Genomic DNA, 57671 nt, shown 5'->3' with positions numbered 1-57671 from the left:
AAAAAAATGCCGCGATACCTAACGGATGGCTCACCTTGCTTGTAGATCCCATTGCGGAACATGAGCTCCGAATGGTTGCGAACAGGGACATCCGCCCAGTAATGCCACGGTGAAACGCCAATTTGCTCGGATATCTCATAGATGCCGTAGATGGTGCCACGTTTGTCGCTGCCAGCGATAACGAGCGCTTCAGCAATGCCTGGGAGAGGGTTCGTAACCGTTTGCAGAACAAAAGACTCCCATTTGCCGCTAAGCTCGGAAGCATCCAGCTTGCCACCCTCAATCAGCTTGTCGACCAGTCCACTTTTGCCGATTGTACCGATGATAACGGAGTTGTTCGTCAGCACTTCTGCTTGGTGAATCAGCTGCGGCTTGGTTTGTGCGACCTTATTAATATCCTGCTGCAGATCCTTCGCTGCCCGAACTACTCCTTCATAGTCGTCTTGAGAAACGTAAATATCTGCCGCCACGCCCTTATAGGCAAGCGGGAAATGGCCTTCGAGATAACGAAATGCGATAGCCTTTTCGTTCAACATGCTAAGACCCCCGGTTTAATAGATGTTATTAGAGTGGGACTATTATATAACAAGGGTTTGGGCGATGAATCGGGAAGGGAGCAACATGTTTAATTTTCACGATAAACTCTTTAATTTTTTAATCGAATATAGTGCCGTATGAAATTCGAAAATGGGGAATAGTAAGGCGTGGAAAAACAATTCAACACGAACAGGAAGGTGTCTTTGGAAATGAAATGGGACTGGTTGTTGTCTTCCCGTGAGAGCACTGGGAAGCCTAGTAAAGCAGGCAAAATCATTGGCGCGGTCGTATTGTCTGCGGCATTAATGTTTAGCGGGGCTGGCACAAGTCTAGCTGTCGGCAAAGGAGCCAAAGGGCCGGATATCTATGTTATTCAAGGGATGCTGAAATCAGTAGGCAGCTATTCCGGCAAAATAAACGGCTATTATGATGCGACAACGGTAAGAGGGGTCAAGCATTATCAAAAAACGCATGGCCTTAAAGCGACAGGGTCAGTAGATGCGAAAACATTCCAGTCCATTACTTACTCTTACAGCACTGCTAAATATGGCAAGAAAGTAAGCGCCAAAGGCACAGGTAAAGTGAAAGGGCTTGGCGTAGGCAAAGGCGGCGGAGCTGGCGGTGGCGCAGGTGGTGGCGCAGGCGGCGGAGCTGGTGGCGGCGCAGGCGGCGGAGCTGGTGGCGGCGCAGGCGGCGGAGCTGGTGGCGGCGCAGGCGGCGGTGCTGGTGGTGGCGCAGGCGGCGGAGCTGGTGGTGGCGCAGGCGGCGGAGCTGGTGGCGGTGCAGGCGGCGGAGCTGGTGGCGGTGCAGGCGGCGGTGTTGGTGGCGGTGCAGGCGGCGGTGCTGGTGGCGGCGCAGGCGGCGGAGCTGGTGGCGGCGGATTCGGCGGCGGCGGAGCTGGCGGCGGCAAAGGCTTCGGCGGCGGCGGTGGCGGCCAAATGCAAGAAGGCGGTAAAGGCGGTAAAGGCTTTGGCGGCGGCGGTGGCGGCCAAATGCAAGAAGGCGGTAAAGGCGGTAAAGGCTTTGGCGGCGGTGGCAGCCAAATGCAAGAAAACGGTAAAGGCGGCAAAGGTATTGGCGGCGGCGGTACAGGCGGCAATGGAGGCGGTGGCAACAACATTGCGCCGAACAACCAGGCGCCAAACGCTGCACCTAAATCAGCGAATCCAGCGCCAAACAAAGCACCAGGCGAAAATTCGGCACCTAATCTCCGTTAAGCAACTGCTTACGGAATGTCATAATAGGGGGTTGTCCACGAGTTGGACAGCCCCTCAATTTTTTTTCAAATACCCCTTTACATTTAGCTTTAAATAAAGTATCTTTAAATTAAGATAAACGAAAGCGAGGCGGCACAATGGAAAAAGAAAAAGATGAATCACTTGATCTTTACATCGCGCTTGCCAGAGCAAGCCAATGGGTAAATGCTCATGCTGATCGTGATATCCGCAAGCATGGCCTTAACCGGACCGAATTCGGGGTACTCGAACTGCTCTATCATAAAGGTCCGCAGCCATTACAGCAGATTGGCGAGAAGGTATTGATGAGCAGCGGCAACATTACTTATGTGATTGATAAGCTGGAGAAGAAAGGTTTTGTCTGTCGCAGAGCTTCAACAGAGGATCGACGGCTCATATACGCCGAAGTGACGGACGTGGGCACACAGTTTATCGAAGAAGTTTTCCCTCAGCATACCCTCATCATTGATCAGGCGGTTGGAGGGCTGACAGTTGAAGAGAAGCAGGCAGCAAGTGCGCTTCTTAAGAAGTTAGGCAAGTTTGCACAGACGACCTTCAAGTAGGAATGATGATGGTCGTAATTATCATACAGCATGTTATGCCATATATCTTAAATTAAAGATTCTTAAAAACTTAAAAACTTAAAAACTTAAAAACTACTATTAGGAGAGTGGAATTTATGACAAACAACCAACGTACAGCAGGGATTCATCATATTACAGCATTTGTGAAAAACCCTCAGGTAACAACTGACTTTTACGCAGGGGTACTTGGTTTGAGACTTGTGAAAAAAACAATCAACTTCGACGCACCGGAAGTGTACCATCTGTACTTCGGCGATGAAGTCGGCAGCCCTGGCACCATTATTACTTTCTTCCCTTGGGAAAACTCTCGTAAAGGCGTAGTTGGCGGCGGTCAAGTTGGCTACACCACTTATGTTGTACCGGAAGGTACGCTTGGCTTCTGGAGAGAGCGCCTGGTGAAATTCTCGATCGAGTTCCAGGAAACCTCGCGGTTTGGCGAGCAGTACCTGCAATTTGCTGATCCGGATGGCTTGCTTGTTGAGCTGGTGGCGCGTGAAGATGGTCCAAGAAGCACATGGACGTTTGGCGGTGTATCCGCTGATAATGCGATTAAAGGATTTGGCGGCGCGATTCTGTACAGCACGAATCCAGCTGCAACTGCACAATTGCTCGAGCATGTAATGGGTCTGTCGAAAGTCGATGAGGAGAATGGCTTAGCTCGTTTCCAATCGTTTGGTGAACTGGGCAATATTATCGATGTGAATACTGAACCAATGGCGGCTGGTCATGGCGGCCACGGTACCGTCCACCATATCGCATGGAGAGCAAAAGACGATGCTGAGCATGTGGCTTGGCAGCAGCATGTAGCAGAGAATGGCTTCCAGCCAACTCCGATTGTGGACCGTCAATACTTCAACGCGATCTACTTCCGTGAGCAAGGCGGCATCCTATTCGAGATAGCGACTGATCCTCCAGGCTTTGCACGTGACGAAGAAGTCGAGCATCTTGGTGAGAAATTGATGCTGCCAGCATGGTACGAACAACATCGTGAAAGCATTCAACAGCTGCTCACACCGTTTGATGTACGGGTAATGGAACTGGATCGTTAATAATAACTAAGATAATGGAGGGGTATAAAATGAAACATTTATTCAAACAAGGAACGAATCCGGCAGCGCCGGTCCTCGTTCTCTTCCATGGCACAGGCGGAACCGAGAATGATTTGCTGCCACTTGCAGCAGGCTTTTCACCGGAATCTTCCGTCCTCAGTATTCGAGGCAATGTATCGGAAAATGGCATGGCGCGGTATTTCCGCCGCCTTGCGGAAGGGGTATTTGATCTGGAGGATCTGGTTTTCCGGACAAAGGAATTAAATGATTTTCTAGATGAGGCTGCAGCAGAGTACGGATTTGACCGGCACAATCTGGTAGCTATCGGATATTCCAACGGAGCGAATATTGCAGGCAGTCTGCTCTTCCACTATAAAGACTCGCTTCGTGGTGCCATTCTTCATCATCCGATGGTTCCGATTCGCGGCCTAGAGCTGCCGGATCTATCCGGAGTACCTGTATTTATTGGGGCAGGTGTTAATGATCCAATCTGTTCGGCAGAGGAGTCGAAAGAGCTTGAAGGGCTGTTGAGCGGTGCCGGTGCATCTGTTGCCGTTCATTGGGAGCAGTTCGGTCATCAGCTTACACGCACCGAGGTAGCAGCAGCTGCAGCTTGGTATAAAGAGCAGTTTCAATAAGAGAGAGGTGGCGGAAACATGATTCGTATTGATGCAGAAGGAATAAGTGAGCGGGATAATTACAAGCTGCTTACAGGCACGATAATTCCAAGGCCTATTGCCTTGGTCACGACATTATCGGAGGATGGCGTACTTAACGCAGCCCCGTTTAGTTATTTCAATATCATTACGGCTGACCCGCCGCTGATCTCTGTTTCTGTGCAGCGCAAAAAAGGTATCCCGAAGGATACCTCTCGTCATGCAGTCGCACGTGGACAATTTGTCGTCCACATTGCAGATGAAGCCTATGTACAGCAGCTCAATGTCACGGCGGCTAGCCTGCCGCCGGAAGAGAGCGAGGTTGCTCTTGCAGGACTTACTGCGGTTTCTAGTGAACACATCTCGGTTCCAGGTATTGCAGAAGCCAAAGTGCGGATGGAATGCATTCTGGAGCAGGTAATCCCGCTCGGAGGTACGGCTGAAGCACCTGCCTGTGACCTACTGATCGGCCGTGTCGTCAGCTATCATCTCGATGAATCCATTTGTGATGAACGGAATCATATTGATGCGGCTGCACTCCAGCCGGTCAGCCGGCTGGCAGGTGCATCTTATGCGAAGCTTGGCGAGCTGTTCGAAGTAGAAAGACCCTCGTAATTACTCACCTTGCTGTTCGAACCGTTTAATAATCTCAACGATAACCTGAACCGATTTGACCATGTTATCGACAGACACATACTCGAATTTGCCGTGGTAATTCTCGCCGCCGGTAAAAATATTCGGAGTAGGCAGTCCCATATAGGATAACTGCGAACCATCTGTACCGCCGCGGATCGGCTTAATGATTGGTTTGATATCCAAGCTCTCCATCGCGTCGCGGGCGATTTCGACAATCTGGAAGACCGGCTCGATTTTGTCACGCATATTGTAGTACTGATCCTTCAGCTCAAGAACGATGCTATTCGGGCCATGAATGGCTTTCAGTTCCTCGACGATCGCTGAGATATTTGCCTTACGCGCTTCGAACTTTTCACGGTCGTGGTCACGGATGATGTAGGACATCTTCGTCTGCTCAACATCACCTTGCAGTGTGTTCAGATGGTAGAAGCCTTCGTAGCCTTCCGTATGCTCAGGCGCTTCATTTATTGGGAGACGGCTGTTCAGGTCCATAGCGATTTTCATCGAGTTGACCATTTTACCTTTGGCTGTACCGGGATGCACATTCGTGCCGTTAACTGTGATCTTGGCTGCTGCCGCGTTAAAGCTTTCATATTCCAGCTCACCAAGCGGGCCGCCGTCAACGGTGTAGGCGTATTTCGCGCCGAAGGCTTCTACATCGAAGCGGTGAGGGCCACGGCCGATCTCTTCGTCCGGCGTGAACGCTACGCGGATTTTGCCATGCTTGATGTCCGGATTTGCAATTAGGAAAGCCATAGCCGTCATGATCTCGGCAATACCAGCTTTATTGTCGGCGCCAAGCAGTGTTGTGCCGTCTGTGGTCATGAGCGTATGGCCTTTGTATTGGCTCAGCTCAGGGAAGTCCTTCGTTGACAAAACCACGCCAAGCGATTCATTCAGCGTAATGTCGCCGCCTTCGTAATCGACGAGCTGCGGCTTTACATTTTTACCGGTGAAATCAGTAGCTGTATCTACATGGGCGAGGAATCCGATCGTCGGAACCTGTTTATCTGAGTTTGCAGGCAAAGTTGCCATTAAATAACCATTCGGATCCATTGTTACGTCTTCCATCCCGATGGCTTTCAGCTCATCAACGAGCTGGTTCGCAAGGGTAAGCTGACCTGGCGTTGAGGGGCAGGTGTCGCTCTCCTCATTGGATTGGGTATCTACGATGACATAAGAGGTCAGTCGTTTAATAATTTCTTCTTTCATTTAGATCCAGCTCCCTTCACAATAACTTGCCTATGCAATCATTATAAAGGAGAGAAAGGAAGAAATCGAATGCTGGCCTTAACGCCAAAAGGCTGCTCCTGTTGGTCGTATCGACCAGAGGAGCAGCCTTTTGGCGTTATTCAATGACGCGCTTTACGCCGCTTACACGCTGAGCAGCTGCTCGGTCAGATGGTTCGCAGCCATGGCATTGGACATGGCATGTTGATCGGCGTAGTCGAACACTTTCACAACCGTACCGTAGATCCGTTCGACGCAGCTTCGAGCGTAGGATGGGGAGTTGTTATTAAGCTCAGCCGCGGTGACGATGATGCCGCCAGCGTTCAGCACGTAGTCCGGCGCATAGAAAATGCCCCGCCTGTGCAGTTCCTCACCATGCCGATCTTCCGCCAGCTGGTTATTTGCCGCTCCGGCAATAATTTTGCACTGGAAACCAGGGATCGTTTTATCGTTAATGATGCCCCCAAGTGCGCAAGGGGAGTAAATATCACAAAGCTCCTGCGTAATCTGCTGAACACTTACTGCCCGTGCCCCGTATTGCTGGACCGCCTTCTGGACAAGCTCCTCATTTAAGTCCGATACCACCAGCTTTGCTCCCGCATGGGCCAGATAACGGCAGAGGAACATACCAACTTTTCCTAGCCCTTGAACCGCGACTACTTTACCGGACAAGCTTTCTGAACCGTCTATCTTCTTGAGCGAGGCTTTCATCCCCAGAAATACACCATAAGCTGTCATGTCCGCTGTGAAGGTACCATAAGCTCCAAGCGAGCCGGATACATCGGTCACATGCCGAGTCTCCTTCGCAACCCAATCCATATCAGTGGATGTTGTGCCCACATCCATCCCGGTCACATACTCGCCTTGCAGCCGATCGATAAACCGCCCAAGAGCGCGGAATAACCGTTCATTTTTATGCTTCGCCGGATCTCCGATAATAACGGCTTTGCCGCCGCCGAAGGGCAGCTCCGCCATGGCTGATTTATAGGTCATCCCTCGCGCTAGGCGAACGGCATCTTTAACAGCATCCTCGACGGTCGGGTAGTTCCACATTCTGCAGCCCCCAAGTGCGGGGCCAAGCTTTGTATTATGAATTGCGATTATAGCAGTTAGTCCGCTCTGTACATCCTGGATGACCTCCAGGCGCTCATAGTCATCAAGGCTCATCAAGCTCCGCAAATCCATAAAAAATCCCCCTTAACAGGCATCTGTCATTCCGGCAGCATTGTATTACCGTTGTATTCAACAGCAATAGCCGATGACACAGGATGTCTGAGTAAGGGGGATGATTTTTTTTCTATTTAAAAGATTATACCGTTGATCTGCGGATCAGCAGGTAAGAAATGATGGCGAAGCATAGGGCAATCGGCAGAAACCATAACGAAAGCTCAAATGCCGTAGTATCCTTCAGCCAATTCCAGATCGGTTCCCACCAGTCGTTAAGTGTGGAAAGAACAACAAGAAGAGTCGTCACGACCATCGCGGCTAAACTGGTGATAAACAATCCGATTGCTCTGAATTTTCGGAAAATACTTCCGATCACTAAGCCCGACAAGAACAGAGTCAGAAGAAGCAGGAAATCGGTTAGAAACTCCTGAGCGATATTGCCGTCAGATAAGAATGGAAGGCTGAAGAAATGTAGCTGCACACCCCAGTAGTTGGTTGCTTCCTCAATGCTTGATAACAATAGGAGAGCCAGTGTCCAGACTAGGCTAGAGAGCAGGGCATTCAAGACGGTGCCGATAAAATAATCGGTTCTCCGGACGCTGAAGCTGATGGCAAACGGAAAGGTCTGCGGCATGACGATAATACCAAGGACTAACATATAGATGAAGATCGACGATAAGCCGCCGGTATAAATCGCAACTCCGCTTCCATATCCGATAATCAGATTTACGATAAAGCTGGATGCAAGAATGCCGGCAGGGACAGTCATCCAGGCATGTTTGTCACGGTTATGAAGCTTCATCACATTCGAGATTCGATTCATGATCGGGAGCCCCCTTTGGTCTCAAGTTTCTTATTCGTCAGCTGGACGACCAGCTGTTGCAGGGATACGGAAGCGATTTGCAGCCCAAGAGCTGCTGCCTTTTTCCGGTCAGTATCGGTCAGCCTCTCGAACACTCCTGCTGTCAGCAGAGCGCCAAATGGCTCACGGGAAATGACCTTTTTCCCTTGAATGAAGCTTTCCACTGCACTTGCTGTACCAGCTACCGTATAGGCTGATCCGCGCAATTCTTCAGCATCTTCATTAATTAGAATCTTCCCGCCTTCGATGACGATAATATGCTCCAGCATTCGGCTTACTTCATCAATGAGATGGGTAGACAATACAATCGTACGCGGATATTCGGAATAGTCTTCAATCAGCCGGTCATAGAACAGTGCTCTGTTAACGGCGTCCAAACCAAGATAAGGCTCGTCAAAAATGGTAAGTGGCGCTCGGCTGGCAAGCCCGACGATAATGCCCACAGAGGAATGCATGCCGCGGGACAGCTTCTTCATTCTGCGTTTCAGAGGCAGCTGAAAGTCCTGTACCAGCGAGTTCGCATATTCTTTATCCCAATTCGGAAAGAGGGAAGCGGACAGCTCAAGCACATCTTTGACCATATAGTTATCCGGGTATTTCAGGCTCTCTTTGATGAAGCAGATCTGACTGAGCACCTTTGCGTTCTCATAAGGCTCTTCTCCGAACACTTTCAGCTCGCCGCTTGTTGCGAACAACTGGGCCGTAATCATATGCATGATTGTTGTTTTGCCGGCGCCGTTTCTTCCGAGCAACCCGTAAATCTTATCCGGCTCAAGTGTGAACGAAACTTCGTTCACTGCCGTCATTTTTCCATAGGACTTGGTTAACTGCTTCACTTCTACAACATGGTTTGTCATTTGGCATCCCCTCTCCGAATCATATCTGTTAATTGATCTGCTGAAATTCCCAGCTTCTCTGCTTCCCGTAACATCGTCACTACGTATTGCTCAAAAAACTGCTCTTTGCGCTTCTCGACCAGCACGGCGCGGGCGCCTGTGGCTACAAACATTCCAATCCCTCTTTTCTTATACAGGATTCCTTCGTCCACCAGCAGGTTAACGCCTTTCGCGGCAGTTGCAGGGTTAATCTGATAAAAGGAGGCGAACTCGTTCTTTGAAGGCACTTGCGATTCTTCAGGCAGTCGTCCTTGGATGATGTCGTCTTCAATTCGTTCGGCAATTTGTACGAAGATGGGACGGCTGTCATCGATGATTAGAGTCATAACGTTAACATCACCTCTCACAACCTAACTGGTTGATTACTCGTGTAACCAACTATACAAGAATGAACAGCAAGAGTCAATGGGCCGCAACGCAAAAAAAAAACAGGCTGCCTGTACGTGACAGACAACCTGCTTCTAGAGCTATTAAGTAGCTTCGTTAATCTTGTTCATTAGTGATTGCACTTGTTTACGGAGAGAGATGAGCTCCTCCGGTTCAATATCGGTTCCTTCATACAACCGGCCTGGAACGCATTCGGCCTGTTTGCGGAGTTCCTGACCCTTCTCCGTCAAACGAACAATTAAGTGCCGTTCATCGGACTTGTCACGGGCTCTTGTCAGCAGTCCCATAGACTCCAGCTTCTTCAGCAGGGGAGTAAGTGTGCCGGAATCAAGCAGCAGCTTGGCACCAAGCTCCTTTACCGAGACATTATCCTGCTCCCATAGAGCAAGAAGTGTAATATATTGCGTGTAGGTGAGGCCAAGCTCGGCAAGAATCGGGCGGTACAGCTTCGTAATTTCCCGCGAGCAGGCATAAAAGGCAAAGCAGATCTGATTGTCGAGCTTCAGCAGTTCGTCGCTGTTCACAGCTTGTCGAATCCTCCTTTTCGATCGGTATAGATCTATATAAATTGTATGCAATTAATTGGGTGATTGTATTGTAGCACCGCGCTTATAACGTGTCAAAAGAAAGAAAATGGCCTTTGACAACTACAACTATATTTTATACAATTTAATTAATAACAATTTATTCGAAGGGGATGTTCCGAAATGTCCTTATATGATATCGAGCTGAAGACGATCAAAGGTGAGAAACAAACGCTTGCGCCTTACAAAGGCCAAGTGCTGCTGATTGTGAATACCGCGACCAAGTGTGGATTTGCCCCACAGTTCAAAGGATTGCAGAAGCTGCATGATCATTACAAGGAACAGGGCTTTGCTGTACTAGGCTTCCCGAGTGGTCAGTTTATGAACCAGGAGCTGGAGGATAATGCGGAGATCGCAGAGTCCTGCGAGCTGAATTTCGGCGTTAATTTCCCGCTGTATGAGAAGATTGATGTGAATGGCGATACCGCGCATCCGTTGTTCCAGAAGCTTAAGAAGGATGCACGCGGGGTACTTGGCTCGAAGCGAATCAAGTGGAATTTCACGAAATTCCTTGTGGATAAAGAAGGAAAAGTCGTTAAACGGTTTGGTCCCAATGTTACGCCGGAGAAGATTGACAACGAGATCCAGACGTTGCTTGGCCAACATTAATATTTCCTAATCTGAAAAGCCAAGGTATGCATAACGTTTGCATGCCTTGGCTTTTCACATTTTTCCCGTTTAATAAGCGATGCCAACACGAGACCTTAAATATTGGTCGCTGCTTAGCTGCGAATAGGCGAATGCGGCGGTATCACCTGTCGTAATTCTCTTTCCATCCTCTGGTAAATAGTCTGTCTCTACCCGGTAACTGCCTTCGGATGGTCCGTCCGGCAAATAAGTAGGGCAGACCAATGTCCAATCGAGCACAGACCCCTCTAATAGACGCCATACATTATGATGCTCTTCCGCAGCTCTCGTGAGTGTTCTTCGTGATTCACTGGATTGATAGCGGAGCAGGCCAGGCTCCGTTCGGCTGTTCAGCACCCCCGCTGTTCCAATCGCCACGATTCGTTTGATCTCAAGTTTAATCATCGTTTCGAGAATAAGGGGGATGCTCTCCGACAGCGTTGTTCCGCCATCCGTGCTTAAGCTACTAATGACCGCATCAGAGCCTTGGAGCGTCTGAAATATGGCGTCGCTGTCGAGCACATTTCCTTCTACTATTTGTAAGCTGCTGCCGGCCAAATCTCTTAATTTATCTGGTGTTCTTACGAGGGCGGTAACGGTATGCCCCTCCTGAAGAGCACGCTCTATAATCAGTCTCCCGACCCGGCCTGTCCCTCCGAAAATAGCAATGTTCATTTCTTCACTCTCCATATATAATAGAATACGCATTAAAATTTTATCATAATTCCGCAACTTTCCAGTAACGAGCTGCGTTTAGAATTAGAGAACAGCAATCCTTGCAGGATATTTTTTTTGCCTATCGACGTCCAGTATCTGTAAAAACTGTAACAATCAAATGGTTTTTTATTTAGGAGGAAGTAAGAAGATGATTCGGACTAGTGTTGCCAATTGGATGAAACCTATTCTATTAATGATGAGCCTATGGCTGATTGCCGCATGTTCCATTCCGGCAGATGCGAAGACGGTCAGCTTTTACGTCAACGGCGAAAAGGTGAAGCAGCCTCCCGCTGTGGATGTGGTCAATGGCGAACCTATGGTACCGGCCTCATTCCTAGAATCAACCTTTCAATCTAAGTTGGAGTGGACACTTAAAGATAAACAAAGCAGCGGAGTGTATTTCTCAGACAAAGTTGCTGTATTAATGTATCACGATGTATCGGTGACTCCAGATCCAACGGGAGCAGAATCAGCGATTTCCATTGATTCATTCAAGGAGCAGATGGCGCAGCTGAAATCGGACGGGTTCCACATCATCTCCATTGATCAATATGCTGATTTTATCGACAACAAGGGTAATGTTCCGGACAATGCCGTGCTGCTGACATTTGACGACGGTTATGAGAGCTTTTATAAGGAAGCCTATCCGATACTGAAAGAATTTGGTTATCCTGCTGTGAATTTCGTCATCGTATCCGGTGCGGACAGTCCTTCGAAGAAAGGCCGGCCTAAAATGACATGGGACCAAATGCGGGAAATGCAGAAGTCCGGCATGTCCTTCTATAATCATACATACGACAGCCACAAATATGGTGTGATGCGTGCTGACGGATTATCGAAGCCAGTGCTCACACGGCATCAATATTTGAAGAAAGAGAATCGTGTCGAGACAGATGAGGAATACCATACACGCGTAAAGACCGACTTGGAGAAAGCTGAGCAAAGTCTGAAAGCAGAGCTTGGAAACAAGCGAAGTATCATCGCTTTTCCATATGGAGCCTATAATGCAGAAGTGCTGGATATATTGAAGGAGGTTGGCATTACCTTATCCTTTACGGTCAAGGAAGGGATTAATGAACGAGGGCAGACGAACGGCTTCAGAGTGAATGGTTCCAGAGCGGGAGAGTCAACGAAGCAGCTGATGGAAAAGCTGAAGGCACTGACACTGGATCATGCAGCAGTTACCGTTCATGTAGATGGTCAGGAAGCTTCGTTTAAGGAACAGCCGTTCAAAGGTCCAGACGGTATCATGATTCCGCTGAAGGAATACTGCAAGATGAAAGGCATGAAGCTGCATTGGAGCAAGTTAAGGAAGCAGTATAAGATTACGGCTTAGGACAAAAGAGCCGCATTCCTATGGTCAATTGGACCTGGGGAGTGCGGCTCTTTTTCATTGGCAATCCCTGCTGCTGGGGATATTCCATTCTAGGTGAAACTAATAATAATGGTATTCAGCCATATCATTCGACAGGTTTCGATCTGGGGGAGATTTAAGGGGAGAATCTCAAGACCTAAAGAAAACACACCTGATATCCTAAGTTCACACATTGTAAGGGTTTGCAGATTTCAAGATAATAAGAATATAACAAACAAGGGGGATAAACAAATGGCTAAAATGAATATGAAGAGTGTTCTAGGTCTTGTTCTTGCAGGTTCCTTGGCGATTAGCTTGACAGCTTGCGGATCGAACAGCAATAACAACGGCAACAAAGAAAGCAATGCTCCTTCCAATAACGCAGGTGCAACTAACGCTGCTACAGAGAAACCAGCAAGCAACGAGAAAGTGACAATTACATTCCAAAACATTTATCCAGATCCAACTGATCCTAAAAATCAAATGATGGCCAAAATCGTAAAACAATACGAAACTGAACATCCAAACGTTAAGGTCGAATTGGACTCCTTGAATACAGACCAACAAAAACAAAAGCTGAAAACACAAGCAGCTTCTAAAGAAGTACCAGACATCACTGTTGTTAACCCAGCAGCTCAAATGCAGCCGTACGTTGATGCAAAACTGTTTGCACCACTGAACGACATGGTTGCGCAAAACGGCCTGAAAGATACATTCCAAGATGGCGTTCTTGACTTCTACACATTCGATAACAACCTGTATGCATTGCCAGACGGCAACAACATCGGCGTTGTTTACTACAATAAAGATCTGTTCCAACAAGCAGGCATTACAAAAACACCTGAAACATTCGAAGAAATGATCGAAGACGTTAAAACATTGAAAGCAAAAGGCATCCAGCCAATGGCAATCGGTGAAAAAGATACTTGGACGGGTTCGTTCCTGTTCATGAACATCCTGCTTCGCACAAACAGCGGCCCTGGCTTCCTGTCTGATGTTGTCGCTGGTAAGAAAACATTCGAAGATCCAGCATTCGTTGAAGCAGTTGACGCTATGCAAAACCTGATTCAAGCAGGCGCGTTCCAAGAAGGCGTTACATCGTTCGACTATAACGCTGGTGAGAACATCTTCAAAACGGGTAAAGCTGCAATGTACTACATGGGTTCGTGGGCAACTGGCGGTATCGAAACATCTGAAGCTCTGAAGGATAAAGTAGGCGTATTCAAATTCCCTACAGTTAACGGCAAAGGCGACCCTAACCAATTCATGCTTGCTCCAGGTTCCGCATTCGCGATCTCTGCAGACAGCAAACACCTGCAAGAAACAAAAGATTTCCTGAACTACTTCATGCTGAACTTCCCTAAAGAAGCATTTGCTGTTAAAGGCGCTGTAGGTATCGCTCAAAAAGTTGACGGCGACTTCAAAACTGCTGGCTACTCCGACATGGCGATCAGTGTACTGGATCTGTTCAAAGAAGTTAAAGGCGGCGACCTGTCGTTCGATAACACAATGAACCCTGGTACTTCCCAAGGCCACTTGACTGCTATCCAAAACATCTTCGTTCAGAAGAAAGATTCGGCTGAAGTTGCAAAAGAGCATCAATCGGCTTTCGAAAGCAATAAATAAGCTTTAAACAACAGATGAAACTATAAAAAGCTGCGCACGGTGCGAAAGGGGTTCTTTCCCAGGAACCCCTTTTGTACTGATGTTAAAAAAATAGCTAAAAGATAGGAGGGCACACGAGATGAACGTACTGAAGGTTTCGAAGTTAACGATAGCGCTGTTCGTGCTGCCGTGTTTGATACTTTATGTCTGTCTGGTATTTGTTCCAATCATCGTTTCCTTGTATACCAGCACACTTGAATGGAACGGGATCGGCGAATCAAAATTTATTGGTCTTGAGAACTTCAACAAATTGTTATTCCATGATGCTGTATTTTGGCCAGCTGTACGCCATACGTTAATGTTTGCTGTATTCTCTATGCTTGAAATTCCAATCGCTTTGTTTGTCGCAATCTTACTTAGCCGCTTCGTCAAGAAGCCGAATTTCCTTGTATCCAGCTATTTTATGCCGGTAATTCTGTCGGTTGTTATTATCGGACAACTTTGGAAAACAATCTACAACCCTGCGTCCATGGGCGGGATGCTTAACCAGGTACTTGACTGGGTAGGCCTTCACAGCTTGTCGCAGCAGTGGTTGACAGATCCAGATATCGCGATGTACAGCTTGTACTTCGTTGCTTTGTGGCAATACCTTGGTTATCACACTCTCATTCAGTTTACGGGTATTCAGAACATTCCGTCGGATATTTATGAAGCAGCCAAAATTGATGGCGCTGAAGGCTTGAAAGCTGACTGGCATATTACATTGCCAATGAACATTCCGATCTTCAAAATCTCGATTGTTCTTGCCTTTATCGGCTCGCTTCAATCGTTCGACATGATTATGGTTATGACAGGCGGCGGTCCTGGTAACGCAACAGACGTTATCGCGACACATATGTACAGAATGTCAATCTTGTCGATGAAATATGGATACGGAAGTGCCATTGCAGCCATTCTGGTTGTAGTCTGCCTTGTCGCAACAGTGGTTATCAACTATGGATTCAACCGTCTGGAACGGAAATACACGTAATGAAGGAGGGATACGACCATGAGCCAAAGTACAACTACTGCAGTGTTGCCAAGAATTAAGCCACAAAGAAAGTTTTCGATCGGGAAAACATTGATGTGGATCCTTCTGTCAATTCTGATCGTCACCCAATTGTATCCGCTCTTGTGGCTGGCTATATACTCGTTAAAGAATAACGAAGAAATTTTGTCCGGCCAATTTTTCGCTCTGCCGCATGTTCCACAATGGAGCAATTATAGTTCTGCGATGGAGTCGGGCAATTACGTTAAATATCTGCTTAACAGCTTGAAAGTTACATTGATTACAATGGTTGGCGTTTTGTTCCTCAGCTCGCTTGTATCATTTGCCATCAGCCGCTTCAAGTGGAAATACGGTCAGACGGTAATGGTTATCTTCCTGATCGGGATGATGATCCCGATGCAGGCGACACTGCTGCCGCTGATGATTATCTTCAAGAACATGCATATTCTGAATACGCATTGGTCGCTCATTCTGCCTTACATCGCATTCCAGACGCCAATTGCCGTATTTATTCTAAGCGGATTTATGAAGTCGATTCCTAATGAGATTGAAGAATCGGCAATCGTGGACGGAGCAGGTGTCTTCCGGATCTTCTGGAACATCATCCTGCCGGTATCGGTTCCGCCGATGATGACCGTATGTATTCTGACCTTCATTAACATCTGGAACGAGTACATCCTGGCAGCTACATTTATCTCGACAGAACGTTTGAAAACATTGCCGTTTGGTGTATACAGCTTCGTCAGCCAATACTCGGTAAACTACGGTGCGATCGGTGCATTCCTTGTCCTTGGTGCCCTGCCGGTTATCGTGATTTACTTCCTCTTGGCAGACAAAATTACAAAAGGTATGGTAGCAGGCGCGGTGAAGGGTTAATCCCCTTCCCGCTTTTTTGAATTTTAAGGAATTATAAAATTTTGCTATACGAAACGGTTGTGCGGCCAAAGGTCAGCGCAACCGTTTCGCCATGTGTTACAATGAGGGAATGAGCAAAAATCAAGAAAATTTTATGCTTACGAAGTAAGAATCATCACACACGGCCGAAATATGGCCCTGTTTGTGATAATTCTTTTTAGGAGGATTAACGTTGGCACGTTATCGTGGTATGCATTCTATACAGAATCGCTTGTTTTTATTGCTGTTTTCATCGATGATGACGCTGCTTATCTTGGTCAGCTTCCTCTATTATCAGAAAACAACCCAGATCATCCATTCGAAAATCAGTGATCTTGCGGAAAAGAACGTCTCCCAAACGGTAGGGTTATTTGATCTGCTTCTTGAGGGATATGACAGCGTGACCAAATCGCTTAACAGTAACTATGAATTGACCAGACTGCTCAAGGAAGCAGACAATGAGAAGAATATAAGCGTCAGTGTCATGAATGAACGGGCGATTACGAATATTATTGGAGCCGCATACTTTTCGCGAGATGATATTGTAGGCATCCATGTCATGACCAACGGTGGCAAGCTGTACAATTATGAACGGCGCTTCGCAGGCCTGGTCAATCAGGATTACACGTCTGCTGATTGGTATAGCAAGCTTAAAAATTCAAGGGGCGAGATGGTATGGCTTGGCTTGACGAAGGGCTCGGTTATTAACAGTATGCTGCCAGAGCCTGTATTTGTATTTGGACGTCAGCTATATGATCTTAACAATTATAAGCCAGTTGGTATTGTCTTAATTGAGTCGGATCCAAATCCGATTCTATCCGCCTTATCTAATGCTTCGATCAGTCCGAACAGCCGGGTATTTATTGTTGATAAGAACAATGACGTGATCGCATCGACGGATAAAAATCAGGACGATCTGTCGATGGAGCCAAATAGTGGAGAGCCGCAGGTGGTTCCTTCTTTTAATGGGCTGCCTAGACCAAAAGGCAATGAGATCGTTGTTGATAATAAGAGCAATGAATTAATTGTTGCTGCAAAAACTGCTGTAGCGGAATGGACGGTATTTGGACTGACGCCGAAAGCAGACATAAGCGAAGAATTAGTGCAGACTAGATTGTATCTGCTTGCTGTCATTATCGCGGTTATCTTGTTATCGATTATGCTGGCAACCTTGATCTCGCGGAATATATCCTCTCCGCTGAAGCTCTTGATCAGAGAGATGAAGCAGGTGGAGCTGGGTAACTTTAGAGGTTCGGTGGACGTCAAGTCATTCGAGGAGATCAACAGCCTGGTATCTTCCTTTAATCGAATGGTATTACGAATGGATGAGCTGATTGAACGCATAACCCTCTCCTCTATAAGTGAAAAGAACGCAGAGCTGCAGGCGCTCCAATCTCAGGTGAACCCGCATTTCCTGTACAACACGCTGGATATGATTTATTGGATGCTGGACGAGCGTGAGAATGATCGGCTGGGCAGGGTTATTTTATCATTGTCGCATATGTTCCGATATAGTAGTGACTGGGAAGAAGCCTCGAAGACAACACTCCGCCAGGAGCTTGAGCAAATGCGTCATTACATGACGATTATTGAGAATCGTCTTATTGGCCGCGTCAGCACGGAGATTCAGGTAGACAATATATGGCTTGATGCCATTGTTCCAAAGATGACGATTCAGCCTGTTATTGAGAATGCGGTGAAGAGTGGTCTTGAACCGCTTGACCGTCCTGGACTTCTGCGGGTGTACACGGTGGCGGATGAGGAAGCCAATGAGCTGCGGATTGTCATTGAAGATAATGGAGTTGGTATAGAGGAAGGCGCCTTGAAAGAGCTGCAGACGATGCTGCAGCATTCGGGCCTTAACCGAAACTATCCTTTGCCGGAAGGCAAGGAAAGAAGAGGTATTGGCTTGCCAAATGTGCATCGCCGTATTGTGTTGATGTACGGTGAGCCTTATGGCATGCGCATTACAAGTGAATTAGGAAAAGGGACGACGGTTATTATCGCAATACCGCTACCTGCTAGAGGAGGTCAATCGGGCGATGAACATATTAATCGTGGATGACGAGACCGTCATACGGGAAGGCATCCAGCGGACATTAAGTAATAAGTTTCCGGCTTACAGCACTTTTCTGGCTGTAAATGCCGAAGAGGCAGTTGCACAGCTGCGGAAGCAGCGAATTGATATTGTACTGACTGATATTTTGATGCCGGGGATGACGGGGCTTGAATTAATGAATTTGACCCGCACCATCTATCCACATGTGAAGTGGGTGGTGATCTCCGCTTACTCGGAATTCAGCTATGCACAAGAGGCGGTACGGTTAGGAGCAAAAGATTATTTGCTGAAGCCGATCGGCAAGGAAGTGCTGGTCGAGATGATCGAGAAGATAAGCGGCGAGATTGAGCGCGAGCGGGAGCTTATGGAGGAAGCAGAGCTTCTGAAGATGAACCGCAATTATTTGCGGGAAGCAGTGTTCCAGCGCTGGGCTCAAGGCCTTGATATCGGCCGATTTGATATGACACCATTTATGGAAAGCTACTCCAATTATCATCTCATTATGGTGAAGATGGAGAGCGACAAGGTTGTTCAGCTTGAACATTTCATGATTGAGAACGTGCTTGGCGAATTGATTGAAAAGTATGGTCAAGGCTTCGTCACGATCTATGACAGCAAAAGTCTTCTTGGTCTGGTTACCCTTCCGGAAGGTGCGACAATGTCGGGTCTTCTGGAGGAGCTTCGCGCTCATCTGATCAAATATTTGCGTGTACCGTTTCAAATTATGCATACAGACCTTATCAAGGATATTAATGCGGTGCCAGGCGAGGTGCAGCGGATGCGCCAAGCTTCATCAACGGCGGTCTATGAGCATTATGCCAGCGGCAGCGATCAGTCGATAGAGGTCGCGCTGCAATATATTCGTACGCATTACCACGCCGATCTGTCTCTGGAGAAGGTGGCGTCCATTGTTTATTTGAATCCGGTCTACTTCAGTCAGCTGTTCAAACAGAAGACCGGCGCAGGATTCAAAGAATATGTCATCGGCCTTAGACTCGAGCAGGCGAAACAAATGCTGCTTAATCCGAAGCTGAAGCTCGCAGATGTTGCCGAGCGGATCGGTTATCAAGATATGCGTCATTTCTCCCAGCTGTTTCGCAAAAAGTATGGGGAGACACCTTCCGAGTTTCGACAGAGCCATCGAATGGATGGCGTAGAGAAGCAGCTTTAATCCGAATAATGATTGGATAGAAGAAGGAGTCCTATGTCCATTAACAAAACACCAACCAACCGGGTCTACACCTATATTGCGCAGCGGGGCGTTGTATCCAGGGCAGATCTGATGAAGGAATTTGATATGTCGAGCAGCACAATGACGCGGCTGCTCGATGATATGATCGCCGATAAGCGGCTGCAGGAGAGTGGACGTGGCAGCTCAACTGGCGGCAGAAGACCTATTTTGTACGAAACGAATCCAACCTATGGGTATTTGTTTGGGCTTGAAATTTCGCGGATCTATTCGTCGATGGGGCTGTACGACATGCATATGAACAGGCTGTCAGCCATACGTTGGAAAATGGATGAGAGCATGACGCCGGATGTGTTTATGAGCAAGGTGCAATCCGCTGTTCGGAAGTTTATGAAGCAGCATGGACTTGAGCAATCAAACATTGTTGGAATGGGCGTTGGTGCGGTAGGTCCGCTTGATCGTGAACGGGGTTTGATTCTAGATCCCGTCTATTTCCCTGCTCAAGGCTGGCATAATCTCCCGATCTGCGAGCGGCTGGAGGAGTGCCTCGGTTTCCCTGTTCTGCTTGATAACGGCGCTAATACAGCGCTGGTTGGGGAGCATTGGGCGCTTAGAAGCGAGCACTACCAGCATATGCTCTACGTGCATGTGGGCGCCGGCCTCCGCTCAGCCGTGATGTCGAATGGCCAGCTCGTCTATGGTGCGACCGATATGGAAGGGGCTATTGGCCGGATGATTATTCAGGCTGGTAATCCTGCTAATCCGGGCAGTTCTATTGACGGTGCGCTGGAGTCTTTTGTATCAGTCCATGTCATTGAGAATGAGGTTCGAGAACAAAACGAACCGTGGAGCTTTGAGCTGCTGGTCTCCGCTTTGTCAGCCGGCGATGCGGTTGTTCAAGAGAAATTTAAGAAGGCAGCCGCTTACCTCGGTATCGGTTTGGCCAATTTGATTAATGTGCTGCATCCGGAGCAGGTTATTCTCGGGGGAGCGCTCATAAATGCTCATGAGAGTGTGTTTGAAACAGCAGTTGAGGTTGCTAGAAGCCACACGTATTATTACCCGCAATATAAGCCACTGTTCTCACAAGGTGTACTCAAGGAAGAAGCTGTCGCAGCTGGTGCGGCAGTGATGGTACTCATGCAGCTGGCATAAATGGATTTTTGACAGAATAGAAGAGGTGACAGCATGACAGCCGCACAAGCGGAGAGGCCATCCAAGGAGTTTCATTTATTTTTCCTGACTTGGCCCATATTCCTGGAATTATTATTATTTATGCTAATGGGTGTTGCGGATACCTTTATGCTGAGCGCGATATCCGATAATGCGGTATCCGGCGTCGGAGCCTCTAATCAGTATTTATTTATCGCACTCCTCGTCCTCGAGGTTATTGGTAACGGTGCGTCAATTGTTGTCGCGCAGTATATCGGATCGAGACAAATGAAGGAAGCAGCCAAAATCTCGGCGCTTAGCATTACGCTTAACGTTGCGGTTGGCCTCGTAATGAGTATCGTATTTGTTGTGTTTAATGGTTTGATTCTGCAAAGCCTTAACCTGCACGGCGAGGTGCTGGAGCATGCGAAGACGTACTTATCCTTTGTTGGCGGGTTCATTTTCCTGCAGGCGCTTATTAATTCGATATCTGCTATTATTCGGGTGCATGGGTTTACGAAGGAAGCGATGTTCGTATCCCTTGGGATGAATATTGTTCATCTGATCGGCAACTATACCCTTATTTTCGGCCACTTTGGTTTTTCAGAGATGGGTGTGCACGGTGCGGCAATTTCGACGGTGATCAGCAGAGCTCTGGCACTGCTCGTCTTCTTCTGGATGATGTATCGCATTATGGAAGTTAGAGTGAAGATCCGATATTATTTCACATTATCCAAGGCCTATATTGGCAAAATATTAAGAATCGGTATTCCATCCGCTCTTGAACAGGTTATGTATCAGGGCTGCCAGATGGTATTCCTGTATTATGCGACATTCCTTGGCGAGGAATCACTTGCTGCCCGCCAGTATGCCGCGAATATTTCGATGTTTATCTATTTGATGGCCTTCTCGATTGGTTCAGGAACGTCTATTATTGTAGGCAGGATGATAGGTGCAGGGCGCCAGACGGACGCTTATCACCGGGTATGGTACAGCACAGGCTGGGCGTCTGCTTCAAGTGCCGTTATGATCGCATTTGTGATGATATTCCGCGAACCACTTATGAATATGTTTACGAACGACCCAGAGATCATTCGTCTGGGTACTCAAGTGCTGCTCTACAGCGTGATACTTGAGACTGGCCGTACGATTAACATTATTCTGGTCAACTCGCTTCGTGCGTCTGGAGATGCGAAATACCCACTATGGGTGGGTATGGTATCGATGGTGGGCATGAGCCTGCCGCTTGGTTACTTGTTTGTATTCAAGCTCGATATGGGTCTTCCAGGTATATGGCTGGCTATCGCAGCCGATGAATGGCTTCGTGCCTTTGCGATGTTCTTCCGTTGGAAGAGCCGGGCATGGGAGAAGCATGCACTCATCAAGCATGTTCAGAAGAAGGACAGTCTGACGACTGCAACGTAAGATTTGTAGAGGAGTGTATGGCCATGACTTCCACTGTGATGGAGCAGCCTCTTAATTCCTATCATTTGATTGCACAGACTTGTTTGCTTGCGGGCAAAATTATATTGCAAAACGGCGGCGAGACGTACCGAGTGGAGGATACCATGGTGCGGATCGCCGCCTCTTATGGTATTGCGGATGCGCAGAGCTATGTGACGCCTACCGGCATTTTGTTTGCAATGGATGCCTCCGTACCAACAACGAGGCTGATTCGGATCTCGGAGCGCTCCATCAATTTGCGCAAGGTGTCGCTTGTGAATGATATTTCGCGGCGAATTAGCGGGGGACAGCTGGATGTGAGTGAAGCTCACCGGCTGCTGACGGAAATTGATGAGTTACCCTTTGCCTACCCAGTCTGGCTTCAGGTGCTGGTCGCTGCTCTTGCCAGCGGCTGCTTCCTGATTATGTTCGGCGGCCAGTGGCATGATTTTATGGCGGCTGTTCTTGCCGGTGGATTGGGCTTCGGAAGTGTGGTGGTGCTGCACCGGCTTGTGCCAGCTAAGCTGTTTGCTGAGTTCGCAGCGTCCTTGCTGCTTGGCGGGTTGACTATTCTGCTGGTGAAGAGCGGGCTGGCCCTTGATTTGGACACGGTTATTATTGCTTCCGTTATGCCTCTTGTGCCAGGGCTGCATATTACGAATGCTGTACGGGATTTGATGGCGGGGCATCTCGTATCGGGCTTGTCCAAAGGGGTAGAAGCATTTCTGACCGCCTTTGCGATTGGTGCTGGTATCGCAGCTGCGTTATCATTTTATTAAGGTGAAGGAGGGACAAGCATGTCGTGGGGATGGATCGAACAAGCTATCATGAGCTTTATCTCAGCGGCGGCCTTTGGCCTTATCTTTAATGCACCCCGGCAGATGCTGCCCCAATGCGGCATTGTTGGGATGGTCGGCTGGCTGCTATATATGTCCTGTACGGAGATGGGACTGGAAGCCATCCCGTCCACACTTATCGCCGTCATCGTCGTGGCGATTATCAGCCAGCTCTTTGCGAAGCTGTACAAGACCCCGATTATCGTGTTCAGCGTAGCGGGTATTATCCCGCTTGTACCGGGCGGAATCGCTTATGATGCGATGCGCAAGGTCGTGGAGAACGAGTATGATATTGCGGTTCAGCTTGGCGTCAAAGCGTTTATGATCTCCGGAACGATCGCCATTGGTCTTGTTCTCTCCGAGGTCGTGAACCAGACGATTCGCCGACTGGAGCGCTTGTAGGGCAGCAATACATAAGGACGTACCCGGGTGGAAGAATCGAGGCGTTCTTTTTATCTTTTATAAGCGGGGAGAGAGTCGTTATGTTGTTTTATATGGTCGATGTTTTTGCTGAGCAGAAGTATCGGGGAAATCAGCTTGCTGTGCTGCTGCCTGATCGCGAGATCTCAAATTCAGAAATGCAGCAGATTGCAAAAGAATTTCATTTCTCCGAGATTACCTTTATTATGTCGGATAAAAAGACGGATGGAGGATATGATGTACGGATCTTTACCCCTGATGTAGAAATTCCGTTTGCAGGTCATCCGTCACTAGGCACGGCCTATGTCATCCGGCATGTATTTGAGAAGGGGAATAATGATCCTGTTCTCTTGAATCTTGGGGTGGGGCAGATCCCAGTGACCTTCTCACCGGGAGAAGAGCAGGTATTATGGATGACTCAGAAGCAGCCGGAATTTGGTGATGTCATTAAACCATCGCTTATCGCAGAAGTTTTACAGATCAGTGCTGAGGATATCGACACGAGCTTCCCCATTCAAGTGGTTTCAACAGGTCTGCCTGCGGTTATTGTTCCTGTGAGAACTCTTGAGGCTGCCCAGCGCTGCGCTATTCATCATCAGAAGTTTGAGCGGTTTCTCAAGGAAGCAGCAGACGCTAATATTCTTGTGGTTACGCAAGAGACACTTCATGAGACGAATGATCTGCACGTCCGGGTTTTCGTCAATGACACCGGGTATTACGAAGATCCTGCAACGGGTAGTGCTAATGGTAATCTGGCGGGCTATCTGCTGACGCACAAGGTTTTTAACAAGAGCCAAATCCAGCTTCGGGTCGAGCAAGGTTACTCCATTGGACGAGATTCCTTGCTGCTCATTGATGCTGCAGAAAACAACGGGGAATTTGAGATTAGAATCGGCGGCAAAGTGTTCTTAGTTGCCAAAGGTGAGTGGCTGTAGCCTAATTCTAATTTTTGGAAAGGGATTTTTAATTACATAAAGAATCTACATAGTATCAGTTCGATATGAACGGGATCAGTGGAGGCGTTTATGAATAAAAGAAAATCCATACTTCTTTCTATTGCTGTAGCAGGCTGTGTATTTTTTCTTGTCTCATATTTTGGGGAAGATCAAAAGACACTCTCCAGTGATGAGATCATACAAGCTGTAAAAAATGATTGTTATTCCTGGTGTGAGGATAATGAGGATCTTGAAATGATGATTACCGGAAGAGATGAGAGAAATCACATCATCGTAGGTATCGTAAATAAACTTACTCATTCTCCTGATGCAGGGTTTCATGTAAATCCTCGAACTGGAGAGATTACAAGGAAATTTATACTTAATGGAGAATATCAGGCCATTGAGGATGGGATCAAGGAGTCTGCAAGTTTGATTAAAGATGTCACATTTTCTAAAGTGGATGGTAACGATTCTGGAACATCAAAAATTCTCGGAATCGCTTATCAATCCGAAGAGATAGCAAGATATCGGGGGAGCCTGATTACATTATTTGGTGAACCCAATAATGGGTCAACAAACTCCGAGCAAGTTTTTACCTATATCATTAAAGCACAGAGAAGCGACGGAAGCAGTTGGATTTTGACTGCATATGAGGGTCAGTCGGGATTTGCAATTGGAGGAACAAAGGATATAGCGTTATCCACCGAGATGGCCTACCTTTTAAAACAAAAACTCGATGCAACGGTACCGTCTGATTTTGATGAAAAAGATATCACCTCACCTGATACTGGGGAAGTCTACTCTTATGGCTGTAAGAATGGTGAGTGTTACGCGAATTAATGGAGGGTGGGGGAAGCGGGAGGCACAAAAATTGCGATTGCTGGTGCGTGGACGGTATACTTATAGGTGAGTATACGACGGGCCGCTAAAAATTTGCGCCGCCTGCAGGAGGTAAGAACATGAATTTGCTCAGCAACACATCACAATTCCACCAACTGAAACAAATGATCACGCGGTTTATGATGACTTATAAATTTGCATTAGACGAGATGGAGACGAAGATTGAAATTCTGAAAGAGGAATTTCAGATGCTTCATGATTACAACCCAATCGAGCATACGAAATCCCGGTTGAAGTCGCCGGAAAGTATAATGAATAAGCTGATGCGCAAAAACCTGGATATTTCGATGCCTAGTATTAAAGAGAATATCCGAGACATCGCAGGACTTCGTATTACATGCTCGTTTATCTCGGACATCTATCTCATTCGGGATATGCTCAAGGGTCAATCCGACCTGAAGATTCTTGAGATGAAGGATTACATCAAGAATCCGAAACCAAACGGCTATCAGAGCATGCATATGCTGATCGAGGTTCCTGTCTTTTTGTCCGACCGTGTAGAGCAGGTTTGTATTGAAGTACAAATCCGGACGATAGCGATGGATTTCTGGGCGAGCTTGGAGCATAAAATTTTCTACAAATACAACGAGGCTGTGCCGGATCGACTTGTGCAGGAGCTGAAGGCTGCCGCAGACTCAGTAACGGCTCTGGACCGCCAGATGGAACGGCTGCAGCAGGAGATGAGCGAAATCAAGGAAGGGAATTTGCAGGAGGCCGAGGAACAGTTCAGGCTCTTGCAAATTGACGACCAAAAGTTTCCCATTCCGTTAGCACTGCTCGAGATGATCGGTGATAAGTCGGGAACAGACTAGGAGAATAAATGTTGAAGCTGGCATTAAATACTTATCCATTCCGTTTAGAGCTGGGATATGAGCTAGGCTTTGGGCCAGAGGCCTATGAAAAGATGGCGAAAGTTATTCAAGCCTTTCATGAACCATCGATGGACATTCTTTTCTCCTATACGAATTGGGACAGGGATAAAGATCCGCATAAGGATGATCTCATTCAGGATTCTGCTCTAAATTTTCATGCGGATATCATTGATGATCGGGATCAGAAGATTAGTCAAAAAGTAAAGGAAGTGCTGCTACAGCATTATGCTCCCGAGCGTGATCCGAAGGGCAATCAGTCTGTAATGGATCAGCTATTAGCTTACTTTAGACAGGTTCCTATAGAGGAATTAAATGAAGAGCTGCTGCAGAAGATTGGGTATGTTGTATACGAAGAGCAGGGGAATTACACGCTGGAGGATCAGGATCCAACGACACAGGCTTTCGTGAATAGCCGATTGGTGGCTGCCAATTCGGCCTGGCTGCTGCCTTATGAACGCCCAGTTTATTTGAAAAACATCTTGTGGTATCGGGCAAATACACAAGAAGAGATCGTGAAGTCATTCGAGTTGACTGACTGGTGGTTTACCTGTGCATTAGTTAATCCTGATACACAAGTGGAGGATTACCGTTACTTCCTTAACTTTACCGAAGAGCATGAGGAAGAGTGCGACGGTATGGTGCTCACTATTTCCACTCCTAATCCGCAATCATTCAAGGATTCGGTTATTCCAAAGCTCGTAGAGCTTCTTGGAGAAGAGCTTGAAATTGTGGAGTGAGACAGGGCTAACGAATCTACATCACGCTATTTGCCCAATATGGGTAGGTTTAGAATTGTAACGAATCCTCATCACGTTATTCACTGGATAAGCTGCTCATATTACCATCAAATAGACAAATAGCGATACGAGGATTCGTTAGCTTTGTGAAGCAGCTGTTTTTAGTCGAATAAGCATCTCAGGGTTCGTTAGCGTGGTAAAAAGTAAAGGCTGTCTCCCAAGTCATCAAGATGACGAGGGAACAGCCTTCACTCCTGCAGAGCATCTCCTTACGTGAGATGCTCTCTTTTCTTATATCGCATAACGATTATGCAAAGTCTCTGTCATCTCGCGGATTTGCTCGGCGGAAGGCAGGATGAGGCTGGTTTCGGCAGTGATACCAGCACTACGTTTGGCATCCGCAATCACTTGCTTCACGGCATCCGCGAAGACATGTGCCGCCTCCGAGCCAAGCCCAGCGAGCTCCTCGAGGCTTGCCATACTATTTTCCACAACGAGTGGGTAAAGTTCTGGATCAGCGCCTGCAGCTGCCTGATTATAGAACGAGCGGACAAGGCGGGCGCGCTCCGCCCCTGAGCCTTCCGCTACAATAAACGCTTGGACAACAATGGCCTGCGCTTGCCGCCGCTGAGCGATACCACAAAATTTATATCCTCCGATGCTCAAATCGAAGTCGCCTGGGCAGTATGCACCAGTGATCTCGCCCTTGTCCACCGACTTGCCGGATCCTTGCAGGGCTAATCGAATCAGCTCATACATCTGCTCGAAGTTGTTATGAAAGTGGAAATCCATTGCATTACTCTTTGGCAAAATGAGTGACAGATTAACGACGCCTGTATCAAGCGGCACAGCTGCTCCGCCGGAATTACGGACCGCAGTTGCCCAGCCTGCTGTCTCGAGCAGGTTACGGGCAGCCCCTGCACCTGGCAAACGGCTGTCGCGCAGCCCCATGATGAAAGCGCGCGGGTGGCGCCACACATGGCAGACAGCTGGTCCACCACGTCCCGTGCTTCTGCATAGCAGCTCGTCCAAGGCAAATGCATACAAGGGGTCTTCTTCCGAGAAGTCATTCATCCGATCCAGCAGGATAAGACTTCGCTCCCCAAGCTGCTCTATTGCACTCCATTTCATGGCTGTTCACCTTCCTCTCTATTTCAGCTCTAATACTCCAATCATACTAATCCCATCCCGTCGTGACAAGGCATGCGAGCTGCAGCCATATATCCGCCGCTGCCTGCCGGGTATAGCCTGTACGGAACGAACATTCTATGAATATACTGCTCATGAAGCCAGATATGATGACATCTCGGAGAGTGATGAAATAGTGAGCAACATGAAATATATATTAGATATGCTGCCACCTCGCCAGGTTAACAATAAATTGTTTATCGGCCCCTATACGATGGGCACGCCTATCGTATTGTCGTGGACGGAAAATACGATTGCGACAATCGGCAGGTTTTGTTCCGTGTCGAACACGGCAACGATTTTTTTGGGAGGCAACCATCATTACGAGTGGGTGTCGACGTTCCCTTTTACCGCTTATATGACGCAGCACTTTACGGAGGGAGCCAAGACCAACGGCAATGTTACGATCGGTAATGATGTCTGGATCGGGCATTACGCAACGATCTTGTCCGGGGTAACCATTGGTCATGGGGCCATTGTAGGGACACATGCGCTGGTGACGAAGGATGTTCCTCCGTATGCGATTGTTGGCGGTAACCCTGCGCGCATTATCAAGTACCGGTTTCCGCCTGATGTTATTGAGAGACTGATGCTAGTGAAGTGGTGGGATTGGGAGACCCATCAGATTGAAGTGGCCGTTCCGCTTCTGCAACAGGAGAATCTGAAGCCTTTCTTCCGTTATTGCACGAGGCTTGGGAAGGGATAGTTTGGGAAAGAGCAGCCTTAGGTCAATGTCATTAAGATAGAAACTTAACTTAATGACATTGACCCGGGGTATGCTCTTTTTTACGTCTTATATGGTCATTGCTATAAACCCTATAAAAATGGCATTTACACCCTCTGTAAGTTCCTGTAAAATCCAAGGCGACGACGAATTTTGACAGCGGTTACATCATAGACGAATATCAACAGTTCCAAAGAAAGAAGAGGGGTTGAGCAAAATGACAGATTCTCCCCAGTACGCTAGGGAATATGAGCCGTTCACAGCAGAGCAGACCTTGCTCCAAGTAGAGGGTTTGAAGCGTACATTTGGCCGCGGTACCGGCGCTGCAGTTGTGCTGCAGGGCGTTAATCTATCAATTGCGCGGGGGCGGCTTGTCGCCTTGAAGGGACGTTCGGGCTCTGGTAAAACAACACTTCTGAATTTACTAGGGGCACTCGACTTACCGACAGAAGGGACCGTGAACTTTGACGGCCAGGTATTAAGCGGGCTGTCAGACAAAGCACGTGGAGATATTCGCAGAACGCAGATGGGGCTGATATTCCAATCCTTTGCGTTATTTCCGCTCATGTCCGCTTATGAGAACGTGGAGTTTGCGATGCGGATTGCGGGTGTACCTGCTTCCGCTAGGAAGGAAGCGGCTTTGCAAGCACTCGACTATGTCGGGCTTAAGCCGCGGATGCATCACCGTCCGTTCGAGATGTCCGGCGGCGAGCAGCAGCGTACAGCAATTGCCCGGGCAATTGCTCATAAGCCAAAGCTGCTGCTTGCAGATGAGCCAACTGCGGAGCTTGACAGCCGGACAGGACTACATATTTTAAGTGTGCTGCGTAATTTGGTACGGGAAGAGGGAATGACAATCGTCATGACGACACATGACCCGGCCATTATGGAAATTGTGGATGAAGTCTATGAATTGGAGGATGGGACCATTGTTGAAGCTGCGAAACTATAGTTTGGCGATGTCACTGCTTGTTAGCTTGTCCTTACTTGCTGGATGCTCACTTATTCCTAACGAGGAGGAACCGCTTAAGCCGCCGCTGGTGAAGCCTGCGGAGCAGAATTACTCAACGGATGAAGTGAAGATGGGAGATATCCGCCGTGAAGTAAGAGGGTCCGGTATCTTCGAATCGACGAACAGCGAGCTCGCTCAGTTCAAATCCCAAGGCGGCAGGCTGAATAAGCTGTATGTTTCGTCCGGGGATGAAGTGAAAAAGGGCGATCTGCTTGCTGAACTGGTTGTTGATGGACTTGATGTACAACTGCTGGAGCAGAAGCTGGGGGTAGAGCGCGCCAGCTATGCGGTGAAACAGGCCAAGCAGGGCGGCAGCGAAGAGGAAAGGCATATGGCCGAGCTGCAGCTGGAGATTGAGAAGCTGAAGCTTGCGAAGCTGGAGCAGACCGATGAGCAGAGTAAGCTGCGGGCAACCATGAACGGTCAGGTTGTCTTTGTAGAAGAGCTTGCAGAGGGTGATTTTGTTCAGCCCTATCAGACGCTTGTAAGAGTAGCTGATCCAACGAAGCTGCGATTTGCTTACCGTTCTTCCGATGCAGGCAGTATTGGTGAAGTAGATGTAGGAATGAGTGCTGTTATTACAGCAGGTAATGATTATGAGTCGACCGGTAAAGTCGTACAGACCCCTGCATCGGCTCCTGTGACGACTGATGCAGATTTGAAATCAAGATATGCCAGCACCTTATATGCGACAGTGGACAAACTCCCCGAGGGAGTGGAGATTGGTTCGAGCGCGAATGTATCTATTGTATTAGTAGAGCATAAGAACGCCGTTCTTATACCAAAAAGTGGACTGCGCTCGTATCTGGGACGTACGTTCGTCCGGGTACTTGAGGGGAAAGCATTACGGGAAGTCGATGTCGAGGTTGGCATTCAATCATCGACAGAAGTGGAAATTTTACGCGGGCTGAAGGAAGGCCAAACGATCGTTCTGAACTAATTCAATTTATATTTTTTGCAGAGTGGAGGCTTACCCGTGGCTTTATTGTCCATGATTGTGCGTAAAATGACGCAAAACAAATGGCTGGAGCTCAGCTTGCTGATCGGACTTGTCATTACGGTTGGCTTGGTCTCCAGCATTCCGACTTATACCGAAGCCATTCTGTCCCGTATGCTGGTGAAGGAGCTGGAAAACTCGAAGCTAAGCTCCTACCCGGGCACGATGAATATGAGATTTACTTATATCGGGGTCAATAATGCAGAGCAACGTATCAAGCAGATGCAGACGAATGAGCGGTTTATGAATAATAAAGTGCTTCCGCTCTATCCGGTTGCCCTGCTCGAGAAAACAATGGATATGACGACTTCCTCTTTTGACCTAAGTTCTGAGCTTCCACCTCCGCCGGATGAGAAGAAGAAAGTGTACCGGACCAGTCTGGTTGCCGTGAATGGGCTGGAGGAGCATATTAAGCTGATTGACGGACGGATGCCGGCAAACGAGCCTGTGGATGGGGTCTATGAGGTGCTTGTTACGGAAAAAGGATTAAACAACCTGCATACCGTACTGGATTCCACGTTTGTTTTTGAAGATCTGAATAAAACCGCTGTCCGCGTGAAGCCGGTTGGTGTCATCACGAAGAAGGAAGATGATGATCTCTTCTTCCTATCACCGGATTTGGGGTCGTTTACCAACTCCCTTGTGCTGAACAGCGACGTGCTTCAGAAGGAATTTATCCAGACGCATCGCCTTCTTGTGAATTCGAATGCCTGGCATATCGTGCCGAAGTATGAGGACTTTGAGCTTAACAATATTGATCAGTATTTACAGGCTGCTGCGCTGTTGAAGGCACAAGTAAAATCAAGCTATCATTACACGCTTGAAGCGCAATATGTGGATGTCATTGAGCGATACTTCAAGAGCTCGGAAAATTTACGCATTCTGATGTGGTCGCTTAACGTGCCAGTGCTGGCTATGCTTGGCTTATATGTCTTTATGGTATCGAATCTAATCACGAATCGGCAAAAGAATGAGATCGCTGTTCTGCGGAGCCGTGGAGCTGCCCGATGGCAAATCATGCTCTCTTATTTGGTGGAATATGTCCTTCTTGGCGCAATAGCTGTTGCTGCGGGACCTCCGCTTGGGTTGTTCCTGACGAAGGTGCTTGGTTCCTCAAATGGATTCATGTCCTTCGTTCAACGTTCCGGGGTCCGCGTCCATCTGAATAGTGAAGTATACCTCTATGCAGCAGCTGCAGCGGTTATTGCCCTGATCGTTATGCTTGTACCGGTTATCTTCGCGACAAGAACAACGATTGTTGGTCATAAGCAGCAAATGGCTAGAATGCAGCAAACGCCGTTTTGGCATAAGCTGTTCCTTGATGTTATTGCCCTTGCTGTTTCTTTGTACGGCCTTCGAGTATTCCGTGAACGGATGAAGACGCTGCAAACCCTTGGGCTCGATAATGAAGCGCTGCATATTGATCCATTGCAATTTGCGGTGCCTGCTTTATTTATTCTTGGTGCGGGTATGCTGCTTCTGCGTGTTTATCCTTATTTCTTAAGACTAGTCTACTGGATCGGACGCAAATGGTGGCCGCCTTCCATGTACGCGACACTTATTCAGGTTGGACGCTCGAGCGCAGGCTACCAGTTCTTAATGGTGTTCCTGATGATGACGATTGCAACGGGGATGTTCAGTGCGAGCGCCGCTCGTACGATCAACCATAATGCGGATGACCGTATTCGTTATGCGAATGGTGCGGACGTTGTGCTTCAGGCCAATTGGCCGAACGATAAGCCGCCTGAGGTACCGGGAGGAGCACCGCAGCAAGGTGCAGGTGTAACGCTCACTGCTCCGGTCATTCATTACTCAGAACCGCCGTTTGATCCATACACCAAGCTGGCAGGTGTAGAGAGTACGGCAAAAGTATATATTCGTAATGATGCCTCATACAGCACGGAAAAAGGTTCCGGCGAGGTGAAGCTCATGGGGATCGACTCCGATGAATTCGGAGAGACGTCCTGGTTCCGTGATGACCTGCTTGATTATCCGTATTATGATTATTTGAACTTAATGGCAGCCGCGCAGAACGCGGTGCTGATCTCGAAGACGCTGGCAGATCAGGAGGAACTGAAGCCCGGAGATACGATCTGGGTCGGGTGGGAAAATATCGACATGCAGCCATTTGTTGTTTATGGCATTGTTGATTATTTCCCTGGCTTTAATCCGAACCCTCGGGATGCTGAGGCACCAGCGCCGAAGCTTATTGTGGCCAGCCGCTTACAAATTCAGACCTATCTGTCTCTGGAGCCTTATCAGGTGTGGTTGAAGATGAAGCCAGGTGCGAGCATCAATTCACTGTACCGGGATATTGAAGATAAGAATCTAGGAATAGTAGATATCAAAGATACAAGGAGCGAGCTGAATACCGCGAAGTCGGATCCGTTCCTGATGGCCGTCAACGGGACATTAACCCTTGGTTTTATTATTTCGCTTGTGATTAGCTTTGCGGGCTTCCTGCTCTACTGGACGCTAATTCTTCGTGGCAGAATGCTGCAGAACGGCATTATGCGGGCGATGGGTTTATCGCTTCGTCAATTGATCGGGATGCTTACGGTTGAGCAGGCTCTTACATCCGGAGCAGCGATTGTGATCGGATTGGTGACGGGGCTTACGACGAGCCGGCTGTTTGTTCCTTTATTCCAGAATGCCTTTGATGCACAGAAGCTGGTGCCGCCGTTCCGCGTCATGGTGGATCCAATCGATTCGATTCGCATTTATATCTTTGTAGGATCGACCATTCTAATCGGGCTCATAATTCTTGGCTATATGCTCTCGCGTCTCAAAATTCATCAGGCGATTAAGCTGGGGGAGGATTAACCGTTGATACAATGCGAAGGATTGGTCAAAATCTACAAGGCAAACGAGCTGGAAGTATTCGCGCTGCAAGGGCTTGACCTCCATGTGGAGGCTGGTGAGCTGATGGCGATTATCGGCAACAGCGGCAGCGGTAAATCCACCCTGCTTAATATGCTGGGCGGGCTCGACCGCCCGACAGCAGGCAGCCTGTATGTGGATGGCAAGGATCTGATGAAGTTTAAGGAAAAGGACTTTGTCAGGTACAAAAGGGAGAGTGTAGGATTCGTCTGGCAAAATAACGCCCGGAACCTAATTCCTTATCTTACGGCTCAGCAAAATGTGGAGCTGCCGATTCTGCTGAACGGCCGCCGCAAGCAGCAGCGGGCACGGGAACTGCTGGAGGCGGTGGGTCTCTCCCACCGCGCTCATCATAAGCTGCAGCAGCTGTCCGGAGGAGAGCAGCAGCGGGTAGCTATTGCTATTGCACTGGCTAATCATCCACGCTTACTGCTTGCCGACGAACCAACCGGTTCGGTTGATACGAAGATGGCCGCTCAAATATTGGAGTTGTTCCGTAAGCTGAACCGGGAGCTTGGCCTTACGGTCGTAATCGTAACGCATGACCCGGAACTCGCCCGCAAGGTTGATCGAGTCGTATCTATTCGGGATGGCAAGATCTCTTCCGAGATGCTGCGCCGCAAATCCTATCTGGAGGAGCTGGCAGAGCTGACGGAAGGCGAGAGCGAGAAGGAATCCCATGTAGAATATGCGGTATTAGACAAAGCAGGCCGTCTCCAAGTGCCTGCAGGCTATTTGGAAGCGGCCGGATTTAAGGATCATCGTAAAGCGAGGGTGGAGATCGAGAACGGCAGAATTATGCTGTCTCCTCCTGAAGAAGGCTAATGAAGCGGGATACGAATTTCAACACAAGTCCCTGAGCCAAGCTTACTGCTGTACTGAATGTTTCCTTTATGATGCTGAATAATTTGTTGACTAATCATCAAGCCGAGGCCATTGCCCTCGGCTTTTCTTGTGAAGAAAGGCTCGCCGAGACGGGCCAGATCATCCTCAGGAATCCCAATTCCTTGATCGGTTATCCGAATGAGGATCATATTTTCCGTTTCACGGACCAGCTCGAGGGATAATTCTCCTCCGTCAGGCATCGCTTCCATACCGTTCTTCATCACATTGACGAGCACCTGCTTAAGCTGATTGGATTCGCATCTCAGCGGAGGAACGCCAGGTTCCAGGCAGGTCTTCATTTGAATGTTGTGAATATTCGCTTCCGAATCGAGCAGTACGACGATCTCATTCATAATCGTGTACAGATCAACTTCCTTATAACGATCGGCCTGCGGCTTTGCAAAGACGAGAAACTCACTGACAATCAGGTTAATGCGGTCAAGCTCAGAGAGCATAATATTCAAGTAAGACTTGTCCAGCTTGCCGTCCTTCTGAAGCAGCTGAACGAAGCCGCGCAGTGTAGTAAGCGGGTTGCGAACCTCGTGGGCTACGCCCGCTGCAAGCTGCCCGACAACCGACAGCTTCTCGGAACGTCGCAAATATTCTTCGGTCCGTTTGCGCTCGGCAATATCACGGATAATGGATGCATAGGCAATGATTTGGCCTTGTTCATCACGGATACCTGACAACGTTATACTGACTTCAACAGGTAAGAAACATTTATCATACAGTACGATTTCGTAATCTGTAACTTGTCCCCCATTCAAGATCATGTTGCCTTTTTCTATCAGATCCAGTAGAAGCTCTGGTGTGAACATCTTCAGTTTTTGACCAAAGGCCTCCTCTTGCGTCCAACCGAACATAGACTCGAAAGCTTTATTGCTATCTATGGTTCTGCCTTCAAGGTCCACCACATGAATGGCATCAGAGGTGTTATTGACGAACGATTCCAGATATTGCTTCGTATGGCGGAGCTCCTTGGCTGTTGCAGTGAGCTGCGTCTGATAGTTATGCAAATTATGACTCATTGCATTGACCTGCGAAGCGAGTTTGCCAAATTCATTATTGCTTTCAATCAGAATCTGTTCCCCGAAATTACCCCGTGAAATGTCATTCACCCGGTTGAGAATGAGCTGCAGCGTTCGTATCATAAATCCTGCAACAAATGAGCTGGCCGCAAGGGTTACAATGATTAACCCAAGTGAGATTAATGCCTGGATCAGAAGCTGATGGAACAGCGGCTTACTTATAGCGTCATAATCAAAGTTTACGACGATAATGGACTTGCTGGCGCCGGACATCGGGATAAAGCTTTTCATTACCTTATGATCATGAATCTTTGACTTGATGGTGATAATCTCTCCGGTCTGATCAGCCTTCATGAGATTCGTGTAATCATGCTCGTCTACATAGTTGTAATACCCGAATATGATGCTTTGGTCATCTAGTTTAAACGGAGGAATCGTTTCATTTAAGGCAATAACCTGAGGGTCATGATAAAAGGCAGGATCAAAACCGGAGAGCTCCAGAATAGACGGATCATCTTCGATAATTTGCTGCGCAATAGCATCGCTGCTCTTCAAGTTCTCGAGATCAAAGAAAGCACCAGCATGAACAATCGGATTAATAATATAGTTGCTCTTGTCATCGTAATAGAAGCCAAGCTTGTTCACATCATTAAGATCGGACGGGATGATCGTTATTGGAGGTGACCAGAAATGATTCAGCTTCTGACCTTGAGGGATGATGACCTGGCGTAAATCAAACAGCTGACTAAAAGCGGTATACCAGTATCCCAGCGCTTTCGAGCTTGCTCCAATAACTTTGGGATTGGATGACTTCTGTACGGTAATGTCATTACCCGCCTTCGCCCATAACGTGATGTGATCAACGCCAAGCTCCTGGCTCAATTGTACGAGCTGTTCTGCACTTATTTTATTAATATCGGGATCAAGCTTCGCTTGTGCTTCTATAGCTGCAATTCGGATTTTATCTCCAAGGGAATCTTCAATAAGCTGCTTCGATTTCTGCGCGGAATCTAGTGTCTCGCCAATCTGCTTAGCAATGCCGATCATTTGCTGCTCAGCATCCTTCTTGAGCTGAGATGAGGTCGTGAAGTAATAAATCGATAGATTTAAACTTAAAATGACAATAACGGTCATTGATATGAACCATGCAAGCTTGGTCTTGATAGACAAAACGGTATTCCTCCTGAGAGTTTTGCTCAGCTATAGTAGTTTTTTTAATACGGAATCTAGTATATCGCAGTTAGGTAAGCAGGAACATAGCGGATTGTGTCGAATGAATCGACATTATCTTAAATACTCAAAAGAATGGAAGAGTATGTGATGCGAGCGTATATATGGTATTCGTTATCGCGCAAAGAAAGCTCGACCAACAGCTGTTTGTCTATTCCAAAAATAGTCAATCTTCAGAAGTGTATTTGGGCCAGCTTGTTGACGCTTAAATGGTCGAAATCGGGCCAATTGGCGATGTTTCCTATATGAAGGAAATGACGGTAAGCAATGAACAGTTATTCGGCAGGCCGGTAGTGCTCGTTAGTGGATTATGCATACAGAATGGAAGGGGACCGCATCGAATTCACGAAATTGAAGCGGGATGGACAGCTGATCGAATCGAGCGGTATCGCTATAGTTCAGATGGCAATACACTGCTGCCGGAAGGCAGGTAGAACAAAGGAGCAGGCTTCGCCATGAAGCTGCTCCTTTATTGCTTATTTAGTGCTCTCTGCGGCGAATGACCAGTGCTGCACCACCAAGAATGATCAATGCAATTGCAAGGAATGGACGGAACGTTTCCACATGATTGAGGAACGAACCAAGCGAGAATACGGCGAAGAAAAGCAGACCGAGGACAACAAGAATATTAATTGGAATTAGGAGCCATTTGTTCCGATTGCCGAACCAATAGAACTCGAATAGACCAGCTGCCACCGCGATAATATAACCTGGCCACATGTACACCCAGTTATCAAACAACATGGCGATCTGAGAAGTTATGCCTGCAACCAGCAGGATACCGCCGGGGATCAGGACACCAATACCTTTTCGACCCGTTACAGAAAAATACAGCCAGTGGAAAAATAATCCTAAAGGGATAATAAATAAGCTTGGCCAGAAGTACCCAAATAGGTTGCCTGGACCGAAGGTAGTTCCTTTATTCAACAGTAAGTATGCACCAAGTAGAATTAAAACAGGACCAAAAATGGACCTTTTATTCATTGCGCTCATCTCCTTTAGGTACAGCATATCATGGCAATTTTGAGAAGTCCTCATTCTATAGGTCACAACTGGAACCCGACTAAAGTCCAGTGTTGTAAAAAATAAGTCGTTTTAGTCATAATCTCTCTATTTCCGACATTTTACACCTCTTGTTAAGTTCTATGAAAGCGCTACAATTAGGATATAAGTTAATAGGAGGTGAGCAAGATGAGCCAAGAAGAAGAGGTAGTTCAAGCTGCGGAAGAATCCGTAGAAGAAGTGGCAGCAGCAGAAGAAGCTGCTGAAGAAATTGCTGAAGAAGTTGTAGCAGCTGCTGAAGAAGAAGCAGTTGAGGCGGCTGAAGAAGAAGCGGCGGTAGCTGAGGAAGAGGCTGCTGTTTCTGATGAAGAAGAGGTTGATGCTGAAGAAGCATCCTCTGACGAAGCAGAAGAACAATGATTACGGTCATTTTACAAATAAACGTTTAACCAAGTAATCCCCTTCGCATGCGAAGGGGATTATTTTATTTTAAGGGATTTATACGTTATAGCAGGAAGAGATAGTATTTGCATGTAAGCTTGTCGCTTTGGTATGCTCATTATTACAACCATAAGAGGGAGAAGCATACATGATTATAATTAAAACTGAGGCGGAAATTAACCGCATGCATGAAGCCGGCAAAATTTTAGCCGAAATCCATAGACAAATTGCCAAGCTGATTGCACCTGGCATTACGACCCATGAAATTGATCAATTTGCTGAGAAGCTTATGAAGCAATATGGAGCAACACCTGAGCAAAAAGGCTATAAAGGGTATCAATTCGCAACCTGTGCATCGATAAACGATGTAATCTGCCACGGATTTCCGAAGAAAGAGAAGCTGAAAGACGGGGACATCGTAACGATTGATATGGTCGTTAACTTAAACGGCTGGCTTGCGGATTCCGCATGGTCCTATGCCGTTGGTAATGTCTCGGAAGAAGCGGATCGTCTGCTGCGGGTAACGAAAGAATCCATGTACAAGGGTATTGAGCAAGCGGTTGCCGGTAACCGAATCGGCGATGTATCCCATGCGATTCAGGCTTATGCCGAAGCGGAAGGCTTCTCGGTTGTTCGTGACTTTATCGGCCATGGTATTGGCCAGGAGATGCATGAGGATCCGCAGGTGCCGCATTACGGCCCGCCAAGCAAAGGCCCGCGTATCAAGGAAGGTATGGTCTTCACCATCGAGCCTATGCTCAATGTAGGTACCTACCAAATGAAGATTGATTCGGACGGCTGGACTGCACGCACGAGAGACGGCAAGCTGTCTGCGCAGTATGAGCATACCATTGCGATTACAGCGAATGGCCCGATCATTTTGACGGAACAATAAGAGTGAATAAGGGGATGTTCGTCTGGACGGTTCACACTGCCCATGCGGAAATCCCTTTTTTCGTGTTTTATTTTACATCTGTTCAACACCTTCTCTGAACGAAAGAAAACCTTACATAATCAGTAATAAATTTACAAAACTATTGCGTGACAATTCAGAATTCTTCCCCTAAAATGAGGAAAATGATGCCGCCTTCTTCCAATCGTTACATAACTATGTAAGGTGAGTATCGACAAATAGGGATAGAGAGGGAGGATTTTGTTTGTTGAAATTAAGAAAGAAAACATGGAAACGGACACTTGCAACAGTGGTTACGGCTGGATTAACCGTTATGCCTTTTTCTGCGATTGCGTCTGCCGCAGGAGACGGGGCAACGGTGCAGCTTCGGATATTGGAGACGACAGACCTGCATGTGAACATCGTCAACTATGATTATTTTGCGGACAAGCCTACGGATGAGTACGGTTTTGCCAAGACAGCAACGCTGATCAAGCAGGCGCGGGAAGAGGCGGCGAACAGCCTCTTATTCGACAATGGTGACTTGATTCAAGGCAATCCACTGGGTGACTATGTTGCGACGGTAGATCCGCTGAAGCAAGGGGAGACCCATCCGGTCTATAAGGCGCTTAATCTGCTGGATTATGATGCGGGCAATATCGGGAACCATGAGTTTAACTATGGACTCGATTTTTTGAAAAACTCGCTCGCCGGTGCTGATTTCCCTTATGTAAATGCCAATGTGTATGTCGATGACGGTGATAAAGATGAAACGAACGATAAGAACTTATTTACTCCTTATCTTATTCTCGACAAAGAAGTGAAGGACGAAAGCGGCGCGGTCCATAAGCTGAAGGTAGGAGTAATTGGCTTCGTACCGCCGCAGATCCTGCAGTGGGACAAAGCGAAGCTTGAAGGTAAGGTTATTACAAAAGATATCGTGAAGACGGCCGAGAAATATGTGCCGGAGATGAAGGCAAAAGGAGCCGACATTATTGTCGCTATCCCGCATTCCGGCTTTGAGGATATTGCTCAGACGGGGCTGATGGAGAACTCGGTGCTCTATTTGAGCAAAGTGAAAGATATTAATGCCATCCTGTTCGGACATGCCCATAAGATATTCCCGGACAAATCATTCGCGGGTAAGTCAGGCGTTGATCTGGAGAAGGGTACTATTAACGGAGTGCCAGCAGTGGAGCCAGGCTTCTGGGGCAATAACCTCGGGATTATTGATCTGACCCTGCAGTTGACTGATGGCAAATGGTCCGTGGCGAATTCGAAGACGGCTATAAAGCCAATCTATGACACCGTGAATAAAAAGCCGCTTGTGGATGCAGATCAAGAAGTACTGGATGCGGTAGCGGAAGATCATCAGCATACGCTTGATTATGTGAGAGGTCCGGTAGGGACAACAACAGCACCAATCAACAGCTTCTTCGCGCTGGTGCAGGATGATCCATCTATTCAGATTGTGACGAATGCACAGAAATGGTATGTGGAGCAGAAGCTGCAAGGCACCGAATTTGAAGGCATTCCGGTCTTGTCGGCAGGTGCACCATTCAAGGCTGGCGGACGTCAAGGTCCGGGCTACTACACAAACATTCCTACAGGCAGCATTGCCATTAAGAACGTAGCCGACCTTTACCTGTATTCGAATACGGTTAATGCCGTGCTCGTAACGGGTGCAGAGCTGAAGGAATGGCTGGAGTGGTCGGCAGGACAATTTAACACAATTGACCCGGCAGGCACGGAGAAACAGGAACTGATCAACTATGACTTCCCAACGTATAACTTTGACGTTATCGATGGCGTAACGTATCAAATTGATGTATCGAAGCCTGCCAAATACACAGGTACCGGTGATGTGCTGAATGCGGGCTCCAGCCGGATCGTAAATCTGAAATTTGCAGGGAAACCAATTGATCCAGCTCAAAAGTTTGTTGTGGCATCGAACAACTATCGTGCATCATCAAGCAAATTTGCGAATCCGGACGGCAAACGAATCATACTGGCTTCCCCGGATGAGAACCGCCAGGTCATCATCGACTACATTCGTTCGTTCAAGACGATCGACCCTGCAGCCGATGGCAACTGGTCGCTTGCGCCAATCAACGATAAGGTGAATGTATCCTACAAGACATCGCCAGACGCGAAGAGTGCAGCGGAAGCCGTCAAGTCGCTTGCTTATGTAGGGGCTACGGCAGATGGTTATGCAGAGTTTAAACTGAACTTTGCCGCACCAGCGACGACCGAACCGGAACCGCCAGCGAAGCCAGATCCAAGACCACCGGTGAAGCCAGATCCTAAGCCGGAACCTAAGCCGGAGGCTCCAGCAGATATTGCCTACATCGTGAAGAAGGGCGATACACTATGGGCGATCGCGAACAAATACGGTACGACTTGGCAGAAGCTTGCGAAATATAACAAGCTGAAAAATCCGAATCGGATTTATGTCGGTCAAAAGATTCTAATTCCAGCAAGTAAATAAAGACTAGGCAATAGGATGATTCCTGACATGATCAGGAGTCATCCTTTTTGCATGGGCTGTTTTTTGTTAGGATTGACGCTTTCCTCAGGCAGGTTTACGCTAGTCGTAAGAACAGGCTGCCGGGCAGCGGCAGCAAGAATAGGAGAATCAAAACCGATGACGGGCAAGAGCGGCGCCAAACGGCGTAATGTAGGTATCTTCGCGCATGTGGATGCGGGGAAAACAACAACAACGGAGCATATGCTGTTTGCGAGTGGTAGAACACGTGCGCTGGGCAGTGTAGATGCAGGGACGACGCTTACGGATTGGCTGGATGTCGAGAGGGAGCGCGGTATTTCTGTACGTGCGGCAACGACGTCTTTTGTATGGCAGGATACGGATATTAATCTGGTAGATACGCCTGGGCATGTCGATTTCTTGTCAGAGGTAGAGCGTTCGCTGCGTGTTATGGATGGTGCCGTGCTTATTATTTCAGCGGTTGAAGGCGTGCAGGCACAGACAGAGATGATCTGGAGCGCACTGCACAAGCTCCGTATTCCAACGATTATTTATATCAATAAAATGGACCGGATCGGGGCCGACCGTGAGTTGGTGCTGCGTGATGTTCGCAGCTATCTGTCGCCGGATCTTATAGAGGTACAACAGCCGCTTGGTAACGAGCAGCAATTCATGGGCTCTGTGGATTTATGGGGACAGGAAGCTGATGAAGCAGCCTCAACCGCTTTAGTAGAAGTGGTTGCGGAACGTGATGAAGAGCTGCTCCAGCGTTATATCAGCGGTGAAACGGAAGATTGGAAGAACCATGCTGCTGACATGACGAAGCGTGCGGAGCTTTTTCCCGTGTTATATGGCGCTTCGGGTAAGGGGATTGGAGTAACCGAGCTGATGGACGCCATCATCGATTACTTGCCTGAGCCTGGTGGTGAAGCAAGTGCGCCGTTGTCAGGCATTGTATTTAAAATCGAGCGGGATAAGTCGATGGGCAGGATGGCATATGTCCGGTTGTACGAAGGAACGATGCGCAACCGTGACGTCATAAGGAACTATACGCAGAATATGGAAGAAAAGGTTACACAAATCCGCAAGGTCGAAGGCAGCCGCTCGGAGGATCTTGGCGTGCTGGAAGCGGGCGATATTGCCGCTGTATGCGGGATGTCGCATGTACGGATCGGCGATATTATCGGTGTTCCTGATGCTGTGCCGGAGGAAGTGCGGCTTGCTGTGCCGCTGCTTACTGTGCAGGCCCATTGGGCGGATCAGCAGCAATACCCGGCTATGGTTCGAGCTCTTCAAGAGCTGTCCGATGAGGATCCACTGCTGGATGTACAGTGGCTTCAGGAGGAGCGGGAGCTGCATGTGAAGGTGATGGGTCCGATTCAGCTTGAGATTCTGACGAGTGTGATGGAGAACCGGTATGGTCTGCAGGTTCAATTCGGACAACCGTCTGTTATTTATAAAGAGACGCCTAGCCAGCCGGGGGAAGGTTATGTTGCGTACTTAATGCCGAAGCCTTGCTGGGCGATATTACGGTTCCGTATTGAGCCTGGGGAACGTGGAAGCGGCTTGCAATATGAAGCATTCGTTCGTTCAGAGGAACTGCTCCCGCAATATCAGAACGAGGTAGCTAGACGTGTGCCAGAAGCGTTGCAGCAGGGGCTGAGGGGCTGGGAGGTCGTTGATCTGAAGGTAACGCTGATCGAAGGCCAGCATCATGTATGGCATACGCATCCGCTGGATTTTGCCGTGGCCACGCCAATGGGGATTATGAATGGACTTGATTCGGTGGGGACGAAGCTGCTGGAACCGGTGCTGCAGTTCCGGATTGTTGTACCGGAGGAGAACGGCGGGCGCGTCATGAATGATCTTGTCTTGATGCGCGGTACATTTGATGCGCCAACGCTTCAGGGCGACCGACTGATTATTGAAGGACGTGTGCCTGCAGCTACTTCGCTTGAATACCCGATAGAGCTGAATTCTCTGACAAAGGGACGGGGAACGATCGCTACCTTTTTCGCCGGTTATGAAGAATGTCCGCCGGATGTAACGGCAGAACGTACGCGGCGCGGAGTGAATCCGCTCGACCAATCCAAATATATATTAAGCGTACGCAAAGCGCTGCAAGGATAACTTAGTAGACATACTGGATAAGAAGCATTGTTAAGGCAGATAGCAGAACCGTTGTGATAGCCATTGCGGCCAGTGGTCTCAGAGCTTTGGTGAACAAGGTGCGGAGATCTACGTGAAGGCCAAGGCCTACCATCGCCATCGCAAGCAGGAAGGCCGGAGCCTGTTGTAGTATCGCCATCACATGGTTTGGTATCTCTAATGCTGTGCCAGGTGTCACGCTTCCGAATACACTCATTAGGACAAACCCGATAAGGAACCAAGGGAAGGCAACGGGTGTTCCGGAGGTGATGTGGCCTCGGCGCTTCATGATCAAGAGCAGGATAAAGCTTACAGGAACCAATAACAGCACGCGGCTAAGCTTTGCCAAGAGACCTGTCTCTATGGCATCTGGACCAGCAGCACTTGCCGCAAGCGGAACATGTGCAATCTCATGCAGAGTTAGGCCGCTCCATACGCCGTATTGGGCATCTGTGAGGGGCAGTACAGGAAGGAGAACGGTATATCCGATGGCCGCTATCGTGCCAATCAGGGCAATCAGCCCGGCTCCAGCGGCTGTATCTTCTTCTTTTGCTTTCAAGATTGGGGTAACAGCGGCAATAGCCGCCGCCCCGCAAATGCCGGTGCCAATCCCCAGCAGGAGGGACAGTGAGGTATCGGCCTTTAGTCTGCGGGCAACCAGCAGTGTACATCCGATGGCGAACACGACCGTTACGGCTCCTTGCAGCAGAAGCATAGGCCCTTGATGGAGTAACGTACCGAAATTGAGTTTAAGGCCACATAATATTATCGCAAGACGAAGCAGTTGTTTGGAAGCGAATTGTATACCCGCTCGAAATCGCTCCGGGTAACCGAAGAATTGGCGCGCAATGACTGTTCCGACTAAAGCAATCGCCATCTGACCGATATGATCAAGGCCAGGCAGCCGGGCCAGCTCATAGGCTGCGAAAGCGATGGCAACGGTGAACATCAGGCCGCATAACCACTCGAGCTTTGGAGTATGGCGTTTATTTTTAGGAGTGAGGATATATTGGACTAGCGTGCTCATTTGTCATCACCTCGAAGATTATTGTGATTGCTGATGAGCTAAGCTTACTTGACTCCTTATAATAAGGAAAATAAATAGTTATAATAATTATAATAACGAAAAGCTTATGATTGAGTTGAGGTGAAAGGCAGTGGATCAATCCTTGCTTGTCTTTATGACGGTTGCGGAGAAGCATAATTTCACTCGTGCCGCGGAGGTGCTTCATATGACCCAGCCAGCGGTGAGTCAGCACATTCAAGCACTAGAGAGCAGTATCGGCACAAAGCTGCTGGATCGCAGCAATAAATATGTCCGCCTGAATAAAGCGGGGGAGATCGTTTATCAGCATGGTAAGGAGATCGGAGGGCTGTATAAGCGCATGCACCGGCTTGTTGATGATTTGATGCATACAGCAAGCGGCTCGTTGTCCATCGGAGCGAGCTATACGTTTGGCGAATATGTGCTGCCGCATACGATTGCGTATTTGCAGAAGCATTACCCCCTTATTAAGCCAACCATTACAATTGGCAATACGAAGGAAATCAGTACGCTGGTTGCTGAAGGACGGCTGGATATCGGTATTGTTGAAGGGGAGCTTGAGCATGAGTATGAGAAGCTGCATGCGGAGTCTTTTGCCAAGGATCAGATGTATGTCGTCGCGGCTTCCTCGCATCCTTTTGGAGCGATTGATGATATTGATGCCGCCAGCTTACAGCAGGAGACATGGATTGTCCGGGAAGAGGGATCGGGTACACGTGAGGTGACGGAACGGATGTTTTTGGAGCAAGGCATTCAGCCGTCTAACCGCATGGAATTTGGCAGTACGCAGATTATTAAAGAATCGGTAGAGGCTGGTCTTGGTATCTCGCTGCTCTCGCATTGGGCGGTGAGAAAAGAGATTGCGCTTGGCACCATATCCAAGCTGACAGTTGGCGGCAGGCCGGTTGAGCGCGACTTCTCGCTGCTCACTGGACTCCATCAGCAGCAGACGAAGGCGACGGAGCTGTTTATCGATATTTTAAGAATGCGGAAGGGCCTGCCGGAGCAGGCGTGATTGCGATTAACACCAAAAAACGGCGTGCCACTCAGTGTGGGACGCCGTTTTGATTATTTAATCCGTATTTTTGAAAGTATGAGATTTACTCAGTGATTCGAGAGTAGACTTCGTCACTCTGCCGGTCTCAGGATAAGAGCCCTTCGTATCTCCTGCATGAACGATGGTCTCTCTTGAAGCTGCGGTGTTAATGGCAATTGCCTCAAGAAGCTCGAGCGCTCTATTAATGGCTAGAAAAATGACGCCTGCCGAAATTCCTGAAACCAGCCAAGTAATGGCAACATTCCACCGGAACGAGCCGTCATAGTAATTGTCCAGAGCGGCAAGTACAGGATCGTCTGAATTCCCAGCAATAACTGCTCCTATTATGCCTCCAAGGATGGACAACCAGCCTAATAATTTAAGTACTTGGTTCAAAGGCTTCTCACCTCCAAGTATTGGTGTTGGAAATAGAGTTAGGTCAGCCGGTACACGGCAAACGGTTCTCCATTGCGGAAGGATTGGCTTAACGTATCCAGTTCCTCTAATACTGCGGCATCAAGCGGCAAGGTAACGCTGTCCAAGTTATGCTCCAGCTGCTCTGTACTCGTAGCGCCAACAATGACGGTAGAGACAGCAGGCTGCTTCATCAGCCAGGCAAGTGACAATACGCTGGCGGAACAGCCAATCTTATCTGCCCGTTCGCTGACTTGGCGGCCAAGTGCAAGATTGTTTTCTGCGAAAAAGCGGGTGAAACCCGGATTGGTCTCCGCACGTGAGCCGGCAGGCGCTGCTTCACCAGCACGATATTTGCCTGTCAGAATCCCGCCTGCAAGCGGGAAGTACGGGATAATCCCAACTCCTTGGTCGAGACAGACGGGGACAAGCTCACGCTCCGGTGTCCGGTCGGCGAGCGAATAGCTTGTCTGTGTCGAGACAAACCGGCTGAGCCCAAGGTGGTCGCTGATGCCTAGAGCTTTCATGAGCTCCCATGCTGCATAATTGGATGCTCCGATGTAACGCACTTTGCCGGAGCGGACCATGTCCTCAAGCGCACGCAGCGTCTCCTCGAGCGGCGTCTCGGGATCAAACGTATGAATTTGATACAGATCGACATAATCAGTCTTCAGCCGTGTCAGGCTACCTTCCAGTTCCTGCATCAGGTGATAGCGGGAGGAGCCTTTTGCATTTGGACCATTGCCTCTTACAAGGCCTGCTTTAGTAGCGAGCACAACTTCATGCCGTCTGCCTTCCAGTGCAGCGCCAATAATGGATTCCGATGCAGTTGCGGAATAAATATTGGCTGTATCAATAAAGTTAATCCCGCGGTCGATCGCATGGTGGAGAATGCGGGTGGATGCGGTTTCGTCAGCGCGTGAGCCAAAAGAATTCGTGCCGAGTCCAAGTGCAGACACTTTAAGTCCACTTCCTCCAAGCCGGTTATAGAACATCGTGATCCCTCCGTTTAGGTTCAAGGTAAAATTCGTTGCAGTTAGTATAGCAAAACGCGCTTATGAGATGCTATATTTTTAGTAAGCTTGTCTTCTATATTTGGCATAAATGTAAAGCGTTTACTTATACTAAATTAAGGGAGATTTAAGCTGTATAGATTATATTACTAGTATGGTGCAATACTTTGTATCGGAGGGGATGGGGAAAATGACGCGTCTGCCGGTTGCCTATTCGATTATCGTTCCGGTCTGTAATGACGAGGAAGCGCTATTCGGCGCTTATAAGCGCCTCAAGCAAATCATGAAGCCTACCGCCGCTAGTTATGAATTTATATTTGTTGATAATCAAAGTACGGATCGTTCAGCCGATATGCTGCGTGTATTTTGCGTGGCGGATGTTCGGGTAAGAGTCATCTATTTGTCCGATCGCTGTGGCCATGCAGCTGCTATTTCAGCCGGTGTTGACCATGCGGTGGGAACAAAAATTGCCATTATGGAAGTGAAGCCGATAGACCGGGGAGCTAGCCTGGTCTATCAGGCCAATCATCCTGACTATACAATCCGCGCGATGGAGGGTTTCACACATTCTCCGTTATGGGATGCGATACCTGCGGGACTATAGCTACAGCCAGGAAGCAAGGTGCTGCCGCAAATTTTCCGAGATGGGAGTAAGCGGCAGCCGGACTGTATCTGCAGCAATGATGCCTTGCTCGGCCAGCAGCCATTTCAGGGGAGCGGGATTTGGTTCTTCGAACAAGAGCTGGATTAGCGGCAGGAGTGTGAGAAAGGATTGCCTGCTTGCTTCCAGCTGGCACTGGCGGAGCTGCTCATACACTTGTACGAATGACGATGTGCGGACATTCGCGGAAGCTAGTATGCCGCCAGCTGCTCCGCAGCACAGCATGGTATGGAAATACGCGTCTTCACCGCATAAGACCGGCTTATGGCTGCCGCTGCGGGACAGCTCAAGCATAAGCTCGACGCCGCCGGAGCTGTCCTTGATCCCGATGACACCTTCAAGTTCAAGAATAGACCGGACTGTGTCTGGGGTAAGCCGAACACCGGTGCGGGACGGAATCTCATACGCGATGATGGGGACGCCGGTGCTTGCAGCCTGCCGATAGTGCTCGATTATGCCTTCCTGTGAAGGCTTACTGTAATAAGGGACAACGACAAGCGCCGCATCGGCGCCAAGCTCGCCGGCGAGCGCTGTCCGCCGTACCGTGGAGGTGGTATCGTTCGTACCGGTTCCAACGATTATCGGACTGTTCTTAGTTTTGCCGAGTGCAATCGCGGAGGTTGTTAAGGAAATCAATTCTTCGACCGTTACGGTGGGTGCTTCACCCGTCGTTCCATTGACCACAATGCCATTCACTTTATCCCCAAGCAATTTCCCCACATATAACTCGAATGAAGCCAAATCCAATTCTCCATTTGCCTGAAACGGCGTTACAACTGGGACATAAATGCCTTGCAAATCTTGTTCCTTTAACATAAACAGCGCCTCCTTGTATGGAAATTCTGTCTTTACTTTAGCATGTCACAGGTATTACAGTTATCTATAATGTTTCATGAGGTCGATCAATAATATTAATAATTGTCATTGATAGAGGTGTGTTGGTATGGAGCTGGCTTATTTGCAGACCTTTTGCGAGGTAGCGAGAAGGCGGAGTATTACACGGGCTGCAGAGGAGCTTGGATATGCGCAGTCCAGTTTTACGATTCAAATTCAGAAGCTGGAAAAAGAGTACGGCGCACCACTGCTGGAGCGGCATGGCAGGCAGATGCGCCTTACTCCGCCTGGTGAGAAGCTGTTTGCGCTGGCGATTCAGATGTTGGAGTTATATGACCAGTCTAAAGAGACAGTGGCTGGTTATGCAGGGGGCACGCTTGTTATTGGTGCGATTGACTCCCTCTCGGCCTATTTTCTACCGCCTTACTTGCAGCAGCTTCGTCAGCTTTTCCCGGAGCTGACCATCCAATTGCATCCGGATCAGGAGTCCAATATCGTGAGCAAAGTAAAGGATGGAGAGTATGATATTGGACTGCTGCTTGATGCTAAAAAAGCCGATTCGGCACTTCTCTGCGAGCCGCTCCGGGAAGAACCGCTTATCCTGGTTGCCCCGAATAGTCACCCATTCGTCAATATGACTCATATGGAGCTTGATGATTTGAATGGTGCGGAATTGGTTATGTCAGAGGAAAGCTGCATGTACCGCGGGATGTTCGAGAAGGTGCTGAGGGAAGGCGGCATTACCTTCACGGCCTTATTCGAGCTTGGCAATCCGGAGGCCGTGAAGCAGTGTGTGATGAACGGTCTTGGGCTAGCGCTTCTCCCACAAATGGTCGTTGCTGATGAACTTAGTCAGGGCAGACTCGTTGCGCTGCCATTTACGCACCCGGACATCCGTTTTGATCTGCAATACATGGTTCATCCCCGCAAATGGATGTCCCAGCCGCTGGAGGCTTTTATTCAGCTTCTGGGCGGCTGATAATCAAAGCAAAAAGACGCTTAGATTCTCTATTGAGAGAGTCCAAGCGTCTTTCTTTTATTCCGGATGATTATGCGTGGCACTGCCAACCGTATACGGTGACGTAACGCCCTCGTACATCAAATGCATCGTCATGCCGACCGCCGCATGGGCGAGATTATGGCAGTGGTCCATCCATAGTCCGGGATTGTCGGCCTTAAAGGCAACCTCATATACTTCACCTGGTGCAACATCAAGCGTATCCGTCCACCAAGGGCTGCCCGTTACCGTCTCGCCATTACGAGACAGGACAAGCATATGATGCCCGTGCAGGTGCATCGGATGATCGACGGCGCCGCGGTTGACGATGGTTGTCTTCACTAGTTCGCCTTCGCTTACCATGAACATGGGAGTATTCGGGAATACTTTGCCGTTGATTGTGTAATTGAAGGTAAGCTTGCCGTTATAGAAGCCAAGCTGGTTGTCCAGTACCATCGTGAATTCCCGGTCAAAATGGCTGTTAGCATCAAATGGTGTAGGAGCTGGTGTCCCATAGTGCGTCGGGTCGAACACCGGCATGCTTGGCACATGCTCTGGCAAATCTCCTTTTCCATCGGGACTCATGACGATGCCAAGCTTGCCGCCTTGATTAACACTTAAAGTGACAGGTGTCTCCGGCATGATGAAGGTTACATCATACCGGCCGCCAGTTAAAAGATCGAGGCTAACCTTCTCTAGATCACTTGGTTCATGCAGATCTGTTCCGTCAATGGCGGCTACTTGGAACTTCGCTCCGAGCAGCTTATACGACTGCCGAACCCAATCATCTGTATTCGTCAGTCGAAGTCGTACAGGTGTGCCCGGTTTAATCTCGATGTGCTGGATACCGTCGTTATCGCCAATGGCGACCCCGCGGTCTTCCCAAATATGCGTCATGACCGTAATATCCTTCGTTTCCGGCGGCATGCCTCCCTCTGGTTCTACGACTAGTGAACCAAACAAGCCTTTCTGCACAGCTTCCTTCGAATCTTGATGGGAATGATACCAGAACGAGCCGACCTGCTCGGCAACGAACCGATAGGTGTAGGTTTCTCCTGGCATTACAGCGTTTTGCGTCGCCCCAGCTACGCCATCCTCGGCATTGGGCACATCAAGACCATGCCAATGCAGGGTTACTCCTTCTGTAATGTCTTTGTTAATCAGCTTAATCTCTACAAGCTGACCTTTGCGCATCCGCAGCTCTGGACCAGGGATTTGGCCGTTGTAAGTCCACGCTTCTACGGTGCGTCCTGAGGCAAGCTTGACGGTCTTCTTCTCAGCCGTCAGCGTATAAGTGATATCTGGCGTACCTTCCGCCGGACCTGTCAGACTGTCGACAGAAATCTCCTGTGTGGTCTCAGCATCAGCGGATACAGTTGCGGCAATTGCACCGCTATGATGATGCGCAAGTGTAGAGCCGGTTCCGTTATCCATCGGTCCGTCTGCCATAGCAATCGTGTCCGGCAGACGGCTCGCCTGCAGACCGCTATAGAAGGGGATACTGCCAAGAGCAAGAACCACCAGCGTAATGGCACTACGTCGCATTAACCTCATCCAGGGACGGTTCATCAGCATTGATCCGGTAAGGCTAACCCTGCTGCTACGATTAACATGAGATAACCACAGCGCCATGCCGGCTACGATGAGCACCACTAGTGGGATCGTACCGTTAAGCATCTCGAAAGGAACGGTAGTCGTGAAGGTCCAATACATACCGGTCAGGGAGCCCAGCGCCACAAATTGATAGGGGGCAACAAGTGCAGCCTGTGACGCACGGCTTAACAGCCGCACATCAAGTGGAGAGTCCGTCTTACGCATGGTTGCCTGTCTAATTCGGCGAAGTCTCGGATAAGCCGCCAGCCAGATCATTAGCATAGGGATGATTAGAAGAGGGGGGATGAGCAGACGGTCCCGCCAGAAGACAGGATCGGTATTTGTTATAAGCAAAATGATCCCCGCTACCACTCCGGCGCTGCACAGTGATAAGTAGACAGCCCATGTGATTAATTTCCGTGCCCTTCGGTTGAGTTCCGCTTCGGTTCCGCTGTAAAGCAAAGCGGATGCCTTATTTCCGGCAATCCAAGCGAGCAGCAGGGTGAGAAGCAGCAAACCCCGCACAATACTAATAGCTGCAAAATACATACAAACAATTCCTCCGTCCCGGCATCACCGCGGAAAATAGTACATCTGATTCCAAGAAGCTAACTTGTCTCGAATGTGATAATATAGTCATAGTTCATTGTAGCCCGGGCGATCATTCGCCTTAACCGTCTTAGGAATGGACTCGAACTAGACTTTGGGCCGGGAGAAGAAACGTTTGCCGGCAGTCAGCCGTATAAGATTAGCAAATTAATGATAAGGAGGTGAATGCATTGTTAGAGCTGCATGAGCTGCATGATTTGATCCCTTATATATTCTCTATTAGTATTCTGTGCTCGATTGCCTACGCGGCGTATTTCGCTCATCATTCGATGGACACAGAATTCAACACCATCCAGAAGCGGATCATATGGGAGCCAATCGTTCCGATTGTGGTCGTGATCCATCGCTTAGGACGAATTCAGCACTGGCTTACGCGGCGGATTAAGAGAAAAGAAGCGCCAGATGGTGATTCAGCGGATTGTAACTCCTCGTTTGGGAATGCCATACAGCATGTACACAAACGAGGAGGATTTTTATGGGAAAGAAGAACAATGCATTCACCGCTTTTTCTAAAAAATATAGAATTCTAGCAGCAATCGCAATACTGGTTATAGTCAGCGGATGTGGCGCGCAAGGAACAATTGATTCCAATACGCCGGGCTTTTTCAATCACTATGTCGTATTTCCGTTCTCGTATTTGATTCAGCATATCGCATCATTTTTTGGTGACAGTTATGGTATGGCGATCATTATTATGACGCTGCTTGTGCGTATTGTGCTGCTGCCGCTTATGCTGCGCCAGTACAAGGGTCAGCAGACGATGAAGCAGAAGATGAGTGTTATGCAGCCAGAGCTTAACAAGCTGAAGGAGAAGTACAAAGAGAAGACGCCAGAAAATCAATCAAAGCTTCAAAAAGAAACAATGGCGCTGTACAGCCAGCATCAATTTAATCCGATGTCGATCGGCTGCTTGCCGATGCTTATCCAAATGCCGATTCTGACAGGCTTATATTATGCGATCAAAATGACACCTGAGCTTGCGCAGCATACATTCCTGTGGTTCCAGCTTGGTACTGCGGATCATGTCCTGCCGTTCCTTGCCGGAGCGATCTATTATGTACAGTTCCGTGTATCACAGATTGGCGCAGACCCTGCACAGCAGAAGCAAATGGCGATGCTTGGCCTTCTCTCGCCGGTTATGATGATGGTCTTCTCGTTCAGTGCGCCGGCAGCTGTGCCGTTGTACTGGGTAGTAGGGGGAACGTTCATGATTATACAGACCCTGGTATCGAAGCGGATGTACCCAACATTAACGACAACGACGGATACTAAGATCGCTCAAGCGAAATAATAGGAGGACGCATTCCTTGTTACGTACAGGGGATGCGTCCTTTTTTTTTGTTCAAAAATCCACGTCTATGGCGATATTCGTTCTTGGGGGGCTGTTTCCCGCACATTGTAGATGCTATACTTGAGTTAGCTCCTTACCGCGAGCCGTCAGCTGGTCCGCTGGGAGGCGGAGCTGCTTTGCCCTTTTTGGGGTATCTATCGATCAGCTTGCTTGTTGCGTCCGGCAAAACCATTTGTGGCATTTCCTCTGTAAACAAGCCGAATTTCGGATCGATATCTCTCTCCGTTACGAGATCATCCTTGTTGTCCATCGTCCATTCACACTCCTTCCAAGTCCTGTCGTTAGGTTGCCCTTTACCTTTTCTTTCGAATACATAAGCAAGCCTAGGCATAGTATGCCTGTCCATCAAAGGTTACAATAGAATAAGGGATTTAGATCGGCACAATCGAATAAAAGGAGGAACTTTTTCGATGATGAAACTTTTTCCGGCCAGCGCTCGCCATGCCGTTGATTTGGGGTGGCTGCGCAGCGCGCAAAGCTTCTCGTTTGGGGAATATTTTGATCCTGACAACTCGAGCTTTGGTGTTATGCGTGTACTGAATGATGACCAGATTGCGCCGGGGCGTGGTTTTGGTGCTCACCCGCACAGCGAGATGGAGATCGTAACCATTCCTTTGACAGGAAAACTGAAACATGAAGATAATCTTGGCAATATCGAAGTGACGTCTGCTGGCGAAGTACAGCGTATGTCTGCCGGTACTGGGATTATCCATGCTGAATATAACGATTCCGATACGGAGGAAGGCAGTTTTCTGCAGCTTTGGTTTATGCCAAAGGAGCGGGGGATTGCGCCTTCATACGAGATGGCCAGCTATGATGAAGAGAAGCTTCAGAATGCTCTGGTGCCGGTTGTGACACCGGATGGAGCTGCAGGGACAGCAAGCATTAATCAGGATCTGACGATTTATTTGGGACGTCTGCAGCCGGGAAGAAGGATCTTTTTCCACCAGAAGACGGGTCGTCGTGCATTCGTGATGGTGCTGGAAGGAAAGCTCAATCTGAATAATATTGCGATGGGGCCTAAGGATTCGATCCGCGCAGAGTTTGAACCAGATTTTGTACTGTCAGCGGAAGAGTCCGCTTTTGTTATGCTGATTGATCTGCCATAGAGCGAGCAAGGAGTAAAAAGTAAAAGATTTTTTGATGCTTACGAAGTAAGAATTACCACACGTGGCCCAGGATAGGCCAGATTGTGTGGCAATTCTTTAAGATGATGCTTACGTAGCAAGAATCGCTTCATATGGCTCAAATAAGCCATAATGGTGGCAATTCTTTAGGATAATGCTTACGAAGTAAGAATCGCTACATATGGCTAAGGATTAGCCATATGGGTAGCAATTCTTTTCAGGAGGAACCCAAAATGAACGAAACACTACTGATTAAACACGCCGTTGGCGGAAGAACTTTTGTGGATTCGGTGAAGCAATCGGTCTCTTATGAGGTAGAGCATGCGGATGATCAATGGCAGTTCACGGTACACACACCTAAGCATCCTGCGATCGAAGAGCTCCTGAAATGGAAGCAAGAGCTGAACGTGTTTATTTTCCGGACCTATGATGACGGCCGCCCAACGTTAAAGATTTGGTACTCGGTCGCGGCAGATACGGTTAGATATGATGCTGCAGGGCAAAAACTGATGTTTTCAGCCGTTTCCTGCATTGAATATATACCAAATGAATTCGGATACAAACTGTAACGAATTATGGTGTTTAAGCCAATGTTCTAATTCTTGTACATATAAAGCTCCTTCGCTTCATACATGAAGTGGAGGGGCATTTTTCGTCATTAGTTCGATATCGCATGTATGAAATCCGCGGTATAAGACACGATAAAGTGACGGGGTTTATGAAGACCGTACCATATTTCACATATGAAGGAGGCGTACCCACATGTACAATCGGAAAAAAATCCAAGAAGAAATCCCAGAGGCTGTCACCAAAATTTGGTCATGCACAAGTGATGACTGCAATGGCTGGATGCGCGACAACTTCTCATTTGACCAGACCCCAACCTGTTTGTTGTGCCATTCACCAATGATAAGTGGGGAAAAGATGCTTCCACTGATCGTTAATATGACGGATCAATGGAAACTAAGCGCTGCCGTGACGACGGCAACGGCGGAGTAAAGTAAGCAATGGGGGATGCCTCCTAAGGAGGCGTCCTCTTTTTGTTGTCTTGACAGGTGACTCGATCGTCATTAGAATTGTGGCGATAAAAAGGTGTTAGTTTGGAGTGTTGATTTTGATGAAAGGTACGGATTCTATACCCGCTGCAGCACCAAAAGCGGTACTGTGGATGGCGCTGTTGCTTGGCTCGCTGTCTGCATTTGCTCCACTCTCCATTGATATGTATTTGCCGGCGCTGCCGGAGCTGGCAGGTGATTTCCATGCAGGGACGTCGATGTCCCAGCTCAGCTTAACGGCCTGTCTGCTCGGTATTTCCCTTGGTCAGCTGTTTATTGGACCAATCAGTGATGTTCGGGGACGACGGAAGCCTTTGCTTATTGGACTTGTTGTATATATTGCAGCTTCATTTCTTTGTGTAACAGCTCCATCAATTGAGACCTTTGTGCTGCTGCGCTTTGTACAAGGGTTTGGCGGGGCGGCAGGGATTGTTATCTCGCGTGCGGTCGTGCGGGATTTGTTCGAAGGAGCAGGGATGACGAAGTTCTTCTCCATGCTTATGCTGGTGAATGGGGTCGCGCCAATAGCTGCTCCAATTGCCGGTGGACAAATCCTGAAGTGGACGGAATGGCGCGGTGTATTTATCGTGCTGACGGTGATTGGCGTGGTTATGTTTGTCGCCGTATGGTTCGGAATGAAAGAGTCCTTGCAGGAGAAGAACCGCTCGGAAGGCGGAATCGGCAATATGCTGCTGAAGTTCCGAGGACTGCTGACAGACCGCATCTTTATGGGATATGCGCTCACGCAGGGCTTTGTTGTAGCGGCGATGTTCGCTTATATCTCCGGCTCACCATTCGTCATTCAGAATCTGTTTGGTGTATCGCCGCAGGGATACAGCTTATGCTTTGCGATCAACGGTCTGGGTATTATCGCGGCAAGCCAAATTGCAGGGAGACTTGCCGGTAAGGTAAGTGCGACGGCATTGCTGAAGACAGGTCTTGGCCTTGCGTTTGCAGGTGGGCTTGTGCTGCTGATTTCGGTGATCGCCGGCTGGGGCTTGTTTGCGGTGCTGGTGCCTTTATTCTTCGTCGTCTCGAGTGTCGGGATTGTGCAGACGGCCAGCTTCTCGCTCGCGATGCAGAATCAGCAGCAGTCCGCCGGCAGCGCTTCGGCGCTGCTTGGTCTGTTGTCCTTTGTGTTCGGCGCCTGTATGGCGCCGCTTGTTGGCCTTGGTGGCAGCGAGGCCGCACAGCCGATGGGAATTGTTATTGCTGCAGCTGAAGCGGCGGCTGTGCTCAGCTACGTTGTTCTCGTACGGCGGGGACACTAGAGGGACGTAACTATACAGAAAAAAAGAGCTTCTGACCGGCTTGATCAGCCGTCAGAAGCTCTTTTACTTGCGTAAAGTACATCGTAGGTGTAGTAGTGGAGGGGAATGCGTCTCAAATTGGTGAATCAGGCACGAGAAAATCATGCCTCATGTTACTTTACTTGACGCCGCCGATAGGAGCGGGCGTTTCTTCACTAAGCAGGCTGCTGCGCCACTGTGTGTAACGCTCCCAAGCTGCTCCGCTGTCGAGCAAATCCTTGCATTGGTATATCGCTTCCTCGACTGAATCAGCGCGATCTGCAAGACGCAGCCGGACGGCCGCATTCAGCAGTACCTGGTTCACGTAACCGACATGGGCTTTCCCTTGCAGAACAGCCTCGACGGTCTCGATCTGCTCAGCAGCGGTCCATTCTACATGCTCTGGAAGTGTCGTTTCTAGACCATAGGTTTCCGGATCGATAACATGCAGTCTTGCTTCGCCGTTCTCGACGATATAAGTGCGGGTTGGGCGCTCGATGAACAGATCTTCAGAGCCTTCTGCTCCCTGTATGATTAGAGCCCTGCGGTATTGCAGATCGGTGAGCAGCTTGCTCATGCGATCAAATACGGTATTATGGTAAACGCCAAATACAAGGTACGGCGAATGGGAGAAATCAATCAGCTTTTCCGCTGTGTTTAGTACCGTACGCATGCCAAGCTCCTCGCGGATGTCTCGCAGCTCCTTCAGCGGCGGGCACCATTCCTCAGTATCAACAAACAGCACGCCAGTAGCTGCAGCGGTTGGTACAACGCGGTCACGTTTTAGCTGCTCTTTGCCAATCCCGAGCTCAGCGAGTATATCGAGCAGCGTTACGCCCCATTTCGGCGGCAGCGATTTCGCGCCATGCAGCGTAACGGGCAGACCCGCTGAAGCAAGAAGAAAAGCTGTAGCAAACGAAGCGAAGAAGGTTTTGGTCCGCCCGTCATATGGCCCTGCACAGTCCAGTCCTTCCTGGATTGGAGCACGGTATGCAGCATCACGGCTAACATTTACGAAAGCCTCCAGCTCCTCGACACTTTCCATCTTAATACGTTCAGCTATAAAGAAGGCGCCCATCTGGGCAGGGGTCGCTTTCCGGTTCATGATCCAGTCGGCCGCT

At 48.5% G+C, this 57671-nt stretch carries 57 protein-coding genes (2 of these 57 only partly in view); 39 read left to right on the top strand and 18 right to left on the bottom strand.

Annotated features, from left to right (window positions below; all coding sequences use genetic code 11):
* On the bottom strand, window positions 1–536 hold the 5' end (the start) of the coding sequence (locus FHS17_RS24740; protein ID WP_167281126.1) for a glycosyl hydrolase 115 family protein. 2311 nt of this gene lie to the left of the window's left edge; the window shows 536 of its 2847 coding nt (coding positions 1–536); the start codon lies at window positions 534–536; its stop codon lies beyond the left edge, outside the window.
* A gap of 210 nt (window positions 537–746) precedes the next feature.
* Between FHS17_RS24740 and FHS17_RS24735 the strand changes: the two genes are divergently transcribed.
* From FHS17_RS24735 to FHS17_RS24715, 5 genes are all read left to right on the top strand, one after another.
* Window positions 747–1754 (top strand): peptidoglycan-binding domain-containing protein, encoded by a 1008-nt coding sequence (locus FHS17_RS24735; protein ID WP_167281203.1) that lies wholly within the window; start codon window positions 747–749, stop codon window positions 1752–1754.
* Window positions 1755–1891: 137 nt separating this feature from the next.
* Window positions 1892–2335, top strand: coding sequence for a MarR family winged helix-turn-helix transcriptional regulator (locus FHS17_RS24730; RefSeq protein WP_167281125.1), 444 nt, complete (start codon window positions 1892–1894; stop codon window positions 2333–2335).
* A gap of 116 nt (window positions 2336–2451) precedes the next feature.
* The gene (locus FHS17_RS24725) at window positions 2452–3405 is read left to right on the top strand and encodes a VOC family protein (protein ID WP_167281124.1); all 954 of its coding nucleotides are present in this window, start codon (window positions 2452–2454) and stop codon (window positions 3403–3405) included.
* Between the two features lie 29 nt (window positions 3406–3434).
* Window positions 3435–4043, top strand: a complete 609-nt coding sequence (locus tag FHS17_RS24720) for an alpha/beta hydrolase (protein ID WP_167281123.1) — start codon at window positions 3435–3437, stop codon at window positions 4041–4043.
* Window positions 4044–4061: 18 nt separating this feature from the next.
* A complete protein-coding gene (locus tag FHS17_RS24715) occupies window positions 4062–4676 on the top strand; it encodes a flavin reductase family protein (RefSeq protein WP_167281122.1) in 615 nt (204 codons plus the stop codon).
* Here FHS17_RS24715 and pepT read toward each other — a convergent pair whose 3' ends face one another.
* The 6 genes from pepT to FHS17_RS24685 form a co-directional block, all read right to left on the bottom strand.
* Entirely contained in the window at window positions 4677–5909 is a 1233-nt protein-coding gene (pepT, locus tag FHS17_RS24710) for a peptidase T (protein WP_167281121.1), read from the bottom strand.
* 162 nt (window positions 5910–6071) lie between these two features.
* Window positions 6072–7112: a Glu/Leu/Phe/Val family dehydrogenase gene (locus FHS17_RS24705; protein WP_243865522.1), complete on the bottom strand. Its 1041-nt coding sequence runs from the start codon at window positions 7110–7112 to the stop codon at window positions 6072–6074.
* A gap of 124 nt (window positions 7113–7236) precedes the next feature.
* Window positions 7237–7917 carry a hypothetical protein gene (locus FHS17_RS24700; protein WP_167281120.1) on the bottom strand — a complete coding sequence of 227 codons (681 nt, stop codon included), beginning with the start codon at window positions 7915–7917 and terminating at the stop codon, window positions 7237–7239.
* Window positions 7914–8813: an ABC transporter ATP-binding protein gene (locus FHS17_RS24695; RefSeq protein ID WP_167281119.1), complete on the bottom strand. Its 900-nt coding sequence runs from the start codon at window positions 8811–8813 to the stop codon at window positions 7914–7916. The genes FHS17_RS24700 and FHS17_RS24695 overlap by 4 nt, the downstream gene beginning before the upstream one ends.
* Complete coding sequence (locus FHS17_RS24690) at window positions 8810–9178, bottom strand: GntR family transcriptional regulator (RefSeq protein WP_167281118.1); 369 nt, start codon at window positions 9176–9178, stop codon at window positions 8810–8812. The genes FHS17_RS24695 and FHS17_RS24690 overlap by 4 nt, the downstream gene beginning before the upstream one ends.
* A gap of 144 nt (window positions 9179–9322) precedes the next feature.
* Window positions 9323–9763 carry a transcriptional regulator, SarA/Rot family gene (locus FHS17_RS24685; RefSeq protein ID WP_167281117.1) on the bottom strand — a complete coding sequence of 147 codons (441 nt, stop codon included), beginning with the start codon at window positions 9761–9763 and terminating at the stop codon, window positions 9323–9325.
* A 183-nt stretch (window positions 9764–9946) separates the two neighbouring features.
* On the opposite strand from FHS17_RS24685, the gene FHS17_RS24680 reads away from it, so the two are divergent.
* The gene (locus FHS17_RS24680; protein ID WP_167281116.1) at window positions 9947–10432 is read left to right on the top strand and encodes a glutathione peroxidase; all 486 of its coding nucleotides are present in this window, start codon (window positions 9947–9949) and stop codon (window positions 10430–10432) included.
* Window positions 10433–10501: 69 nt separating this feature from the next.
* On the opposite strand, the gene FHS17_RS24675 is transcribed toward FHS17_RS24680, so the two are convergent.
* Window positions 10502–11125, bottom strand: a complete 624-nt coding sequence (locus FHS17_RS24675) for an NAD(P)-dependent oxidoreductase (protein ID WP_167281115.1) — start codon at window positions 11123–11125, stop codon at window positions 10502–10504.
* 190 nt (window positions 11126–11315) lie between these two features.
* On the opposite strand from FHS17_RS24675, the gene FHS17_RS24670 reads away from it, so the two are divergent.
* The 14 genes from FHS17_RS24670 (at window position 11316) to FHS17_RS24605 (ending at window position 26614) form a co-directional block, all read left to right on the top strand.
* Complete coding sequence (locus FHS17_RS24670; protein WP_167281114.1) at window positions 11316–12503, top strand: polysaccharide deacetylase family protein; 1188 nt, start codon at window positions 11316–11318, stop codon at window positions 12501–12503.
* 270 nt (window positions 12504–12773) lie between these two features.
* Window positions 12774–14147, top strand: coding sequence for an extracellular solute-binding protein (locus FHS17_RS24665; RefSeq protein ID WP_167281113.1), 1374 nt, complete (start codon window positions 12774–12776; stop codon window positions 14145–14147).
* A 118-nt stretch (window positions 14148–14265) separates the two neighbouring features.
* Window positions 14266–15156 (top strand): carbohydrate ABC transporter permease, encoded by an 891-nt coding sequence (locus FHS17_RS24660; RefSeq protein WP_167281112.1) that lies wholly within the window; start codon window positions 14266–14268, stop codon window positions 15154–15156.
* 18 nt (window positions 15157–15174) lie between these two features.
* Window positions 15175–16050, top strand: coding sequence for a carbohydrate ABC transporter permease (locus FHS17_RS24655; RefSeq protein ID WP_167281111.1), 876 nt, complete (start codon window positions 15175–15177; stop codon window positions 16048–16050).
* 211 nt (window positions 16051–16261) lie between these two features.
* Window positions 16262–18133 carry a cache domain-containing sensor histidine kinase gene (locus FHS17_RS24650; RefSeq protein ID WP_415639876.1) on the top strand — a complete coding sequence of 624 codons (1872 nt, stop codon included), beginning with the start codon at window positions 16262–16264 and terminating at the stop codon, window positions 18131–18133.
* Window positions 18111–19298, top strand: a complete 1188-nt coding sequence (locus FHS17_RS24645; protein ID WP_167281110.1) for a response regulator transcription factor — start codon at window positions 18111–18113, stop codon at window positions 19296–19298. The genes FHS17_RS24650 and FHS17_RS24645 overlap by 23 nt, the downstream gene beginning before the upstream one ends.
* Before the next feature lie 33 nt (window positions 19299–19331).
* A complete protein-coding gene (locus tag FHS17_RS24640) occupies window positions 19332–20471 on the top strand; it encodes an ROK family protein (protein WP_167281109.1) in 1140 nt (379 codons plus the stop codon).
* 33 nt (window positions 20472–20504) lie between these two features.
* Window positions 20505–21893 (top strand): MATE family efflux transporter, encoded by a 1389-nt coding sequence (locus FHS17_RS24635; RefSeq protein WP_167281108.1) that lies wholly within the window; start codon window positions 20505–20507, stop codon window positions 21891–21893.
* 23 nt (window positions 21894–21916) lie between these two features.
* The gene (locus FHS17_RS24630) at window positions 21917–22690 is read left to right on the top strand and encodes a threonine/serine exporter family protein (protein ID WP_208420536.1); all 774 of its coding nucleotides are present in this window, start codon (window positions 21917–21919) and stop codon (window positions 22688–22690) included.
* Between the two features lie 18 nt (window positions 22691–22708).
* The gene (locus tag FHS17_RS24625; RefSeq protein ID WP_167281107.1) at window positions 22709–23149 is read left to right on the top strand and encodes a threonine/serine exporter family protein; all 441 of its coding nucleotides are present in this window, start codon (window positions 22709–22711) and stop codon (window positions 23147–23149) included.
* 80 nt (window positions 23150–23229) lie between these two features.
* Window positions 23230–24102, top strand: a complete 873-nt coding sequence (locus FHS17_RS24620; RefSeq protein ID WP_167281106.1) for a PhzF family phenazine biosynthesis protein — start codon at window positions 23230–23232, stop codon at window positions 24100–24102.
* 90 nt (window positions 24103–24192) lie between these two features.
* Window positions 24193–24945, top strand: coding sequence for a hypothetical protein (locus tag FHS17_RS24615; RefSeq protein WP_167281105.1), 753 nt, complete (start codon window positions 24193–24195; stop codon window positions 24943–24945).
* 119 nt (window positions 24946–25064) lie between these two features.
* Window positions 25065–25817, top strand: a complete 753-nt coding sequence (locus FHS17_RS24610) for a GTP pyrophosphokinase (RefSeq protein WP_167281104.1) — start codon at window positions 25065–25067, stop codon at window positions 25815–25817.
* 8 nt (window positions 25818–25825) lie between these two features.
* Window positions 25826–26614, top strand: a complete 789-nt coding sequence (locus FHS17_RS24605) for a hypothetical protein (protein WP_167281103.1) — start codon at window positions 25826–25828, stop codon at window positions 26612–26614.
* Window positions 26615–26905: 291 nt separating this feature from the next.
* Here the strand turns inward: FHS17_RS24605 and FHS17_RS24600 are convergent, their stop codons facing one another.
* Entirely contained in the window at window positions 26906–27745 is an 840-nt protein-coding gene (locus tag FHS17_RS24600; RefSeq protein WP_167281102.1) for a lipoate--protein ligase family protein, read from the bottom strand.
* 202 nt (window positions 27746–27947) lie between these two features.
* On the opposite strand from FHS17_RS24600, the gene FHS17_RS30965 reads away from it, so the two are divergent.
* From FHS17_RS30965 to FHS17_RS24575, 5 genes are all read left to right on the top strand, one after another.
* The gene (locus FHS17_RS30965; RefSeq protein ID WP_208420561.1) at window positions 27948–28508 is read left to right on the top strand and encodes a CatB-related O-acetyltransferase; all 561 of its coding nucleotides are present in this window, start codon (window positions 27948–27950) and stop codon (window positions 28506–28508) included.
* 235 nt (window positions 28509–28743) lie between these two features.
* Entirely contained in the window at window positions 28744–29478 is a 735-nt protein-coding gene (locus tag FHS17_RS24590; protein WP_167281100.1) for an ABC transporter ATP-binding protein, read from the top strand.
* Complete coding sequence (locus tag FHS17_RS24585; protein WP_167281099.1) at window positions 29456–30478, top strand: efflux RND transporter periplasmic adaptor subunit; 1023 nt, start codon at window positions 29456–29458, stop codon at window positions 30476–30478. The genes FHS17_RS24590 and FHS17_RS24585 overlap by 23 nt, the downstream gene beginning before the upstream one ends.
* Window positions 30479–30514: 36 nt before the next feature.
* A complete protein-coding gene (locus tag FHS17_RS24580; protein WP_167281098.1) occupies window positions 30515–33358 on the top strand; it encodes an FtsX-like permease family protein in 2844 nt (947 codons plus the stop codon).
* A 3-nt stretch (window positions 33359–33361) separates the two neighbouring features.
* On the top strand, window positions 33362–34240 hold the full coding sequence (locus tag FHS17_RS24575; protein WP_167281097.1) for an ABC transporter ATP-binding protein: 879 nt from the start codon (window positions 33362–33364) through the stop codon (window positions 34238–34240).
* Here the strand turns inward: FHS17_RS24575 and FHS17_RS24570 are convergent.
* Window positions 34237–36498, bottom strand: a complete 2262-nt coding sequence (locus tag FHS17_RS24570; protein WP_167281096.1) for an ATP-binding protein — start codon at window positions 36496–36498, stop codon at window positions 34237–34239. The two genes, FHS17_RS24575 and FHS17_RS24570, sit on opposite strands and share 4 nt — an antisense overlap.
* A gap of 269 nt (window positions 36499–36767) precedes the next feature.
* On the opposite strand from FHS17_RS24570, the gene FHS17_RS24565 reads away from it, so the two are divergent.
* Window positions 36768–36992 (top strand): hypothetical protein, encoded by a 225-nt coding sequence (locus tag FHS17_RS24565; RefSeq protein WP_167281095.1) that lies wholly within the window; start codon window positions 36768–36770, stop codon window positions 36990–36992.
* A 46-nt stretch (window positions 36993–37038) separates the two neighbouring features.
* On the opposite strand, the gene FHS17_RS24560 is transcribed toward FHS17_RS24565, so the two are convergent.
* Complete coding sequence (locus FHS17_RS24560; protein ID WP_167281094.1) at window positions 37039–37542, bottom strand: hypothetical protein; 504 nt, start codon at window positions 37540–37542, stop codon at window positions 37039–37041.
* Window positions 37543–37749: 207 nt separating this feature from the next.
* Between FHS17_RS24560 and FHS17_RS24555 the strand changes: the two genes are divergently transcribed.
* The 4 genes from FHS17_RS24555 (at window position 37750) to FHS17_RS24540 (ending at window position 43508) form a co-directional block, all read left to right on the top strand.
* A complete protein-coding gene (locus FHS17_RS24555) occupies window positions 37750–37980 on the top strand; it encodes a hypothetical protein (RefSeq protein WP_167281093.1) in 231 nt (76 codons plus the stop codon).
* Window positions 37981–38149: 169 nt separating this feature from the next.
* The gene (gene map / locus FHS17_RS24550) at window positions 38150–38896 is read left to right on the top strand and encodes a type I methionyl aminopeptidase (protein WP_167281092.1); all 747 of its coding nucleotides are present in this window, start codon (window positions 38150–38152) and stop codon (window positions 38894–38896) included.
* 265 nt (window positions 38897–39161) lie between these two features.
* Window positions 39162–41381, top strand: coding sequence for a bifunctional 2',3'-cyclic-nucleotide 2'-phosphodiesterase/3'-nucleotidase (locus FHS17_RS24545; RefSeq protein WP_415639877.1), 2220 nt, complete (start codon window positions 39162–39164; stop codon window positions 41379–41381).
* 156 nt (window positions 41382–41537) lie between these two features.
* Window positions 41538–43508 (top strand): GTP-binding protein, encoded by a 1971-nt coding sequence (locus FHS17_RS24540; RefSeq protein WP_167281091.1) that lies wholly within the window; start codon window positions 41538–41540, stop codon window positions 43506–43508.
* A gap of 1 nt (window position 43509) precedes the next feature.
* Here the strand turns inward: FHS17_RS24540 and FHS17_RS24535 are convergent, their stop codons facing one another.
* Window positions 43510–44553 (bottom strand): YeiH family protein, encoded by a 1044-nt coding sequence (locus FHS17_RS24535; protein ID WP_167281090.1) that lies wholly within the window; start codon window positions 44551–44553, stop codon window positions 43510–43512.
* Between the two features lie 130 nt (window positions 44554–44683).
* Here FHS17_RS24535 and FHS17_RS24530 point away from each other — a divergent pair, with 130 nt between their 5' ends.
* Window positions 44684–45586: a LysR substrate-binding domain-containing protein gene (locus FHS17_RS24530; protein WP_167281089.1), complete on the top strand. Its 903-nt coding sequence runs from the start codon at window positions 44684–44686 to the stop codon at window positions 45584–45586.
* Window positions 45587–45643: 57 nt separating this feature from the next.
* Here FHS17_RS24530 and FHS17_RS24525 read toward each other — a convergent pair whose 3' ends face one another.
* The gene (locus FHS17_RS24525; RefSeq protein WP_167281088.1) at window positions 45644–46003 is read right to left on the bottom strand and encodes a hypothetical protein; all 360 of its coding nucleotides are present in this window, start codon (window positions 46001–46003) and stop codon (window positions 45644–45646) included.
* 38 nt (window positions 46004–46041) lie between these two features.
* Entirely contained in the window at window positions 46042–47016 is a 975-nt protein-coding gene (locus tag FHS17_RS24520) for an aldo/keto reductase (RefSeq protein WP_167281087.1), read from the bottom strand.
* 199 nt (window positions 47017–47215) lie between these two features.
* Between FHS17_RS24520 and FHS17_RS24515 the strand changes: the two genes are divergently transcribed.
* Entirely contained in the window at window positions 47216–47638 is a 423-nt protein-coding gene (locus tag FHS17_RS24515; RefSeq protein WP_167281086.1) for a glycosyltransferase, read from the top strand.
* Here the strand turns inward: FHS17_RS24515 and dapA are convergent, their stop codons facing one another.
* Window positions 47639–48511: a 4-hydroxy-tetrahydrodipicolinate synthase gene (gene dapA / locus FHS17_RS24510; RefSeq protein WP_167281085.1), complete on the bottom strand. Its 873-nt coding sequence runs from the start codon at window positions 48509–48511 to the stop codon at window positions 47639–47641.
* 127 nt (window positions 48512–48638) lie between these two features.
* Here dapA and FHS17_RS24505 point away from each other — a divergent pair, with 127 nt between their 5' ends.
* Window positions 48639–49508, top strand: a complete 870-nt coding sequence (locus tag FHS17_RS24505) for a LysR family transcriptional regulator (protein WP_167281084.1) — start codon at window positions 48639–48641, stop codon at window positions 49506–49508.
* A gap of 57 nt (window positions 49509–49565) precedes the next feature.
* Here the strand turns inward: FHS17_RS24505 and FHS17_RS24500 are convergent, their stop codons facing one another.
* Complete coding sequence (locus FHS17_RS24500) at window positions 49566–51668, bottom strand: multicopper oxidase family protein (protein ID WP_167281083.1); 2103 nt, start codon at window positions 51666–51668, stop codon at window positions 49566–49568.
* 230 nt (window positions 51669–51898) lie between these two features.
* On the opposite strand from FHS17_RS24500, the gene FHS17_RS24495 reads away from it, so the two are divergent.
* Both FHS17_RS24495 and yidC read left to right on the top strand, forming a co-directional pair.
* Window positions 51899–52258, top strand: a complete 360-nt coding sequence (locus tag FHS17_RS24495) for a hypothetical protein (RefSeq protein ID WP_167281082.1) — start codon at window positions 51899–51901, stop codon at window positions 52256–52258.
* The gene (gene yidC / locus FHS17_RS24490; protein WP_167281081.1) at window positions 52204–53019 is read left to right on the top strand and encodes a membrane protein insertase YidC; all 816 of its coding nucleotides are present in this window, start codon (window positions 52204–52206) and stop codon (window positions 53017–53019) included. Before FHS17_RS24495 ends, yidC begins: the two co-directional genes overlap by 55 nt.
* Before the next feature lie 133 nt (window positions 53020–53152).
* Here the strand turns inward: yidC and FHS17_RS24485 are convergent, their stop codons facing one another.
* Window positions 53153–53329 (bottom strand): hypothetical protein, encoded by a 177-nt coding sequence (locus FHS17_RS24485; protein ID WP_167281080.1) that lies wholly within the window; start codon window positions 53327–53329, stop codon window positions 53153–53155.
* A gap of 160 nt (window positions 53330–53489) precedes the next feature.
* Here FHS17_RS24485 and FHS17_RS24480 point away from each other — a divergent pair, with 160 nt between their 5' ends.
* The 4 genes from FHS17_RS24480 (at window position 53490) to FHS17_RS24465 (ending at window position 56532) form a co-directional block, all read left to right on the top strand.
* Entirely contained in the window at window positions 53490–54188 is a 699-nt protein-coding gene (locus FHS17_RS24480) for a pirin family protein (protein ID WP_167281079.1), read from the top strand.
* A gap of 251 nt (window positions 54189–54439) precedes the next feature.
* A complete protein-coding gene (locus FHS17_RS24475) occupies window positions 54440–54775 on the top strand; it encodes a hypothetical protein (RefSeq protein WP_167281078.1) in 336 nt (111 codons plus the stop codon).
* Window positions 54776–54968: 193 nt separating this feature from the next.
* Window positions 54969–55205, top strand: coding sequence for a cold-shock protein (locus tag FHS17_RS24470; protein WP_167281077.1), 237 nt, complete (start codon window positions 54969–54971; stop codon window positions 55203–55205).
* A gap of 118 nt (window positions 55206–55323) precedes the next feature.
* A complete protein-coding gene (locus FHS17_RS24465; protein WP_167281199.1) occupies window positions 55324–56532 on the top strand; it encodes a multidrug effflux MFS transporter in 1209 nt (402 codons plus the stop codon).
* A gap of 157 nt (window positions 56533–56689) precedes the next feature.
* Here FHS17_RS24465 and FHS17_RS24460 read toward each other — a convergent pair whose 3' ends face one another.
* Window positions 56690–57671: the 3' portion of an anthranilate phosphoribosyltransferase gene (locus FHS17_RS24460; RefSeq protein WP_167281076.1), read on the bottom strand. Its footprint extends 77 nt past the window's final position; the window shows 982 of its 1059 coding nt (coding positions 78–1059); its start codon lies beyond the right edge, outside the window; its stop codon occupies window positions 56690–56692.

The sequence above is a fragment of the Paenibacillus lupini genome (assembly GCF_011761355.1).
In the GTDB taxonomy this organism is placed as follows: domain Bacteria; phylum Bacillota; class Bacilli; order Paenibacillales; family Paenibacillaceae; genus Pristimantibacillus; species Pristimantibacillus lupini.
Note: the sequence above shows the minus strand (reverse complement) of the source record. Positions and strands in the feature narration are given on the sequence as shown.

What these genes read in the sequence shown, in the direction of transcription:
- FHS17_RS24735 (WP_167281203.1), top strand. Translation starts at nt 747, where the DNA reads ATGAAATGGGACTGGTTGTTGTCTTCCCGTGAGAGCACTGGGAAGCCT.
- FHS17_RS24730 (WP_167281125.1), top strand. Translation starts at nt 1,892, where the DNA reads ATGGAAAAAGAAAAAGATGAATCACTTGATCTTTACATCGCGCTTGCC.
- FHS17_RS24725 (WP_167281124.1), top strand. Translation starts at nt 2,452, where the DNA reads ATGACAAACAACCAACGTACAGCAGGGATTCATCATATTACAGCATTT.
- FHS17_RS24720 (WP_167281123.1), top strand. Translation starts at nt 3,435, where the DNA reads ATGAAACATTTATTCAAACAAGGAACGAATCCGGCAGCGCCGGTCCTC.
- FHS17_RS24715 (WP_167281122.1), top strand. Translation starts at nt 4,062, where the DNA reads ATGATTCGTATTGATGCAGAAGGAATAAGTGAGCGGGATAATTACAAG.
- pepT (WP_167281121.1), bottom strand. Translation starts at nt 5,909, where the DNA reads ATGAAAGAAGAAATTATTAAACGACTGACCTCTTATGTCATCGTAGAT.
- FHS17_RS24705 (WP_243865522.1), bottom strand. Translation starts at nt 7,112, where the DNA reads ATGGATTTGCGGAGCTTGATGAGCCTTGATGACTATGAGCGCCTGGAG.
- FHS17_RS24700 (WP_167281120.1), bottom strand. Translation starts at nt 7,917, where the DNA reads ATGAATCGAATCTCGAATGTGATGAAGCTTCATAACCGTGACAAACAT.
- FHS17_RS24695 (WP_167281119.1), bottom strand. Translation starts at nt 8,813, where the DNA reads ATGACAAACCATGTTGTAGAAGTGAAGCAGTTAACCAAGTCCTATGGA.
- FHS17_RS24690 (WP_167281118.1), bottom strand. Translation starts at nt 9,178, where the DNA reads ATGACTCTAATCATCGATGACAGCCGTCCCATCTTCGTACAAATTGCC.
- FHS17_RS24680 (WP_167281116.1), top strand. Translation starts at nt 9,947, where the DNA reads ATGTCCTTATATGATATCGAGCTGAAGACGATCAAAGGTGAGAAACAA.
- FHS17_RS24675 (WP_167281115.1), bottom strand. Translation starts at nt 11,125, where the DNA reads ATGAACATTGCTATTTTCGGAGGGACAGGCCGGGTCGGGAGACTGATT.
- FHS17_RS24670 (WP_167281114.1), top strand. Translation starts at nt 11,316, where the DNA reads ATGATTCGGACTAGTGTTGCCAATTGGATGAAACCTATTCTATTAATG.
- FHS17_RS24665 (WP_167281113.1), top strand. Translation starts at nt 12,774, where the DNA reads ATGGCTAAAATGAATATGAAGAGTGTTCTAGGTCTTGTTCTTGCAGGT.
- FHS17_RS24660 (WP_167281112.1), top strand. Translation starts at nt 14,266, where the DNA reads ATGAACGTACTGAAGGTTTCGAAGTTAACGATAGCGCTGTTCGTGCTG.
- FHS17_RS24655 (WP_167281111.1), top strand. Translation starts at nt 15,175, where the DNA reads ATGAGCCAAAGTACAACTACTGCAGTGTTGCCAAGAATTAAGCCACAA.
- FHS17_RS24645 (WP_167281110.1), top strand. Translation starts at nt 18,111, where the DNA reads ATGAACATATTAATCGTGGATGACGAGACCGTCATACGGGAAGGCATC.
- FHS17_RS24640 (WP_167281109.1), top strand. Translation starts at nt 19,332, where the DNA reads ATGTCCATTAACAAAACACCAACCAACCGGGTCTACACCTATATTGCG.
- FHS17_RS24635 (WP_167281108.1), top strand. Translation starts at nt 20,505, where the DNA reads ATGACAGCCGCACAAGCGGAGAGGCCATCCAAGGAGTTTCATTTATTT.
- FHS17_RS24630 (WP_208420536.1), top strand. Translation starts at nt 21,917, where the DNA reads ATGACTTCCACTGTGATGGAGCAGCCTCTTAATTCCTATCATTTGATT.
- FHS17_RS24625 (WP_167281107.1), top strand. Translation starts at nt 22,709, where the DNA reads ATGTCGTGGGGATGGATCGAACAAGCTATCATGAGCTTTATCTCAGCG.
- FHS17_RS24620 (WP_167281106.1), top strand. Translation starts at nt 23,230, where the DNA reads ATGTTGTTTTATATGGTCGATGTTTTTGCTGAGCAGAAGTATCGGGGA.
- FHS17_RS24615 (WP_167281105.1), top strand. Translation starts at nt 24,193, where the DNA reads ATGAATAAAAGAAAATCCATACTTCTTTCTATTGCTGTAGCAGGCTGT.
- FHS17_RS24610 (WP_167281104.1), top strand. Translation starts at nt 25,065, where the DNA reads ATGAATTTGCTCAGCAACACATCACAATTCCACCAACTGAAACAAATG.
- FHS17_RS24605 (WP_167281103.1), top strand. Translation starts at nt 25,826, where the DNA reads ATGTTGAAGCTGGCATTAAATACTTATCCATTCCGTTTAGAGCTGGGA.
- FHS17_RS24600 (WP_167281102.1), bottom strand. Translation starts at nt 27,745, where the DNA reads ATGAAATGGAGTGCAATAGAGCAGCTTGGGGAGCGAAGTCTTATCCTG.
- FHS17_RS30965 (WP_208420561.1), top strand. Translation starts at nt 27,948, where the DNA reads ATGAAATATATATTAGATATGCTGCCACCTCGCCAGGTTAACAATAAA.
- FHS17_RS24590 (WP_167281100.1), top strand. Translation starts at nt 28,744, where the DNA reads ATGACAGATTCTCCCCAGTACGCTAGGGAATATGAGCCGTTCACAGCA.
- FHS17_RS24565 (WP_167281095.1), top strand. Translation starts at nt 36,768, where the DNA reads ATGGTCGAAATCGGGCCAATTGGCGATGTTTCCTATATGAAGGAAATG.
- FHS17_RS24560 (WP_167281094.1), bottom strand. Translation starts at nt 37,542, where the DNA reads ATGAATAAAAGGTCCATTTTTGGTCCTGTTTTAATTCTACTTGGTGCA.
- FHS17_RS24555 (WP_167281093.1), top strand. Translation starts at nt 37,750, where the DNA reads ATGAGCCAAGAAGAAGAGGTAGTTCAAGCTGCGGAAGAATCCGTAGAA.
- map (WP_167281092.1), top strand. Translation starts at nt 38,150, where the DNA reads ATGATTATAATTAAAACTGAGGCGGAAATTAACCGCATGCATGAAGCC.
- FHS17_RS24540 (WP_167281091.1), top strand. Translation starts at nt 41,538, where the DNA reads ATGACGGGCAAGAGCGGCGCCAAACGGCGTAATGTAGGTATCTTCGCG.
- FHS17_RS24535 (WP_167281090.1), bottom strand. Translation starts at nt 44,553, where the DNA reads ATGAGCACGCTAGTCCAATATATCCTCACTCCTAAAAATAAACGCCAT.
- FHS17_RS24520 (WP_167281087.1), bottom strand. Translation starts at nt 47,016, where the DNA reads ATGTTCTATAACCGGCTTGGAGGAAGTGGACTTAAAGTGTCTGCACTT.
- FHS17_RS24515 (WP_167281086.1), top strand. Translation starts at nt 47,216, where the DNA reads ATGGGGAAAATGACGCGTCTGCCGGTTGCCTATTCGATTATCGTTCCG.
- dapA (WP_167281085.1), bottom strand. Translation starts at nt 48,511, where the DNA reads ATGTTAAAGGAACAAGATTTGCAAGGCATTTATGTCCCAGTTGTAACG.
- FHS17_RS24505 (WP_167281084.1), top strand. Translation starts at nt 48,639, where the DNA reads ATGGAGCTGGCTTATTTGCAGACCTTTTGCGAGGTAGCGAGAAGGCGG.
- FHS17_RS24500 (WP_167281083.1), bottom strand. Translation starts at nt 51,668, where the DNA reads ATGTATTTTGCAGCTATTAGTATTGTGCGGGGTTTGCTGCTTCTCACC.
- yidC (WP_167281081.1), top strand. Translation starts at nt 52,204, where the DNA reads ATGGGAAAGAAGAACAATGCATTCACCGCTTTTTCTAAAAAATATAGA.
- FHS17_RS24485 (WP_167281080.1), bottom strand. Translation starts at nt 53,329, where the DNA reads ATGGACAACAAGGATGATCTCGTAACGGAGAGAGATATCGATCCGAAA.
- FHS17_RS24480 (WP_167281079.1), top strand. Translation starts at nt 53,490, where the DNA reads ATGATGAAACTTTTTCCGGCCAGCGCTCGCCATGCCGTTGATTTGGGG.
- FHS17_RS24475 (WP_167281078.1), top strand. Translation starts at nt 54,440, where the DNA reads ATGAACGAAACACTACTGATTAAACACGCCGTTGGCGGAAGAACTTTT.
- FHS17_RS24470 (WP_167281077.1), top strand. Translation starts at nt 54,969, where the DNA reads ATGTACAATCGGAAAAAAATCCAAGAAGAAATCCCAGAGGCTGTCACC.
- FHS17_RS24465 (WP_167281199.1), top strand. Translation starts at nt 55,324, where the DNA reads ATGAAAGGTACGGATTCTATACCCGCTGCAGCACCAAAAGCGGTACTG.